Source organism: Pseudomonas sp. PDM04, assembly GCF_014851765.1.
In the GTDB taxonomy this organism is placed as follows: Bacteria; Pseudomonadota; Gammaproteobacteria; order Pseudomonadales; family Pseudomonadaceae; genus Aquipseudomonas.
In genome coordinates, this window is record NZ_JACVAI010000001.1 from 519,045 (window position 1) to 575,238 (window position 56,194).

General features: G+C 61.0%; 53 protein-coding genes and 1 tRNA gene (2 of these 54 only partly in view). 18 read left to right on the forward strand and 36 right to left on the reverse strand.

What is annotated here, in order from left to right:
- Both IB249_RS02375 and cobA read left to right on the forward strand, forming a co-directional pair.
- Nucleotides 1-1,574 carry the 3' portion of a nitrate reductase gene (locus IB249_RS02375; RefSeq protein WP_192301914.1) on the forward strand. Its footprint begins 1,144 nt before the window's first position, so the window shows 1,574 of its 2,718 coding nt (coding positions 1,145-2,718); its start codon lies beyond the left edge, outside the window; its stop codon occupies nucleotides 1,572-1,574.
- A gap of 10 nt (nucleotides 1,575-1,584) precedes the next feature.
- On the forward strand, nucleotides 1,585-2,358 hold the full coding sequence (gene cobA / locus IB249_RS02380) for a uroporphyrinogen-III C-methyltransferase (protein ID WP_192301915.1): 774 nt from the start codon (nucleotides 1,585-1,587) through the stop codon (nucleotides 2,356-2,358).
- Between the two features lie 98 nt (nucleotides 2,359-2,456).
- On the opposite strand, the gene IB249_RS02385 is transcribed toward cobA, so the two are convergent.
- From IB249_RS02385 to ppsA, 8 genes are all read right to left on the reverse strand, one after another.
- Nucleotides 2,457-3,491, reverse strand: a complete 1,035-nt coding sequence (locus IB249_RS02385) for an OmpA family protein (protein WP_192301916.1) — start codon at nucleotides 3,489-3,491, stop codon at nucleotides 2,457-2,459.
- A 108-nt stretch (nucleotides 3,492-3,599) separates the two neighbouring features.
- On the reverse strand, nucleotides 3,600-4,190 hold the full coding sequence (gene sigX, locus IB249_RS02390; RefSeq protein WP_092303030.1) for an RNA polymerase sigma factor SigX: 591 nt from the start codon (nucleotides 4,188-4,190) through the stop codon (nucleotides 3,600-3,602).
- Nucleotides 4,191-4,276: 86 nt separating this feature from the next.
- A complete protein-coding gene (locus IB249_RS02395; protein WP_095165479.1) occupies nucleotides 4,277-5,101 on the reverse strand; it encodes a mechanosensitive ion channel family protein in 825 nt (274 codons plus the stop codon).
- Between the two features lie 2 nt (nucleotides 5,102-5,103).
- Nucleotides 5,104-5,352: a CrfX protein gene (locus tag IB249_RS02400; RefSeq protein ID WP_077748196.1), complete on the reverse strand. Its 249-nt coding sequence runs from the start codon at nucleotides 5,350-5,352 to the stop codon at nucleotides 5,104-5,106.
- 63 nt (nucleotides 5,353-5,415) lie between these two features.
- Nucleotides 5,416-6,411 carry a zinc transporter ZntB gene (locus tag IB249_RS02405; RefSeq protein WP_192301917.1) on the reverse strand — a complete coding sequence of 332 codons (996 nt, stop codon included), beginning with the start codon at nucleotides 6,409-6,411 and terminating at the stop codon, nucleotides 5,416-5,418.
- Between the two features lie 21 nt (nucleotides 6,412-6,432).
- The gene (gene rraA / locus IB249_RS02410; RefSeq protein ID WP_192301918.1) at nucleotides 6,433-6,924 is read right to left on the reverse strand and encodes a ribonuclease E activity regulator RraA; all 492 of its coding nucleotides are present in this window, start codon (nucleotides 6,922-6,924) and stop codon (nucleotides 6,433-6,435) included.
- 121 nt (nucleotides 6,925-7,045) lie between these two features.
- Entirely contained in the window at nucleotides 7,046-8,035 is a 990-nt protein-coding gene (locus IB249_RS02415; protein WP_192301919.1) for an alpha/beta fold hydrolase, read from the reverse strand.
- Nucleotides 8,036-8,230: 195 nt separating this feature from the next.
- Nucleotides 8,231-10,606, reverse strand: a complete 2,376-nt coding sequence (gene ppsA, locus IB249_RS02420) for a phosphoenolpyruvate synthase (protein ID WP_192301920.1) — start codon at nucleotides 10,604-10,606, stop codon at nucleotides 8,231-8,233.
- A gap of 175 nt (nucleotides 10,607-10,781) precedes the next feature.
- Here ppsA and IB249_RS02425 point away from each other — a divergent pair, with 175 nt between their 5' ends.
- Nucleotides 10,782-11,600, forward strand: coding sequence for a pyruvate, water dikinase regulatory protein (locus IB249_RS02425; RefSeq protein ID WP_192301921.1), 819 nt, complete (start codon nucleotides 10,782-10,784; stop codon nucleotides 11,598-11,600).
- A 132-nt stretch (nucleotides 11,601-11,732) separates the two neighbouring features.
- On the opposite strand, the gene prpD is transcribed toward IB249_RS02425, so the two are convergent.
- The 6 genes from prpD to IB249_RS02455 all read right to left on the reverse strand — a co-directional run bounded on the left by prpD (nucleotide 11,733) and on the right by IB249_RS02455 (nucleotide 20,292).
- Entirely contained in the window at nucleotides 11,733-13,217 is a 1,485-nt protein-coding gene (gene prpD, locus IB249_RS02430; protein ID WP_192301922.1) for a 2-methylcitrate dehydratase, read from the reverse strand.
- 197 nt (nucleotides 13,218-13,414) lie between these two features.
- Nucleotides 13,415-14,605 (reverse strand): 2-methylaconitate cis-trans isomerase PrpF, encoded by a 1,191-nt coding sequence (prpF, locus tag IB249_RS02435; RefSeq protein ID WP_192301923.1) that lies wholly within the window; start codon nucleotides 14,603-14,605, stop codon nucleotides 13,415-13,417.
- Nucleotides 14,606-14,667: 62 nt separating this feature from the next.
- A complete protein-coding gene (acnD, locus tag IB249_RS02440; protein WP_192301924.1) occupies nucleotides 14,668-17,262 on the reverse strand; it encodes a Fe/S-dependent 2-methylisocitrate dehydratase AcnD in 2,595 nt (864 codons plus the stop codon).
- Nucleotides 17,263-17,464: 202 nt separating this feature from the next.
- On the reverse strand, nucleotides 17,465-18,592 hold the full coding sequence (prpC, locus tag IB249_RS02445) for a 2-methylcitrate synthase (RefSeq protein WP_192301925.1): 1,128 nt from the start codon (nucleotides 18,590-18,592) through the stop codon (nucleotides 17,465-17,467).
- Nucleotides 18,593-18,688: 96 nt separating this feature from the next.
- Nucleotides 18,689-19,579 (reverse strand): methylisocitrate lyase, encoded by an 891-nt coding sequence (prpB, locus tag IB249_RS02450; RefSeq protein WP_192301926.1) that lies wholly within the window; start codon nucleotides 19,577-19,579, stop codon nucleotides 18,689-18,691.
- Complete coding sequence (locus IB249_RS02455) at nucleotides 19,576-20,292, reverse strand: GntR family transcriptional regulator (RefSeq protein ID WP_192302812.1); 717 nt, start codon at nucleotides 20,290-20,292, stop codon at nucleotides 19,576-19,578. The genes prpB and IB249_RS02455 overlap by 4 nt, the downstream gene beginning before the upstream one ends.
- A gap of 302 nt (nucleotides 20,293-20,594) precedes the next feature.
- On the opposite strand from IB249_RS02455, the gene IB249_RS02460 reads away from it, so the two are divergent.
- The 4 genes from IB249_RS02460 to pabB all read left to right on the forward strand — a co-directional run bounded on the left by IB249_RS02460 (nucleotide 20,595) and on the right by pabB (nucleotide 25,234).
- On the forward strand, nucleotides 20,595-21,131 hold the full coding sequence (locus IB249_RS02460; RefSeq protein ID WP_192301927.1) for an ATP-dependent zinc protease: 537 nt from the start codon (nucleotides 20,595-20,597) through the stop codon (nucleotides 21,129-21,131).
- A gap of 5 nt (nucleotides 21,132-21,136) precedes the next feature.
- A complete protein-coding gene (locus IB249_RS02465; protein ID WP_192301928.1) occupies nucleotides 21,137-22,672 on the forward strand; it encodes an inactive transglutaminase family protein in 1,536 nt (511 codons plus the stop codon).
- Nucleotides 22,672-23,658 (forward strand): alpha-L-glutamate ligase-like protein, encoded by a 987-nt coding sequence (locus IB249_RS02470; RefSeq protein WP_192301929.1) that lies wholly within the window; start codon nucleotides 22,672-22,674, stop codon nucleotides 23,656-23,658. Before IB249_RS02465 ends, IB249_RS02470 begins: the two co-directional genes overlap by 1 nt.
- Before the next feature lie 238 nt (nucleotides 23,659-23,896).
- Nucleotides 23,897-25,234, forward strand: a complete 1,338-nt coding sequence (gene pabB / locus IB249_RS02475; protein ID WP_192301930.1) for an aminodeoxychorismate synthase component I — start codon at nucleotides 23,897-23,899, stop codon at nucleotides 25,232-25,234.
- Nucleotides 25,235-25,267: 33 nt separating this feature from the next.
- On the opposite strand, the gene thrH is transcribed toward pabB, so the two are convergent.
- A complete protein-coding gene (gene thrH, locus IB249_RS02480) occupies nucleotides 25,268-25,885 on the reverse strand; it encodes a bifunctional phosphoserine phosphatase/homoserine phosphotransferase ThrH (protein WP_192301931.1) in 618 nt (205 codons plus the stop codon).
- Nucleotides 25,886-26,057: 172 nt separating this feature from the next.
- Between thrH and IB249_RS02485 the strand changes: the two genes are divergently transcribed.
- Entirely contained in the window at nucleotides 26,058-26,798 is a 741-nt protein-coding gene (locus IB249_RS02485; RefSeq protein WP_007971943.1) for a phosphoadenylyl-sulfate reductase, read from the forward strand.
- A gap of 76 nt (nucleotides 26,799-26,874) precedes the next feature.
- Here the strand turns inward: IB249_RS02485 and IB249_RS02490 are convergent, their stop codons facing one another.
- The gene (locus IB249_RS02490) at nucleotides 26,875-27,798 is read right to left on the reverse strand and encodes a LysR family transcriptional regulator (protein ID WP_192301932.1); all 924 of its coding nucleotides are present in this window, start codon (nucleotides 27,796-27,798) and stop codon (nucleotides 26,875-26,877) included.
- Nucleotides 27,799-27,923: 125 nt separating this feature from the next.
- Here IB249_RS02490 and IB249_RS02495 point away from each other — a divergent pair, with 125 nt between their 5' ends.
- Complete coding sequence (locus IB249_RS02495) at nucleotides 27,924-28,670, forward strand: 3-oxoacyl-ACP reductase family protein (protein WP_192301933.1); 747 nt, start codon at nucleotides 27,924-27,926, stop codon at nucleotides 28,668-28,670.
- Nucleotides 28,671-28,718: 48 nt separating this feature from the next.
- Here the strand turns inward: IB249_RS02495 and IB249_RS02500 are convergent, their stop codons facing one another.
- Nucleotides 28,719-29,414, reverse strand: a complete 696-nt coding sequence (locus tag IB249_RS02500) for an HAD-IA family hydrolase (RefSeq protein ID WP_192301934.1) — start codon at nucleotides 29,412-29,414, stop codon at nucleotides 28,719-28,721.
- A gap of 259 nt (nucleotides 29,415-29,673) precedes the next feature.
- On the opposite strand from IB249_RS02500, the gene IB249_RS02505 reads away from it, so the two are divergent.
- On the forward strand, nucleotides 29,674-34,530 hold the full coding sequence (locus tag IB249_RS02505) for an RHS repeat-associated core domain-containing protein (RefSeq protein ID WP_192301935.1): 4,857 nt from the start codon (nucleotides 29,674-29,676) through the stop codon (nucleotides 34,528-34,530).
- 2 nt (nucleotides 34,531-34,532) lie between these two features.
- Nucleotides 34,533-34,931, forward strand: coding sequence for a hypothetical protein (locus IB249_RS02510; protein WP_192301936.1), 399 nt, complete (start codon nucleotides 34,533-34,535; stop codon nucleotides 34,929-34,931).
- Here IB249_RS02510 and IB249_RS02515 read toward each other — a convergent pair.
- The 6 genes from IB249_RS02515 to IB249_RS02540 all read right to left on the reverse strand — a co-directional run bounded on the left by IB249_RS02515 (nucleotide 34,928) and on the right by IB249_RS02540 (nucleotide 37,081).
- Nucleotides 34,928-35,113 carry a hypothetical protein gene (locus tag IB249_RS02515; protein ID WP_192302885.1) on the reverse strand — a complete coding sequence of 62 codons (186 nt, stop codon included), beginning with the start codon at nucleotides 35,111-35,113 and terminating at the stop codon, nucleotides 34,928-34,930. The genes IB249_RS02510 and IB249_RS02515 overlap by 4 nt on opposite strands.
- Nucleotides 35,103-35,291: a hypothetical protein gene (locus IB249_RS02520; protein ID WP_192301937.1), complete on the reverse strand. Its 189-nt coding sequence runs from the start codon at nucleotides 35,289-35,291 to the stop codon at nucleotides 35,103-35,105. The genes IB249_RS02515 and IB249_RS02520 overlap by 11 nt, the downstream gene beginning before the upstream one ends.
- Nucleotides 35,292-35,413: 122 nt before the next feature.
- Nucleotides 35,414-35,785 (reverse strand): bacteriocin, encoded by a 372-nt coding sequence (locus IB249_RS02525; protein ID WP_192301938.1) that lies wholly within the window; start codon nucleotides 35,783-35,785, stop codon nucleotides 35,414-35,416.
- A gap of 286 nt (nucleotides 35,786-36,071) precedes the next feature.
- Complete coding sequence (locus IB249_RS02530) at nucleotides 36,072-36,287, reverse strand: hypothetical protein (protein WP_192301939.1); 216 nt, start codon at nucleotides 36,285-36,287, stop codon at nucleotides 36,072-36,074.
- A gap of 178 nt (nucleotides 36,288-36,465) precedes the next feature.
- The gene (locus IB249_RS02535; protein WP_192301940.1) at nucleotides 36,466-36,786 is read right to left on the reverse strand and encodes a YbjQ family protein; all 321 of its coding nucleotides are present in this window, start codon (nucleotides 36,784-36,786) and stop codon (nucleotides 36,466-36,468) included.
- A 205-nt stretch (nucleotides 36,787-36,991) separates the two neighbouring features.
- Nucleotides 36,992-37,081, reverse strand: a tRNA-Ser gene (locus IB249_RS02540).
- A gap of 308 nt (nucleotides 37,082-37,389) precedes the next feature.
- Here IB249_RS02540 and IB249_RS02545 point away from each other — a divergent pair.
- From IB249_RS02545 to IB249_RS02555, 3 genes are all read left to right on the forward strand, one after another.
- Entirely contained in the window at nucleotides 37,390-38,079 is a 690-nt protein-coding gene (locus IB249_RS02545; protein WP_192301941.1) for a crotonase/enoyl-CoA hydratase family protein, read from the forward strand.
- A gap of 248 nt (nucleotides 38,080-38,327) precedes the next feature.
- Nucleotides 38,328-39,050 (forward strand): lysophospholipid acyltransferase family protein, encoded by a 723-nt coding sequence (locus IB249_RS02550; protein WP_192301942.1) that lies wholly within the window; start codon nucleotides 38,328-38,330, stop codon nucleotides 39,048-39,050.
- A 137-nt stretch (nucleotides 39,051-39,187) separates the two neighbouring features.
- Complete coding sequence (locus IB249_RS02555) at nucleotides 39,188-40,159, forward strand: magnesium and cobalt transport protein CorA (protein ID WP_192301943.1); 972 nt, start codon at nucleotides 39,188-39,190, stop codon at nucleotides 40,157-40,159.
- 77 nt (nucleotides 40,160-40,236) lie between these two features.
- Here the strand turns inward: IB249_RS02555 and IB249_RS02560 are convergent, their stop codons facing one another.
- The 3 genes from IB249_RS02560 to IB249_RS02570 all read right to left on the reverse strand — a co-directional run bounded on the left by IB249_RS02560 (nucleotide 40,237) and on the right by IB249_RS02570 (nucleotide 44,425).
- Nucleotides 40,237-40,959: an amidotransferase gene (locus IB249_RS02560; protein WP_192301944.1), complete on the reverse strand. Its 723-nt coding sequence runs from the start codon at nucleotides 40,957-40,959 to the stop codon at nucleotides 40,237-40,239.
- Between the two features lie 94 nt (nucleotides 40,960-41,053).
- Nucleotides 41,054-43,198 carry a 3-hydroxyacyl-CoA dehydrogenase NAD-binding domain-containing protein gene (locus IB249_RS02565; RefSeq protein WP_192301945.1) on the reverse strand — a complete coding sequence of 715 codons (2,145 nt, stop codon included), beginning with the start codon at nucleotides 43,196-43,198 and terminating at the stop codon, nucleotides 41,054-41,056.
- Between the two features lie 21 nt (nucleotides 43,199-43,219).
- Nucleotides 43,220-44,425 carry an acetyl-CoA C-acetyltransferase gene (locus IB249_RS02570; protein WP_192301946.1) on the reverse strand — a complete coding sequence of 402 codons (1,206 nt, stop codon included), beginning with the start codon at nucleotides 44,423-44,425 and terminating at the stop codon, nucleotides 43,220-43,222.
- A 269-nt stretch (nucleotides 44,426-44,694) separates the two neighbouring features.
- Between IB249_RS02570 and IB249_RS02575 the strand changes: the two genes are divergently transcribed.
- Both IB249_RS02575 and IB249_RS02580 read left to right on the forward strand, forming a co-directional pair.
- Entirely contained in the window at nucleotides 44,695-44,907 is a 213-nt protein-coding gene (locus IB249_RS02575; protein WP_192302887.1) for a hypothetical protein, read from the forward strand.
- A 107-nt stretch (nucleotides 44,908-45,014) separates the two neighbouring features.
- Complete coding sequence (locus IB249_RS02580; protein ID WP_192301947.1) at nucleotides 45,015-45,836, forward strand: c-type cytochrome; 822 nt, start codon at nucleotides 45,015-45,017, stop codon at nucleotides 45,834-45,836.
- 61 nt (nucleotides 45,837-45,897) lie between these two features.
- Here IB249_RS02580 and IB249_RS02585 read toward each other — a convergent pair whose 3' ends face one another.
- The 8 genes from IB249_RS02585 to IB249_RS02620 all read right to left on the reverse strand — a co-directional run bounded on the left by IB249_RS02585 (nucleotide 45,898) and on the right by IB249_RS02620 (nucleotide 52,388).
- The gene (locus IB249_RS02585; RefSeq protein WP_192301948.1) at nucleotides 45,898-46,707 is read right to left on the reverse strand and encodes a transglutaminase family protein; all 810 of its coding nucleotides are present in this window, start codon (nucleotides 46,705-46,707) and stop codon (nucleotides 45,898-45,900) included.
- Nucleotides 46,704-47,654, reverse strand: coding sequence for an alpha-E domain-containing protein (locus IB249_RS02590; RefSeq protein WP_192301949.1), 951 nt, complete (start codon nucleotides 47,652-47,654; stop codon nucleotides 46,704-46,706). Before IB249_RS02590 ends, IB249_RS02585 begins: the two co-directional genes overlap by 4 nt.
- A 12-nt stretch (nucleotides 47,655-47,666) precedes the next feature.
- Nucleotides 47,667-49,076 (reverse strand): circularly permuted type 2 ATP-grasp protein, encoded by a 1,410-nt coding sequence (locus tag IB249_RS02595; protein WP_192301950.1) that lies wholly within the window; start codon nucleotides 49,074-49,076, stop codon nucleotides 47,667-47,669.
- Nucleotides 49,077-49,471: 395 nt separating this feature from the next.
- A complete protein-coding gene (locus IB249_RS02600; protein WP_192301951.1) occupies nucleotides 49,472-49,816 on the reverse strand; it encodes a ribonuclease E inhibitor RraB in 345 nt (114 codons plus the stop codon).
- A 204-nt stretch (nucleotides 49,817-50,020) separates the two neighbouring features.
- Nucleotides 50,021-50,254: a hypothetical protein gene (locus IB249_RS02605; RefSeq protein ID WP_192301952.1), complete on the reverse strand. Its 234-nt coding sequence runs from the start codon at nucleotides 50,252-50,254 to the stop codon at nucleotides 50,021-50,023.
- A gap of 188 nt (nucleotides 50,255-50,442) precedes the next feature.
- Nucleotides 50,443-51,318: a polyamine aminopropyltransferase gene (speE, locus tag IB249_RS02610; RefSeq protein WP_192301953.1), complete on the reverse strand. Its 876-nt coding sequence runs from the start codon at nucleotides 51,316-51,318 to the stop codon at nucleotides 50,443-50,445.
- Nucleotides 51,319-51,595: 277 nt separating this feature from the next.
- Nucleotides 51,596-51,787, reverse strand: a complete 192-nt coding sequence (locus IB249_RS02615) for a PLDc N-terminal domain-containing protein (protein ID WP_028622263.1) — start codon at nucleotides 51,785-51,787, stop codon at nucleotides 51,596-51,598.
- Between the two features lie 70 nt (nucleotides 51,788-51,857).
- Entirely contained in the window at nucleotides 51,858-52,388 is a 531-nt protein-coding gene (locus IB249_RS02620; protein ID WP_192301954.1) for a hypothetical protein, read from the reverse strand.
- A gap of 176 nt (nucleotides 52,389-52,564) precedes the next feature.
- Here IB249_RS02620 and IB249_RS02625 point away from each other — a divergent pair, with 176 nt between their 5' ends.
- Nucleotides 52,565-54,046: a methyl-accepting chemotaxis protein gene (locus IB249_RS02625; protein WP_192301955.1), complete on the forward strand. Its 1,482-nt coding sequence runs from the start codon at nucleotides 52,565-52,567 to the stop codon at nucleotides 54,044-54,046.
- Nucleotides 54,047-54,235: 189 nt separating this feature from the next.
- Nucleotides 54,236-54,601, forward strand: coding sequence for a terminase (locus IB249_RS02630; RefSeq protein WP_192301956.1), 366 nt, complete (start codon nucleotides 54,236-54,238; stop codon nucleotides 54,599-54,601).
- On the opposite strand, the gene IB249_RS02635 is transcribed toward IB249_RS02630, so the two are convergent.
- Together IB249_RS02635 and IB249_RS02640 are read right to left on the reverse strand one after the other, a co-directional pair.
- The gene (locus IB249_RS02635) at nucleotides 54,602-55,399 is read right to left on the reverse strand and encodes an acyl-CoA thioesterase (RefSeq protein WP_192301957.1); all 798 of its coding nucleotides are present in this window, start codon (nucleotides 55,397-55,399) and stop codon (nucleotides 54,602-54,604) included.
- 146 nt (nucleotides 55,400-55,545) lie between these two features.
- A protein-coding gene (locus tag IB249_RS02640) for a CHAD domain-containing protein (protein ID WP_192301958.1) crosses the window boundary here: on the reverse strand, nucleotides 55,546-56,194 show its 3' portion. The gene runs 119 nt beyond the window's last position; the window shows 649 of its 768 coding nt (coding positions 120-768); its start codon lies off the right edge, out of view; it ends in the stop codon at nucleotides 55,546-55,548.

Here is a 56,194-nt window from a genome sequence, read left to right on the forward strand (position 1 = left end):
CGGCTGTCGAATTGTTCGAGCAGGTGCGTAACGGCACCATCAAGGCGTTGTGGATCGCCTGTACCAATCCCGCGCAATCGATGCCGGACCAGAATGCCGTGCGCGCCGCGCTTCAAGCCTGTCCGTTCGTGGTATTGCAGGAAGCCTTTCGGACCACCGAAACCGCCGGGTTTGCCGACCTGCTGTTACCCGCCGCCAGTTGGGGGGAGAAGGAAGGCACGGTGACCAACTCGGAGCGGCGGATTTCCCACGTGCGACGGGCAGTGGCTGCACCCGGTGAAGCACGTCCCGACTGGGCAATCACCGTGGATTTCGCACAGCGTCTGGAAAAACTGTTACGCCCCGGGCAGCCATCCCTGTTTGCCTTCGACGCCCCGGCGCAGCTCTTCGATGAATACAAACAACTGACCCGTGGGCGTGACCTGGATCTGTCGGGCATCAGCCATGCGCTGATCGATCGCCTCGGTCCACAGCAGTGGCCCTTCCCCGCTGGCGCGAGTGAAGGCACGCCACGGCTTTATACCGACGGGGGGTTCCCCACCGCCAGCGGACGCGCGCGGTTCATCGCCGATCCGTATTGCGCCGCCAAGGAACAACGCGACGGCGACTTCCCGCTGACGCTGATCACCGGTCGCCTGCGCGATCAATGGCACGGCATGAGCCGCACCGGCACCGCCGCGCAATTGTTCGGGCATGTCAGTGAAGCCGTGCTGAGCCTGCATCCGGACGATTTGCAGCAGCATGGATTGCAACCCGGCGAACTGGTCAGTCTGAAAAGCCGTCGTGGCGCAGTGATTGTCGCCGTCGGAGGCGACGACAGCGTGCGCCCCGGCCAGGCATTCCTGCCCATGCACTGGGGGGATCGCTTTCTCAAAGGCGGGGTCAACCGCATCACCCAACCGGCGTTCGACCCGCTGTCCAAACAACCGGAGCTCAAGCACACCGGCGTAAGACTCGACCCCGTAGACCTGCCGTGGACGTTCTTCGCCCTGATCGAAGGCAATGTGCAACACCACTTCGAGACCCTGCGACCGCTGTGTGAGGCGTTTTCCTACGCCAGCCTCAGTCTGACCGGCCGCGAGCGCCCCGCACTGCTGATCCGCGCTGCCAACGCCGCTGCGCCCGATGTACAAGTGCTGCGCGACATCGACCGCTGCCTGGGGCTCGACGAGGGCCCGGTCCTGGCCTACGACGATCCTCGGCGCGCCATCGGCAAACGGGTACGTATCGACAACGGCCGCATCACGGCGATTCGCCTGGCCGGCGAAACCCTTGCCCAACACTGGTTGCAGGACTTGTGGTTGCAAGGCCGAGTCGACGAACCACTGCGTCGCTGGTTGCTCGCACCGCTGAGCGCGCCGCCAGGCAACGCCAGCGCAGCGACCAGCGGCAACAAAACCCTGTGCAACTGCAAGAACGTCAGCCAGGACGCGGTCTGTGCCGGCATCCGCCGTGGCCTGGATCTGCAAGGTTTGAAACAGACGCTGGGCTGCGGCACGCAATGCGGCTCCTGTGTTCCGGAAATCAAGCGTTTGCTGGCCGCCACTGCGCAGCCGGTCGCCGTCACCTCGTGAGGAAAACACTATGAGCGCAAAAGTCTGGCTGGTGGGTGCGGGTCCCGGCGATCCGGAATTGTTGACCCTCAAGGCTGTTCGGGCCTTGAACGAAGCGGACGTGGTACTGATCGACGATCTGGTGAACGAAGCCGTTCTCGAGCATTGCCCTCGTGCGCGGATCATTGCCGTGGGCAAACGCGGTGGCTGCCGCTCCACGCCACAGGCATTCATCCATCGGTTGATGCTGCGTTACGCCCGCCAGGGCAAATGCGTGGTGCGGCTCAAGGGTGGCGATCCGTGCATTTTTGGCCGGGGCGGAGAAGAGGCGCAGTGGCTGCGCGAGCGCGGCGTGAAGGTCGAGCTGGTCAATGGCATCACGGCCGGGCTGGCGGGCGCGACACAGTGCGATATTCCGCTGACCCTGAGGGGCGTCGCCCGAGGTGTGACGCTGGTGACGGCCCACACTCAGGATGGCAGCAGCCTGAACTGGAAGGCCTTGGCCCAGGGCGGTACGACCCTGGTGGTCTACATGGGCGTGGCCAAGCTGAGTGAAATACGCGAGCAATTGCTGCTGGGAGGCCTGGCGGCGGATACGCCCGTGGCCATGATCGAAAACGCTTCTTTGGCGCATCAGCGAGAATGCCGCAGCGACCTGAGCGCCATGGAAGAGGACGCCCGTCACTTCGAGCTGAAAAGCCCTGCCATCCTGGTGATCGGCGCCGTCGCCGCCGCAACCAGCCAGTCCTGTGGGAGCGAGCCTGCTCGCGATGAACAGACGCGCGCCGTTGGCTACCAGGCTTGAAATTAAACCCAAGCCGTCAGCTGGCGCTCTTCAAAACCCAAATCGCAGACAAAGAAAAGCCCGGCCTGAGCCGGGCTTTTCTCAGAGCTGCGAGCTAATTACTTAGCTTGAGCTTCAACCTGCGCTTCTACGCGACGGTTAACAGCGCGGCCAGCTTCAGTGGCGTTGTCAGCAACTGGGCGGGATTCGCCGTAGCCAACGGACTGAACGCGGGACGACTCAACACCGTACTGGTTGGTCAGAACCTGCTTAACGGCGTTTGCACGACGCTCGGACAGTTTCTGGTTGTAAGCGTCAGGACCGACGGAGTCAGTGTGACCTTCAACAGTAGTGGTGGTGGATGGGTACTGCTTCATGAAGTCAGCCAGGTTCTTGATGTCGCCGTAGCTGTTGGTTTTAACAACAGATTTGTCGAAATCGAACTTGACGTCCAGCTCTACGCGGACAACTTCAGCAACGGCTGGGCAGCCATCAGCGTCAACAGTGACGTTGGCTGGGGTGTCAGGGCACTTGTCAACGTTGTCGCAAACGCCATCGTTGTCGCTGTCGGAGCAGACTTCAGCCGGTGCTGGAACTGGAGCAGCAGCAGGCTTGGAGCCGCCACCGAAGTTCACACCGATACCGACGCTAGGAGCCCACTCGGTGTCGCCCTTGTCGATGTTGTACTGAGCTTCAACGCCGGCACGGGCGTAGAAGTTGTCAGTGAAGTACAGCTTGGCACCGCCGCCAACGTTGGCGAAGGTGGAACCGTCACGACCACCGCGATCGTTCTGGCCGATGCTCTGGTCAGAGAAACCAGCGGAGACGTACGGACGCAGCATGTCGCCTGGGTTGTTGAAGTGGTACAGAGCGTCCAGGGCAGTGTTGGAGCCCTTGATGTTCTTGCCAGAGTCGCTACGCACGTTGTGCACTTCGTCGTAGCCCAGACGCAGTTCAACGTCGTCGGTCAGGAAGTAACCAACCGAACCACCGAACAGGTTGCCGTCGTTTTTGAAATCGCGTTGGCTGTCGTAGTACTCTTTCTTCGCGAAACCTTCGATTTCAACTGCGCCTTGGCCTTGTGCCAGTGCGCCGACCGAAGTGGCCGCAATCAAAGAACCAATGGCCAAGCCCAAGGTGTTTTTCAGTTTCATCCGTTAAATCCCCATCTGGTGATTGTGAATCAGTCCCGCAAACCGGGGGACAACTCGGCGGCAATTCTATCAGAACTTGCCTACACGTAAGAGATAATTTGCGCCGAACTAAGTTTCAGCAATACCTGCAAATTTCTCACGCAATTTATCTAGAGCACGTTTGTAACGCATTTTTGTTGCACTCAAACCCATATGCATGATGTCTGCGATCTCCTGAAACTCCAGCTCTGCGACAAATCGTAGCACCAGAATTTCACGGTCAATCGGGTTCACATGCACCAACCAGCGATCAAGTCCACCCTTTTCCTCGGGTTTCGGCGCCTTTTCTTCAGACGCTTCCTCGAGGGGGTCAAGACTCAAAGCATCCATCAAGCGACGCTTTCGCCGTTCTTTCCGATACTGCGTGATGCATTCGTTGTACGTGATGCTATATAGCCATGTCTTGAACTTCGATTTCCCCTCGAAATTCTTCAGCCCATACAGCACCTTCAACATCACTTCCTGACAGACATCGTCCGCGTCGCGATCGTTCCCAAGATATCGTGCACAGACGTTAAATAATGTTCGCTGGTAACGCCGCATCAATTCTTCATAGGCGCGCGTCACGTGAAACAGCTCGGTATGCGAGCGCGCGACCAACTCCTCATCAGAGAGCTCGCGGGGGTCGTAGCGCGTGGAGAGCGGTTGAGCTTTATTCAAAACAAGTCAGGCCGACAGTCAGGTCAATGTCCGCCGCAGCCCTTCAGGGCATTTCGCGGCGGCATACATTAGCAGGGTTTGCCGGGTTAGCGGCTACTCACATGCTGCTCCAGGAGAATCCGATTGGAGAGAGAGACTAGCTCACCCTCATCGGTCAGCAATGTGGTTTTAACCGTGCCGATCTCCTCGATCTGCCCTTCGACCTCGCCAACACGCACTTGTTGCCCAACCTGATACAACTCACGCACATAGATTCCCGCAAGAATCTGACCGGCAATTTCCCGGCTCCCCAACCCCATGGCCAGCGCGACAGCCAGACCAACGGTAATCAAAACGATCACGATCACATGGTTGAGCAGGTCAGTCTTGACCTCCAACTGGCTGATCGCGACCGAAATACTGATGATGATCACCAGGCCCTGGGCAATCCGCCCCAGGCCCGCCGCGTAGTCCAGGCCCACGCCTTCGGCGGCGCCACGCACCAGGCCGTTGGCCAATTGTGCCAGCAGGACACCTACCAGCAGCACCAGCGCGGCACCGAATACTTTCGGCAAATACAGCGCCAGCATGTCGAGCGTAGCTGAAACCCGCTCAAGTCCAAGGGATTCTGCGGCAGAAACCAGAAAAATCAGCAGAACGAACCAATAGACGATTTTACCGATCAGCGTCGAGATCGGCACCTGCAGGCCGGCCCGGGACATCAGTTTTGTCAGACCGGTACCGCCCATCAGGCGATCGAGGCCCAGCTTGGCGAGCAACTTGGACAGCAAAGTGTCCAGAAGTTTCGCCACGACGAAACCCAGCAGCAGCACGACCAGTGCGCCAAACAGGTTCGGAATGAAGTTGGCGACCTTGGTCCATAACGCAGTCATTGCAGTGACGAGGCTCTGTGTCCAGAGATCAAGTTCCATATTCAATCAGCCTTATCAGCAGTGCGAGCGGTAGGTTTACGGTGACGGGAAACCGGCGAGACATGGGCCGATCCATTGTTCAAGGCGATCATCAGCGCGGGCAGCCAGCGCCCCAGCAGGCTGAACAGATCGCCGGCGCCAACCTGGCGGTTGGCGGTTTTCAGGACGCGGCCCAGGCACGCATCGTCGTCACGGGTGGACGGTGAAGCGTTCAGCATGTCGCGCAAAGACTGTTCAAACGGATCGTGCATACGCACCTCTCGTGATGTCTGTGAAAGACGCGGCCAGATTTGCACGGGTCACATGGGGCATCGTCAGACCCAGCGCAAACGTCGGAACAACCACCATTGGCCCAGCGCCACCAATGCCATCAACAGACAGGCAACCATGAAGCCGTAGGGGCTGGCAGAAAACGGAATGCCGCCCACATTGATCCCCAACAGACCGGTCAGAAAACTCATCGGCAAAAAGATCCCGGTGATGATTCCGAAGCGGTACATCGTGCGATTCATGCGCACGCTCAAACGCCGGTCTTCGGCCTCCAGGACCAGCCCCACCCGCTCGCGCGTCAATTCCAGCTCCTCGAGATAACGGGTCAGGCTGTTGTTCAATTCGTTCCAGTAGTCGCCATCGTCCTCGACGAACCACGGCAGTTTTATCCGGGTCAGTTGACCGAAAATGTCCCGCTGCGGCGCCAGGAAACGCTTAAGCCCGGCAGCCCTGCGACGGATCTGCAAAATGGAGCCGTGCTCCGGGGTATACCGTTCGTCGGCATCCAGTTTTTCTTCTTCCTCATCGACCACTTCCGAGAGGCAACTGACCAGATCCTGCACTTTATGGGTGAGGTACTGAGCCATATAAAGGATGAGTTCGGAGGCGGTTTTCGGCCCCTTGCCTTCAGCCAGTTGCACCAGCAATTCATCGGTGGCACGCAGCGGACGCAGACGCAGGGAAATCACCCGTTGCGCCGAAGCGAAGATCCGCACCGAGACCATGTCTTCCGGCTCGGCCCCGGGATTGAGGTTCACCCCACGCAAAAATAGCAGCAGTTCGCTGTCAGTCAGCTGTAAAAGACGCGGACGGGTATTTTCTTCCAGCAACAGGTCACAGGCAAACTCGCTCAGGCCGCTGGATTTGCGCAGCCAGGTCTGTGTTTGCGGGTGACTGCGGTCCCAGTGCAGCCACAGGCTTTCATGCGTCTGCAACTGCAAGTCATCGAGTTCAGTCCGGGCTATCGAACGCGCACCGCCCTTGCCATCCAGCACCAGGGCATGCACCAGCCCCCACTGCGCGTTGTCTTCCTCGAACATCCGCATTCCTTGGGTCAAATCTTATGCTGGCATCTGCAGCGGGCTGGGCGAGACGATCACGCCGTTGTTGTCCGCATAGAGGTAGTGGCCTGGGTGGAAGGTCACACCGGCAAAGGTCACCGCGACGTTGAGGTCGCCGAGGCCGCGCTTTTCGGTTTTCATCGGGTGGCTGGCCAGGGCCTGGACGCCCAGATCCGTTTGCGCGATGACATCGACGTCGCGGATGCAACCGTAGATCACCAGGCCTTCCCAGCCGTTCTTTGCCGCTTTCTCGGCGATCATGTCGCCCAGCAATGCACGGCGCAGGGAACCACCGCCATCGACCACCAGCACCTTGCCGTTGCCCTTGAGCTCGGCTTGCTCCTTGACCAGCGAGTTGTCTTCGAAGCACTTGATGGTCACGATTTCACCACCGAAGGAATCGCGGCCACCGAAATTGCTGAACATCGGCTCCAGCACCTGAACCAGCTCCGGATAGGCGTCGCACAGGTCAGGCGTAAGGTAATGGTTCATCGAGAAACTCCTGTAAAGAGGAAGACAATCGAGGATGTCGCAAAGTGACCGGAAAAGCGCAATGCGTCATATCTTAGCCGCAAGCCGGTCTGAGCGAAATGCCCTTGATAGAGCATCGGGCTCAGACCGCTGCGGCCAAATCCACCTTGTCGCCCAGCAACGGTGTGTGCGGGTCGTTCAACCAGCGCACCACCAATGGCCACACTTCGGCCTGTGCGACTTTGCTGATGAGCATTTCCACGTGACCGAAATTGTCGCCAAAACCCTGCTCTCGCCCCAGGTTGATGAACTGCTTGTGCTCGGAACCCAGTTGATCGAACAGCTTGCGACAGGCCCACGCCGGATCCTGATGATCGCCCGCCGCACTCACGGCCAGCACCGGCACCTGAACGTTGGCCAGCCCCGCCCACCAATCCTTGTCGCGATCGCCAAAGCGCCCGAACAGCCCGTACCAGCGCATGCTTTCCAGGGCCAGGCCAATCGGCTCGTCCTCCGGGCCGCGCTTGAGCCGTGAACCGGAGAGCTGGGCAAAGCGCTTGAGAATGAAGCGCCCACCCCACTCCACCGGCGGAATCTTCAACGGCCAGTAGGTGCGGCTGACTTGCGTCCCGAAAAACGCCGCCGAAGCCACCACCGGCTCGCCGATGTATTCGCCGCCCAGCGCCGCCGCCAGGGTAATGCCGCCCAGGGAATGACCGATCCAGTGGGGAATCTGGCCACTCTGCTCACGCACGAACGCGCCAATGGCCGGCAGATCGTAACGTGCATAGTCGGCGACACGGTTCTTGCGGTAGTCCTGGTTGCGCTGGGACAGGCCGTGGCCTCGCATCTCCGCGATCCACACGTCGAACCCCAGGCGCGCCAGGTGAGCCCCCAGCCCCACGCCCTTGGGCGAGAACCAGAAACGGCGGTTGGAAAAACTGCCGTGCAACAGAATCACCGGCACACCGCACACCGCTGGCTCATCGGCCATGCCCAGGCGCGTGACGGCCAGTTCGACCGTACCGTCAGGGCTGTTGCCCGGTTTCAATCGATAGACATCTTCGCTCAGATCGCCGCGCCGCTCGGCGCTGATCAGGGCGACAGGAAACAGGTTGCTGCTGCTTTGCATAATGCTCTTGCACAAAAAAGGGCGGCATCCTTGAAGAGCCCGCCCTACTTGAAAATCCAGACAGGCCGATCAATGTGGGAGCGAGCCTGCTCGCGATGGAGGCGCGAACAACGCAGGCATCCAGGCTGCCCGAGTCATCGTTTACGTCCATCGCGAGCAGGCTCGCTCCCACCCAAGAGCGACCGTCCGTGCCTGTCAGGCCGAAGCTTGACCTTCTGCCAGGAAGAACCAGGTTTCCAGCACGGAATCCGGGTTCAACGAAACGCTTTCGATGCCCTGCTCCATCAGCCACTTGGCCAGGTCAGGGTGGTCCGAAGGGCCCTGGCCGCAAATGCCGATGTATTTGCCGGCCTTGTTGCACGCGGCAATGGCGTTGGCCAGCAGCTTCTTGACCGCCGGGTTACGCTCGTCGAACAGGTGCGCGATGATCCCGGAGTCACGGTCCAGGCCCAGGGTCAGCTGGGTCAGGTCGTTGGAACCGATGGAGAAGCCGTCGAAGTACTCGAGGAATTCTTCGGCGAGGATGGCGTTGGACGGCAACTCGCACATCATGATGATGCGCAGGCCGTTTTCACCACGGGCCAGGCCTTTCTCCGCCAGCAGGTCCACGACCTGGCTCGCTTCACCCAGGGTACGGACGAACGGCACCATGATTTCGACGTTGGTCAGGCCCATCTCGTTGCGCACGCGCTTGAGGGCGCGGCATTCGAGTTCGAAGCAGTCACGGAACGATTCGCTGATGTAACGCGAAGCCCCGCGGAAGCCCAGCATCGGGTTTTCTTCTTCCGGCTCGTAGAGCTTGCCGCCGATCAGGTTGGCGTATTCGTTGGACTTGAAGTCCGACAGGCGCACGATGACCTTTTTCGGCCAGAACGCTGCGGCCAGGGTGCTGATGCCCTCGACCAGCTTCTCGACGTAGAAGCCGACCGGGTCGTTGTAGCCGGCAATGCGCTTGTCGACGCTGTCCTTGATGTCCTGTGGCAGGCCGTCGTAGTTCAACAGCGCCTTGGGGTGCACGCCGATCATGCGGTTGATGATGAACTCCAGGCGGGCCAGGCCCACACCGGCGTTCGGCAGTTGCGCGAAGTCAAAGGCGCGGTCCGGATTGCCGACGTTCATCATGATCTTGAACGGCAGGTCCGGCATCGCATCGACGGAGTTCTTCTTGATGTCGAAGCCCAGCTCGCCTTCGAAGATGTAGCCGGTGTCGCCTTCGGCGCAGGAAACGGTGACGCCCTGGCCTTCCTTCAGCAGTTCGGTGGCATTGCCGCAACCGACCACGGCCGGAATCCCCAGTTCACGGGCGATGATCGCCGCGTGGCAGGTACGACCGCCACGGTTGGTGACGATGGCGCTGGCGCGCTTCATGACCGGTTCCCAATCCGGGTCGGTCATGTCGGAGACCAGGACGTCGCCGACCTGGACCTTGTCCATCTCGGACACGTCCTTGATGATGCGAACCTTGCCGGCGCCGATGCGCTGGCCAATGGCGCGGCCTTCCACCAGCACGGTGCCGGTTTCCTTCAGCAGGTAACGCTCCATGACGTTGGCCTGGGTGCGGCTCTTCACGGTTTCCGGACGGGCTTGCACGATGTACAGCTTGCCGTCGTCACCGTCCTTGGCCCATTCGATGTCCATCGGGCACTGGTAGTGCTTCTCGATGATCATCGCCTGCTTGGCCAGCTCGCTGACTTCGGCGTCGGTCAGGCAGAAACGCGCGCGATCAGCCTTGTCGACATCGACGGTCTTGACCGAACGACCGGCCTTGGCCTCGTCGCCGTAGATCATCTTGATGGCCTTGCTGCCCAGGTTGCGGCGCAGGATCGCCGGACGACCGGCGGTCAGGGTGTTCTTGTGGACGTAGAATTCATCCGGGTTCACCGCGCCTTGCACGACGGTTTCACCCAGGCCGTAGGCGCCGGTGATGAATACCACGTCACGGAAACCCGACTCGGTATCGAGGGTGAACATCACGCCGGCGGTGCCGGTTTCGGAGCGGACCATGCGCTGCACGCCGGCCGACAGGGCGACCAGCTTGTGGTCGAAGCCCTGGTGCACGCGATAGGAAATGGCGCGGTCGTTGAAAAGAGAGGCAAACACTTCCTTGGCGGCGCGAATGACGTTGTCGACACCGCGGATGTTCAGGAAGGTTTCCTGCTGGCCGGCGAAGGAGGCGTCCGGCAAGTCTTCGGCGGTAGCGGAAGAGCGCACGGCCACGGCCACGTCGGGGTTGCCGGCCGACAGCGCGGCGAATGCGGTACGGATCTCGGTGTTCAGCTTTTCCGGGAATTCGGCGTCCATGATCCACTGACGGATCTGTGCGCCAGTCTTGGCCAGGGCGTTCACATCGTCGACGTCCAGTGCATCGAGGGCGTCGTGAATCTGCTGGTTCAGGCCGCTCAGTTCCAGGAAATCACGATAAGCCTGGGCGGTCGTGGCGAAGCCACCGGGTACCGATACACCGGCACCTGCGAGGTTACTGATCATCTCGCCCAGGGATGCGTTCTTGCCCCCCACATGCTCAACATCGTGTTTGCCGAGCTTATCGAGGGAAACTACGTACTCTACCAAGGTGATCTCTCCACTGACTGTGTTGGAAAAGCTCAGAAGCTGGCGGCTCTAAAGGAGCATTTGCCAGCTATATGGCCTGGACCTGGAAAATAAGTGAGAATGCGGGCCATCGGCGGCCGGCAAATCGCGCCTATCATATCCAAGAATGCTCATTAGCTTAAGGCCCAAGGTGCAAATGAAACGATCTGCTTTCTTTATCTCCGATGGCACCGGCATCACCGCCGAAACCCTGGGTCAAAGCCTCCTGGCGCAGTTCGAAAACATTACCTTCAGCAAATTCACCCGGCCGTACATCGACAGCGCGGACAAAGCGCGGGCCATGGTACAACAAATCAACAAGGCCGCCGAAACCGACGGCTTCCGGCCGATCATCTTCGACACCATCGTCAATCAGGACATCCGTGAGATCCTCGCGACGTCCAATGGTTTCATGATCGACATTTTCTCGACGTTCCTGGCGCCACTCGAACAGGAACTGACCGAGCATTCTTCCTATACCGTCGGCAAGTCCCATTCCATCGGCACCAACTCCAACTACATGGAGCGCATCGAGGCGGTGAACTTCGCCCTCGACAACGACGACGGCGCCCGCACGCACTACTACGACAAGGCCGACCTGATCCTGGTTGGCGTGTCGCGCTGCGGCAAGACGCCCACCTGCCTGTACATGGCCATGCAATTCGGTATCCGTGCGGCCAACTACCCGCTGACCGAAGACGACATGGAACGCCTGACCCTGCCCAGCGCCCTGCGCGCCCACCAGCACAAGCTGTTCGGCCTGACCATCGACCCGGACCGCCTCACCGCGATCCGCAACGAACGCAAGCCCAACAGTCGCTACTCCAGCTACGCGCAATGCGAGTTCGAAGTGCGCGAAGTGGAGAATCTGTTCCGCCGCGAGAACATTCCGAACATCAACTCCACGCATTTTTCCGTTGAAGAGATTTCCGCGAAGATCCTTGTGGAAAAAGGCGTGGAGCGGCGGTTCAAGTAGTCATGTGGCGTCTGATCTGACGCCTTCGCGAGCAAGCCCGCTCCCACAGGGTTCTGTTGTGAATGCAATACCTGAGTGCACCACAAACCCTGTGGGAGCGGGCTTGCTCGCGAAGAACGATAACGCGGTTCCTCAGATCACAAACAAATCCACAAACCGGTTGACCGGCGTCGCCTCAAGCCGCGCCTGATCCTTGCACAGCGCCATGATCTCCTCGCTCCGCTGGCCGGTGAATCGTGTCAGCAGGTTCGCCCGAAACTTCTCCTCCAGCAACGGAATGCCCTCGGCACGCCGCCGGCGATGGCCGATCGGGTATTCCACCAGCACGTTTTCGGTGCTGGAACCGTCCTTGAAGAACACCTGCAGCGCATTGGCAATGGAACGCTTGTCCGGCTCCAGGTATTCACGGCTGAAACGCGGTTCTTCGACGATGACCATTTTCTCGCGCAACACATCGATGATCGGGTGCGCCTTGTGGAAATCGTCTTCGTAGTGCTCGGCCACCAGATTGCCGAAGACCAGCGGCACGGCGGTCATGTACTGGATGCAGTGGTCGCGATCCGCCGCGTTGGCCAGCGGTCCGACCTTGGAAATGATGCGAATCGCCGATTCGTGGGTGGTGATGACGATTCTGTCGATCTCATGCAGGCGATTGCGCACCTGGGGGTGCAAGGTCACGGCGGCTTCACAGGCCGTTTGCGCATGGAATTCGGCTGGGAAGCTGATCTTGAACAGCACGTGCTCCATCACGTAAGTGCCGTAGGGGCGGGAAAAGCCGAACGCCCGCTGGTCTTCAGGCTTGAGCGCCAGATCGTTGTTGGTGTGGCTGAACAGCACGTCGTAGAAGCCCCACTGCCGGGCGCTCAGTACGCCAGGAATGCCCATTTCGCCGCGCAGGGCGATGTCTGCCAGGCGCACGCCGCGGCTGGACGCATCGCCCGCCGCCCAGGATTTGCGCGAGCCGGCGTTCGGCGCGTGCCGATAAGTGCGCAGCGCCTGCCCGTCGGCGAAGGCATGGGACAACGCCGACAGCAATTGCTCGCGATTGGCGCCCATCAACTTAGCGGTGACGGCGGTCGAGGCGACTTTCACCAGAATGACGTGATCGAGGCCGACACGATTGAAGGCGTTTTCCAGCGCGATCACGCCCTGTATCTCGTGGGCCATGATCATGGCGTCGAGCACCGCGCGAACGGTCAACGGGGCTTCGCCCTGGGCCAGGCGCTTTTGCGACAGGTGGTCGGCCACCGCGAGAATGCCGCCCAGATTATCCGACGGGTGTCCCCATTCGGCAGCGAGCCAGGTGTCGTTGTAGTCCAGCCAGCGCACGATGCAGCCGATGTCCCAGGCGGCCTTGACCGGATCCAGCCGGAACGAGGTCCCCGGTACACGAGCGCCATGGGGCACCACCGTCCCCTCGACAAGCGGCCCCAGGTGCTTGGTGCATTCGGGAAACCGCAGCGCCAGCAGGCCGCAGCCCAGGGTGTCCATCAGGCAGTTGCGGGCAGTGTCCAGGGCTTCCGGTGACTGGATCTTGAAGTTGAGGACGTAATCGGCAATGTCCTGCAGGACCTGGTCGTAGTCCGGGCGATTGTTCAGATCAACGTTGGCGCTCATGTTCGATTCACTCGTGAAGTGGTTCGTTGATGGGACCTCGGTTCAGGGCTGTCTCGGTTTGTCGCGTTGTTATTGTGAAAACGGTCAACCCCTGTGGGAGCGGGCTTGCTCGCGAAAGCGGTTTGACAGGCAATATTGAGTCGACTGATACACCGCTTTCGCGAGCAAGCCCGCTCCCACAGGGGATCAGTGGCCGGCTAGAACGAATCTCCCGGCACCCGCACATAGCCTTCCATCAATACCCGCGCACTGCGACTCATGATGGCTTTCTTGACGGTCCATTCGCCGTTGACCTGGCTCGCCTCGGCACCGACGCGCAAGGTGCCGGACGGATGCCCAAAACGCACCGCGTTACGCTCGATACCGCCCGCCGCAAGGTTGACCAGGGTGCCGGAGATCGCTGCTGCCGTGCCGATGGCCACCGCAGCGGTGCCCATCATCGCGTGGTGCAACTTGCCCATGGACAGCGCCCGCACCAGCAGGTCGACATCAGCGGCGGCTATCGCTTTACCGCTGGAAGCGACGTAGTCCGCCGGTTTGGCGACGAATGCCACTTTCGGCGTGTGCTGGCGCTTGGCGGCTTCGTCGACATTGGCGATCAGCCCCATGCGCACGGCCCCGTAGGCGCGGATGGTCTCGAACATCTGCAGCGCTTTCGGGTCGCCGTTGATCGCGCCCTGCAACTCGGTGCCGGTGTAGCCGATGTCCGCCGCATTGACGAAAATCGTCGGGATGCCGGCGTTGATCAGCGTCGCCTTGAAGGTGCCGACACCCGGCACTTCCAGGTCGTCGACCAGGTTGCCGGTGGGGAACATCGAACCGCCACCGCCCTCTTCTTCCGCCGCCGGGTCGAGAAACTCGACCTGCACTTCAGCCGCCGGAAAGGTCACGCCGTCGAGTTCGAAATCGCCGGTTTCCTGCACCTCACCGTTGGTGATCGGCACGTGGGCAATGATGGTCTTGCCAATGTTGGCCTGCCACACGCGCACCACCGCCACACCGTTGTGCGGAATGCGGCTGGCGTCCACCAGGCCGTTGCTGATGGCAAACGAACCGACCGCCGCCGAGAGGTTGCCGCAGTTACCACTCCAGTCGACGAACGGCTTGTCGATGGACACCTGACCGAACAGGTAATCGACATCGTGATCAGCCTTGATGCTTTTCGACAGGATCACGGTTTTGCTGGTGCTGGACGTCGCGCCGCCCATGCCGTCGATCTGCTTGTCGTACGGGTCGGGACTGCCGATCACCCGCAGCAGCAACGCATCGCGGGCCGGACCTGGAATCTGCGCCGCCTCCGGCAAATCCTGCAGGCTGAAAAACACGCCCTTGCTGGTGCCGCCGCGCATGTAGGTGGCGGGTATCTTGATTTGAGGTACGTGAGCCATGGTGCTCCTTACTCCTGACCGTGCATCAGGCAGGGGATGTGCCCCTGCCTGAACAGCTTGTATTAGACGGCGACCGCCGATTCTTCGAGGAAGTCCTGGGCGAAGCGCTGCAACACGCCGCCGGCCTCGTAGATCGACACCTCCTCGGCGGTGTCGAGGCGGCAGGTCACCGGCACTTCGACGCGCTCGCCGTCCTTGCGATGGATCACCAGCGTCAGCTCGGCGCGCGGGGTGCGCTCGCCCAGCACGTCATAGGTTTCGCTGCCGTCGATGGCCAGGGTGTGACGGTTGGTGCCCGGCTTGAACTCCAGCGGCAACACGCCCATGCCCACCAGGTTGGTGCGGTGGATACGCTCGAAACCTTCGGCGGCAATCGCTTCCACACCCGCCAGGCGCACGCCTTTGGCCGCCCAGTCGCGGGACGAGCCCTGGCCGTAGTCGGCACCGGCGATGATGATCAGCGGCTGCTTGCGGTCCATGTAGGTCTCGATGGCTTCCCACATGCGCATCACCTTGCCTTCTGGCTCGACGCGGGCCAGCGAGCCCTGCTTGACCTTGCCGTTTTCCTTGACCATTTCATTGAACAGTTTCGGGTTGGCGAACGTCGCGCGCTGGGCTGTCAGGTGGTCGCCACGGTGGGTCGCGTAGGAGTTGAAGTCCTCTTCCGGCAGGCCCATTTTCGCCAGGTATTCGCCAGCGGCACTGTCGAGCATGATGGCGTTGGACGGCGACAGGTGATCGGTGGTGATGTTGTCCGGCAGCACGGCCAGGGGACGCATGCCCTTGAGCGGACGCGCGCCGGCCAGTGCGCCTTCCCAGTAAGGCGGACGGCGGATGTAGGTGCTCATCTCGCGCCAGTCGTACAGTGGCGTGACTTTCGGGCCGGTGTCTTCATGAATGGCGAACATCGGGATGTAGACCTGGCGGAACTGCTCGGGCTTGACCGAAGCCTTGACCACGGCGTCGATTTCCTCGTCGCTCGGCCAGATGTCCTTCAGGCGGATTTCCTGGCCATCGACCACGCCCAGCACGTCTTTTTCGATGTCGAAACGGATGGTCCCGGCGATGGCGTAAGCGACCACCAGCGGCGGCGAGGCCAGAAACGCCTGCTTGGCGTACGGGTGAATCCGCCCGTCGAAGTTGCGGTTGCCGGACAGCACGGCGGTGGCGTACAGGTCACGGTCGATGATTTCCTGCTGGATCACCGGGTCCAGCGCACCGGACATGCCGTTGCAGGTGGTGCAGGCAAACGCCACCACACCGAAGCCGAGTTGTTCCAGCTCATCGGTCAGGCCGGCTTCGTCGAGGTACAGCGCCACGGTTTTCGAGCCCGGTGCCAGGGACGATTTGACCCAAGGCTTGCGGGTCAGCCCAAGCTTGTTGGCATTGCGCGCCAGCAGGCCGGCGGCGATCACGTTGCGCGGATTGCTGGTGTTGGTGCAGCTGGTGATGGCGGCAATGATCACCGCGCCGTCCGGCATCTGGCCCGGCACGTCTTGCCACGGGCCGGAAATGCCTTTCGCCGCCAGATCCGCCACCGCGACCCGGGCGTGCGGATTGCTCGGGCCCGCCATGTTGCGCACCACCGAGCACAGGTCGAAGGTCAGGCCTCGCTCATATTGCGCGCCCTTGAGGCTGTCCGCCCACAGGCCGATTGTCCTGGCATAGTTTTCGACCAACTGCACCTGATCGTCTTCACGGCCGGTGAGCTTGAGGTAATCGATGGTCTGCTGGTCGATGTAGAACATCGCGGCGGTGGCGCCGTATTCCGGAGCCATGTTGGAGATGGTGGCCCGGTCGCCCAGGGTCAGCCTCGAGGCACCTTCACCGAAGAACTCCAGCCAGGCACCGACGACTTTCTGCTGGCGCAGGAACTCGGTCAACGCCAGCACCATGTCGGTGGCGGTGATGCCCGGTTGCAGCTTGCCGGTCAGTTCGACGCCGACGCTTTCCGGCAGGCGCATCCACGATGCGCGGCCGAGCATCACGCTTTCCGCTTCCAGGCCACCGACGCCGATGGCGATCACACCCAGCGCATCGACGTGCGGGGTGTGGCTGTCGGTGCCGACGCAGGTGTCGGGGAACGCGACGCCGTCACGCACCTGGATCACCGGGGACATTTTCTCCAGGTTGATCTGGTGCATGATGCCGTTGCCCGGCGGGATCACATCGACGTTCTTGAACGCCTTCTTGGTCCAGTTGATGAAATGGAAACGGTCTTCGTTGCGCCGGTCTTCGATGGCGCGGTTCTTCTCGAACGCCTGCGGATCGAAGCCGCCGCGCTCCACGGCCAGGGAGTGGTCGACGATCAGTTGCGTCGGCACCACCGGGTTCACCTGCGCCGGATCACCGCCTTGCTGGGCGATGGCGTCACGCAGGCCGGCGAGGTCCACCAGAGCGGTCTGGCCGAGGATGTCGTGGCACACCACGCGGGCCGGGAACCACGGGAAGTCGAGGTCGCGCTTGCGCTCGATGAATTGCTTGAGGGATTCGGTGAGCGTGGCCGGATCGCAACGACGCACCAGGTTTTCCGCCAGCACGCGGGAGGTGTACGGCAGGGTGTCGTAGGCGCCGGGCTGGATGGCCTCGACCGCCGCACGGACATCGAAGTAATCCAGGGAGCTGCCGGGCAGCGGTTTACGGAATTGAGTGTTCATCGTCAGGACTCGGTCACGGTAATTACAAAGGGGACGCCTGACGCTGGAGTTGAATTGAAACCGGATCAAATGTGGGAGCGAGCCTGCTCGCGATAGCGGTGTATCAGTCGACATTGATGTTGAATGTCAGTCCGTCATCGCGAGCAGGCTCGCTCCCACAGGGTTTTCCGGTCATTCATCTCCGGCGTCAGCGTCCTCCGGATCAGCGTTGTTCGATTGGCACGAACTTGCGCTGGTCGACGCCGGTGTATTCGGCGCTCGGGCGGATGATGCGGTTGTTGGCGCGTTGTTCGTACACGTGGGCCGCCCAGCCGGTCAGGCGCGAGCAGACGAAAATCGGCGTGAACAACTTGGTCGGGATGCCCATGAAGTGGTACGCCGAGGCATGGTAGAAGTCGGCGTTCGGAAACAGTTTCTTCTGTTCCCACATGGTCTTGTCGATGGCTTCGGAGACCGGGAACAGCACCTTGTCGCCCACTTCGTCAGCGAGTTTTTTCGACCAGCCCTTGATCACTTCGTTGCGCGGATCGTTGTCTTTGTAGATCGCGTGGCCGAACCCCATGATCTTGTCCTTGCGCTCGAGCATGCCGAGGGTGCCCTTGATCGCCTCTTCCGGCGACGAGAAACGCTCGATCATTTCCATCGCCGCTTCGTTGGCGCCACCATGCAGCGGGCCGCGCAGCGAGCCGATGGCTGCGGTGATGCAGGAGAACAGGTCGGACAAGGTCGAGGCGCACACCCGGGCGGTGAAGGTCGAAGCGTTGAATTCATGCTCCGCGTAGAGGATCAGCGAAACGTTCATCACCTTGACGTGCAGATCGCTTGGCTTCTTGCCGTGCAGCAGGTACAGGAAGTGGCCGCCGATGGACGGCTCGTCGCTCACGCATTCGATGCGTTTGCCTTCATGGCTGAAGCGATACCAGTAGGTCATGATCGCCGGGAAGGCGGCCAGCAGACGGTCGGTCTTGTCCCGTTGCTCGGAGAAATCATGTTCCGGTTCGAGGTTGCCCAGGAACGAGCACCCGGTGCGCATCACGTCCATCGGGTGGGCATCGGCAGGGATGCGTTCCAGCACTTCCTTCAGGGCTTGCGGCAGGTCGCGCAGCTTGCCCAGCTTGGCAATGTAGGCCGCCAGTTGCGCCTTGTCCGGCAACTCGCCGTACAGCAGCAGGTAAGCGACTTCTTCGAATTGCGCGTCAGCCGCCAGGTCGCGAACGTCGTAGCCGCGATAGGTCAGGCCAGCGCCGGACTGGCCCACGGTGGACAGTGCGGTCTGCCCGGCCACCTGGCCACGGAGCCCGGCGCCACTGAGTACTTTTGCTTCGGCCATTGCTGTCTCCAGTTTTCTTGAATTTGTTGGGGAATCGGCAAATCAATCACGGTCATATCGCTCTCTGTAGGAGCGAGCTCCTACAGGTGCAGGGAGTTACTTCTTCGCGGCAAACAATGCGTCGAGCTTCTGTTCGAAAGTGTGGTAGTCGATGCGATCGTAAAGCTCCATGCGGGTCTGCATGGTGTCGATCACGTTCTGTTGCGTGCCGTCGCGGCGGATGGCGGTGTAGACATTTTCCGCCGCTTTGTTCATCGCGCGGAACGCCGACAGCGGGTACAGCACCAGCGAGACATCGGCACCGGCCAGTTGCTCGGTGGTGTACAGCGGGGTTGCACCGAATTCGGTGATGTTGGCCAGGATCGGGGCTTTCACCCGGCTGGCGAACAGTTTGTACATGTCCAGCTCGGTGATGGCTTCCGGGAACACCATGTCGGCGCCGGCCTCGATGCACGCGGCGGCGCGGTCCAGGGCAGACTCCAGGCCTTCCACCGCCAGGGCGTCGGTGCGGGCCATGATCACGAAGCTGTCATCGGTGCGCGCATCGACGGCCGCCTTGATGCGGTCGACCATTTCCTGCTGCGAAACGATTTCCTTGTTGGGACGATGGCCGCAACGCTTGGCGCCGACCTGGTCCTCGATGTGGATCGCCGCCGCGCCGAACTTGATCATCGACTTGACGGTACGGGCCACGTTGAACGCCGAGGAACCGAAACCGGTGTCCACGTCCACCAGCAGCGGCAGGTCGCAGACGTCGGTGATACGACGCACGTCGGTCAGCACGTCATCCAGGCCGGTAATGCCCAGGTCCGGCACGCCGAGGGAGCCGGCAGCGACCCCGCCGCCAGACAGGTAAATCGCCTTGAAACCGGCACGCTTGGCCAGCAGCGCGTGGTTGGCGTTGATCGCGCCGACCACTTGCAATGGATGCTCGCTGGCGACCGCATCGCGGAAACGCTGGCCTGGAGTGCTCTTGTTGGAACTCATGACTCACCTCGTTTGGCTGTCGGGTTGGCGCCGTCCTGGTAATGACGGGCGATATTGCGTTTGGAAGCGCCGATGTGACGGCGCATCAACAACTCGGCCAGTTCACCGTCACGGTCGGCGATGGCATCGAGAATCCGGTGGTGTTCGGCAAAGGCCTGGTGCGGACGGTTGGGCGTGGTGGAAAACTGGATGCGGTACATGCGCACCAACTGATAGAGCTCGCCGCAGAGCATTTGCGTGAGGGTGCGGTTGCCGCTGCCCTGGATGATCCGGTAATGGAAGTCGAAATCGCCTTCCTGCTGGTAATAGCCGACACCGGCCTGAAACGCGGCATCGCGCTCGTGGGTTTCAAGAACCTGGCGCAGCTCGTCGATTTCCTCGAGGGTCATGCGTTCGGCTGCCAGACGGCAGGCCATGCCTTCGAGGGATTCGCGGATTTCGTAGAGTTCCACCAGTTCAGCGTGGCTCAACGACACCACCCGTGCGCCGACATGCGGCACACGCACCAGCAGACGCTGGCCTTCCAGGCGATGGATCGCTTCGCGCAACGGACCCCGGCTGATGCCATAGGTGCGCGCCAGCTCCGGCTCGGAAATCTTGCTGCCCGGAGCGATCTCGCCCTTGACGATGGCCGCCTGAATGCGCCGGAAGACATTCTCGGAAAGTGTTTCCGAATCGTCCTGGGCGATGACCGGGGGATCGAGTTGATCCAGCATATTGTCGACACCTTGAAAGCTGATGCGGCAAAAAGTAGCGAATCAAGGCGTGGCAGTCAAAGGATAAATGGATATTGTCGACAATCGTCTAATAACCGCTTGCACCATTACGAAGCAGCCCTACTGTTTATAGCCACCTCCCGGCGCTGGCGCCACATGACCACCGTGCTAGAATGCCGCCCGCAATTGCTTGTGACATCTGCACTGATTGTCATAAAGAGCTGATAGGCATACGAAGGAGCTTGCGCAGCGATGCCAGGGCCTTGAATCGAAACACGGACCGCTGTGCACCAGGATTTATGAGACTCAAGCCCTTCCCTACCTTCCTTTATCTGCTCTGCCTGCCCGGTGTCGCCGCGGCGGGGGAAAAGACTGTCTATGGCCTCAACGAGTACGCTTCGCTCGACGGCATCAATCTGGAAGTCGCGGCCAAACTCGACACGGGGGCGAAAACCGCCTCGCTGAGTGCTCGCGACATCAAACGCTTCAAACGCAACGGCGAGTCCTGGGTGCGCTTCTACCTGGCGATCGATGCCGCGCATTCGCACCCCATCGAGCGTCCGCTGGCCCGCGTCAGCAAGATCAAGCGCCGTGCCGGCGACTACGATCCTGAAGAAGGCAAGAAGTACACCGCTCGTCCGGTGATCGAGCTCGATATCTGCATGGGTTCGGCTTTACGCAGCATCGAAGTGAACTTGACCGACCGAAGTGCATTCCAATACCCGCTCCTGATCGGCTCCGAAGCCCTGAAGCGCTTTGATGCGCTGGTCGACCCCAGTCTTAAATACGCTGCTGGCAAACCCGCCTGCGCCACCGACGTACATACCGCAGAGTAATTCCAATGCGCGCTCTTACCCTTCATCTGAAAATGCTGATCGCCATCCTGGTGGTGCTGGGCATTTCAGTCACGGCCTACCAGATCTTCGTGCTCGGCATTCCTGTCACCGAGGACGCCACCGACGACCTGTGGAACATCGACGCCAAGGTCGAGTTCGTCGCCAGCGCCAAGGACCCGGTCAAGATCCAGATGTTCGTGCCGCCGCTGAGCCGCGATTACGTCAGCCTCAATGAAAGCTTCATTTCCAACAATTACGGCGTGGCCGTGAACCGTGTCGACGGCAACCGCAAGGTGACCTGGTCGGCACGCCGGGCCAAGGGCAACCAGACCCTGTATTACCGCCTGGTGCTGACCAAACGCTACAGCGCTGAAAAAACCAAGATCAAAGGCCCGACCTTCCGCGACAGCATCGCCGTGGAAGGCCCGGAAAAAGTCGCCGCCGAAGCATTGCTCGCACCGATCCGCCAGCACTCGGCCGACGTCGAGACCTTCATTGGCGAAGCGATCAAGCGCGTCAACAACGTCAATGACGACAACGTGAAACTGTTGCTCGCCGGTGATCCGTCCAGCGGTCACAAGGCCAAGATCGTCGAACTGGTGCTGTCCATCGCCCACGTGCCGGTGGAAAAGGTCCACACCATTCGCCTGGTGGCCGACCAACCGCAAACGCCGGAACTGTGGCTGCGCAGTTTCAACGGCACCGACTGGCTGTACTTCAACCCGGAAACCGGCGAACAGGGCCTGCCCACCGACCGCCTGCTGTGGTGGACCGGTGACGAAAACCTGATCACCGTCGATGGCGGCAAGAAAGCCAACGTGACGTTCAGCCTGAACAACAGTGAAATGAACGCCATTCGCCTGGCCAAGCTGACCGACGAGAACACCGACGCCAACTTCCTCGAGTACTCGTTGTACGGCCTGCCGCTGCAAACCCAGCAGACGTTCATGATCATGGTGATGATCCCGATCGGCGTGCTGGTGATCCTGATCCTGCGCAACCTGGTCGGCCTGCAGACCCTGGGCACCTTCACCCCGGTACTGATCGCCCTGGCCTTCCGCGAAACCCAGCTGGGCTTTGGCATCGTGCTGTTCACCGTCATCACCGCGCTGGGGCTGTCGCTGCGCTCCTACCTCGAACACCTGAAGCTGCAAATGCTGCCGAGGCTGTCGGTGGTGCTGACCTTCGTGGTGGTGCTGATCGCGGCGATCAGCCTGTTCAGCCACAAGCTCGGCCTGGAGCGCGGCTTGTCCGTGGCGCTGTTCCCGATGGTGATCCTGACCATGACCATCGAACGCCTGTCGATCACCTGGGAAGAGCGCGGGTCCGGGCATGCCATGAAAGTGGCCATCGGCACCCTGTTCGCCGCTTCCCTGGCACACCTGATCATGAGCGTGCCGGAGCTGGTGTACTTCGTGTTCACCTTCCCGGCGGTGCTGCTGATCCTGGTGGGCTTCATGCTGGCCATGGGTCGCTATCGCGGATACCGCCTGACCGAACTGGTGCGCTTCAAGGCGTTCCTGAAAAAGGCTGACGCCTGATGTTCGGTTTCTGGAAGACCTGGAAGGCCCTGGAAGCCCGGGGCATCATGGGGATCAATCGGCGCAACGCGGACTACGTGCTCAAGTACAACAAGCGCAGTCTGTACCCGATCGTCGACGACAAGATCATCACCAAGGAACGCGCAATCGCCGCCGGCATCCACGTGCCGGAGCTGTACGGCATCATTTCCACCGAGAAGGAAATCGACAACCTCGACGACATCATCGGCGGCCGCAGCGACTTCGTGATCAAACCGGCCCAGGGCGCGGGCGGTGACGGCATCATCGTGATCGCCGACCGCTTCGAGGGCCGCTATCGCACGGTGTCCGGCAAGATCATCAGCCATGAGGAGATCGAGCACCACGTCTCCAGCATCCTCACCGGCCTTTATTCATTGGGTGGACACCGGGATCGGGCGCTGATCGAATACCGGGTGACCCCCGACCAGATCTTCAAGAGCATCAGCTACGAAGGCGTGCCGGATATCCGCATCATCGTGCTGATGGGCTACCCCGTGATGGCGATGCTGCGCCTGCCAACGCGCCAGTCCGGCGGCAAGGCCAACCTGCACCAGGGTGCCATCGGCGTCGGGGTCGACCTCGCCACGGGCCTGACCCTGCGCGGCACCTGGCTGAACAACATCATCACCAAGCACCCGGACACCACCAACGCGGTGGACGGCGTGCAACTGCCCTACTGGGACGGTTTCATGAAACTCGCGGCCGGCTGCTATGAGCTGTGCGGGCTGGGTTACATCGGTGTCGACATGGTGCTGGACCAGGAAAAAGGCCCCTTGATCCTCGAACTCAACGCCCGGCCAGGGCTGAACATCCAGATCGCCAACGACTGCGGGCTGACGTTGCGCACCCATGCGGTCGAAGCGCGGCTGGAGGAATTGAAGGCCCGCGGCGTGACGGAAACCGTCGAGGAACGCGTGGCGTTCGTGCAGGAAATGTTCGGCCATATTCCGCCGGTCGAGGGTTGATCCGGGACTCAATTGACACCATCGCGAGCAGGCTCGCTCCCACACGTTTTGCGGTGTTGCGCAGATTGCGTTCACACCATGATTACGGTGGGAGCGAGCCTGCTCGCGATGACAATCGAACAGGCACCACCCCATCATCCCAGCCCCCAACCTGCCAGTCCCCGACATCCCCTCTAGGAGCAATCCGTCGAGGGGACTACAATCGCCACCCCGCCTCGATGGCTGATCCGCCCCGCCCATGTTGACCTGTTCCGTACACCCGCTGCCCTATTGCGCCGACCCCGCCCGGTACTTCGCGGCGATCCGCCATGCACCCGGTGCCGTGCTGCTCGACAGCGGCCGTCCCAGCGCCGACCGAGGTCGGTTTGACCTGCTCAGCGCCTGGCCGCTGGAAACGCTGACGGTGGCCCCCGAGGAAAGCGGCAACGATTTCCTGCAACGCCTGCGCGAAAACCTGACGCGACTCGGTGAAGCCAGCGTCCCCTTCGAACTGCCCTTTGCCGGCGGCCTGATCGGCTACCTGAGTTACGACTTCGGCCGGCACCTGGAACACCTGCCCAGTCGGGCGCAAGACGATCTGCAATTGCCCGATGCGCGCTTCGGGCTCTACAACTGGGCGTTGATCAGCGATCACCAACGGATGACCAGTCAGTTGGTCTTCCACCCTTCGCTGGACGACAGCGAACGTCAGCGCCTGGTCGTGCTGTTCGGCCAGCCGTCGGCGGATCCGGTGGAAGCCTTCGCACTCAAAGCGCCCATGCGCGCCGACCTCAGCGCCGATGATTACCGTCAGGCACTGCAACGGATCCAGCAGTACATCCAGGCCGGCGACTGCTACCAGGTGAATTTCGCCCAGCGCTTCCGCGCCGACTGCGCGGGTGATCCATGGGCCGCCTACTGTGCGCTGCGGGCAGCCTGCCCAACGCCCTTCTCCGGTTTCCAGAGCCTGCCCGACGGCGGCGCGGTACTGAGCCTGTCGCCGGAACGCTTCGTCAGGGTCAGCGAGCGCCAGGTCGAAACCCGGCCGATCAAAGGCACGCGCCCTCGCGGCCTGAGCGCCGAACAGGATGCCGCGAACGCTGCCGAACTGCTGGCCAGCCCGAAGGATCGCGCGGAAAACCTGATGATTGTCGATTTGCTGCGCAACGACCTCGGTCGCACCTGCCGCATCGGTTCGGTGCGGGTGCCGGAGCTGTTCAGCCTGGAAAGCTATCCCAACGTGCATCATCTGGTGAGCAGCGTGACCGGGGAACTGGCGGATGACCGGGATGCCCTGGACCTGATCGCCGGCAGCTTCCCTGGGGGCTCGATCACCGGCGCGCCGAAGATCCGGGCAATGCAGATCATCGATGAACTGGAGCCGACCCGACGCGGATTGTATTGCGGCTCATTGCTGTACCTGGACGTGCGCGGCGAGATGGACAGCTCCATCGCCATTCGCAGCCTGCTGGTCAAGGATGGGCAGGTGTGTTGCTGGGGCGGCGGCGGGATCGTCGCGGATTCGCAGTGGCAGGCCGAGTATCAGGAATCGATCACCAAGGTGAAAGTGCTGCTCGATACCCTGCAGAACCTGTAGGCGCGAGCATGCTCGCGCCTACAGGCCTGGCGTTTAAAGGGTCAAGGCCCGGTTCGACGCCTTGATGAACGCCTGCTTCAAGTCCTCAAAGGTGTGCACCGCCGGGAACTGCGGGAACTCGCGAATCACGTTGTCTGGCGCGTGGAACAGAATCCCCGCGTCCGCCTCGCCCAGCATCGTGGTGTCGTTGTAGGAATCCCCGGCAGCGATCACCCGGTAGTAAAGGCTCTTGAACGCCAAAACCGACTGACGCTTCGGATCTTTCTGACGCAACTGATAGCTCGTCACCCGCCCGGTGTCGTCAGTGATCAGACGATGACAAAGCAACGTCGGAAACCCCAGCTGGCGCATCAGCGGTTGCGAGAATTCGTAGAAGGTGTCAGACAGGATCACCACCTGAAAGCGTTCGCGCAGCCAGTCGACAAACTCGATGGCACCGTCCAGGGGCTTGAGCGTGGCGATCACTTCCTGGATATCGGTCAGTTTCAGGCCATGCTCGTCGAGAATCCGCAGGCGCTGTTTCATCAACACGTCGTAGTCGGGAATGTCCCGGGTGGTGGCCCTGAGGGATTCGATCCCGGTTTTTTCGGCGAAGGCGATCCAGATTTCCGGGACCAGCACACCTTCAAGATCCAGACAGGCAATTTCCACAAGGCACCCCATTGGTATTGATTATTGAGTCGAGCGAACAAAAAGACCGCCGAACTCTAGCTGCTCGAACCGACCTGCGCAACGCAGAGGGCGCGCCAGCCGCGGCAGGATTTTGTTACCATCAGCCCCATATAGAGCGCCCAGCGCCACCGACCTGTAGGAAGCCGCCCTGATGAGCCCAACGTTCGACGTCGTGGAACTCGCCACGACTTATGCCAACAAATCCGCCCAGGACATCCTGAAGCTGGCGTTCGCCGAGTTCGGCGACGACCTGTGGATATCGTTCAGCGGTGCCGAAGACGTGGTGCTGGTGGACATGGCCTGGAAGTTGAACAAGAACGTCAAAGTGTTCAGCCTCGACACCGGCCGCTTGCACCCCGAGACCTACCGCTTCATCGACCAGGTGCGCGAGCACTACAAGATCGACATCGAACTGGTGTCGCCGGACTACACGAAACTTGAACCCTTCGTGAAGGAAAAAGGCCTGTTCAGCTTCTACAAGGATGGCCATGGCGAATGCTGCGGCATCCGCAAGATCGAGCCGCTGCGTCGCAAGCTGTCCGGCGTGAAGGCCTGGGCCACCGGCCAGCGCCGGGACCAGAGCCCGGGCACCCGCAGCGCCGTCGCGGTGATGGAAATCGACACCGCGTTCTCCACCCCGGAACGCACCCTGTACAAATTCAACCCGCTGGCACAAATGACCAGCGAAGAGATCTGGGGCTACATCCGCATGCTCGAACTGCCCTACAACAGCCTGCATGAGCGCGGCTTCATCAGCATCGGCTGCGAACCCTGCACCCGCCCGGTGCTGCCAAACCAGCACGAGCGCGAAGGTCGCTGGTGGTGGGAAGAAGCCACGCAGAAAGAATGCGGGCTGCATGCAGGGAATATCATCAGCAAGTCCAAGGCGTAACCCGGCTCAGACGCCCCGTGGGACCAGGCCTGCTTCGGGTTCTTCGCGAGCAGGCTCGCTCCCACGACAAGCGAGCTCAAACCGCGCTGAACCTCGCGCCCAGCCCCTGTTGTGCAAACTGTTCGATCACGAAATCCACGAACGCGCGGGTCTTGCCCGGCAACAGCTTGTGTTCGGCGTAGTAAATGGAAATGTTGCCATCGTCGACATACCAGTCCGGCAACACCCGCTGCAGGCTCCCCGCGTCCAGGTAACCGACGGCAAACGGCATGCTCACCAGGGCAATGCCCAGGCCTTGCGCGGCCGTGGCGCAAGCCGCCTCGGAATCGCTCATGGTCATCCGCACTTCCAGCGTCAGGGGGCTGTGTTGCTGGGTGCGACTGGTCAATTGCCACGACCTGACGCGTCCCGTTTGCGGCGAGCGAATCAGGATGCCGTCGTGGTGCCTGAGGTCATCCGGCGTGGCAATCGCTGCATGGCTGGCCAGATAGTCCGCTGACGCCACCAGTACCCGATGCGCAGGCGTCAACTTGCGCGCCACCACCCCTTGCGGCAGCTCGAAACCGCCGCCAATCGCCGCATCGAACCCCTGGGCAATCAGGTCGACCTGCCGGTTATCGAAATGCCAGTCCGGGTTGATCGCGGGAAACCGCCGCAGGAACTCGCCCAGCAGTGGCACGATGTACAGACGCCCGAACACCGTGCCCATGCTGACTTTCAGGGTTCCCGCCGGCCGCCCTTCCGCACTCGCGAGGTTGGCCACTGCATTCTGGATGGTGAGCAGGCTGGAACTGACTTCGCCGAGAAACAGCTGACCGGCCTCGGTCAACGTCAAGCTGCGGGTGCTGCGCTGGAACAGACGCACACCGAGCCGCGCCTCGAGTTTGGCCACGCTCTTGCCGACCGCTGCCGGTGTCAGGCTCAACCGCCGCGCCGCCTCGGCAAAACTGCCGACCTCGGCACTGCGCACAAAGCATTCGATACTGCTGAAGGTTTCCATAGGCGCCACTATAAACTTTTGGTTTACACAGACTATCGCAATTACCGGCTACTCAGCCGGTAATACGCAATCGATACTAGGCTCCATCAACCGAGACATTTCGCCTCGGGACTTTGGAGATCGATATGAGTACCCAGAACCTCAGCGGCAAAGTGGCTTTGATCCAGGGCGGTTCGCGCGGCATCGGCGCCGCCATCGTCAAGCGGCTGGCCGCTGAAGGCGCGACCGTGGCCTTCACCTACGTCAGCTCCACGGCCAAAGCCGAAGCCCTGCAAAACAGCATCACCGGCAATGGCGGCAAGGCGCTGGCGATCAAGGCTGACAGCGCCGACGCCGAAGCGATTCGCAACGCCGTCACGACCACGGTAGAAGCCTTTGGTCGCCTGGACATCCTGGTCAACAACGCTGGCGTGCTGGCCATCGCCCCCCTGGAAGACTTCAAACTCGAAGATTTCGACCAGACCCTGGCCATCAACGTGCGCAGCGTCTTCATCGCCACCCAGGCCGCCGCGAAACACATGACCGAAGGCGGTCGTGTCATCAACATCGGCAGCACCAACGCCGACCGCATGCCCTTCGGCGGTGGTGGCCCGTACGCCATGAGCAAGGCGGCGCTCGTTGGTCTGACCAAAGGCCTGTCCCGCGATCTCGGCCCGCGCGGCATCACCATCAACAACGTGCAGCCAGGCCCGGTCGACACCGACATGAACCCCGCCAGCGGTGACTTCGCCGACAGCCTGATTCCCCTGATGGCGGTAGGCCGTTACGGCACGGCAGATGAAATCGCCAGCTTCGTCGCCTACCTGGCGGGCCCGGAAGCCGGCTACATCACCGGCGCGAGCCTGACCATCGACGGTGGCTTCGGCGCCTGATCAACGACGGTCAACCTGTGGGAGCGGGGTTGCTCGCTCCCACAGGGTCTATGACCAGTCGAGCGCCGGCAATCCATAAGCACCGGGGGTAAAGGCTTTCAGCGTACGAAGAATGCCATCGGCGTGCGCGTATTTTTCGTCAGCCATCGCGGCATCGGGAATCGCAATCGCAGTCATGCCTGCCGCTTTTGCCGCCGTGACACCGAACGGCGAATCCTCGAACACCAGGCAATCCTCAGGCGCCACACCCAGGCGCCGCGCCGCCGTGAGAAAAATGTCCGGCGCCGGTTTGGCCGCGCCGACCTCCGGGTCATCGGCCGTCACGATGAAATCGAACAGCGCGAACCAGTCACGGTGCAACGTGGTTTTCTGGCCGAACGATTGACGCGAAGAGCTGGTGCCCACCGCAATCGGAACCTGGTTGGCCTTCAAGTGCCGCACCAGCTCCTGGGCGCCGGGCATGGCCAGTGCGGTCGGAAAACGTTCGCGCATCAACGGTTCGCGAATCTCCAGGAATTCCTCGGCGCTGATGGGCAACGCCAGCGCCTCGACCACATACCGCGCCAGATCGCCCGCGCCCCGGCCGATGATGTTCTGTTTGTGGCTCCAATCGAAGGTTCGGCCGTAACGCCCGGCAATAATGGACGTGACCTCGGTGTAAATGCCTTCGGTGTCCAGCAGCAAGCCATCCATGTCGAAAATAACGGCCTTGATCGGGCCGAACTCTTTCAGTGGTGCATTCATCGCATCTGATCCGTTTTCAATGGCGCCCTGACCGGCCCGGGCAGACCGGTTCGCGATTGGATTAAAGGTTTCAGCAGCATAACGAGCGCAGCCGACCAGGGGCAACGGACAATCTGCCGACGGCGCAAAAAACCGCGCTCAGCCACTGACCACGATTTAGCGATTCGGCCTACATCAAACACCTCCTTTCCCGACTTCTTTCCCTTTTGATCCCCCTCACAGTCTCGCGATCCAAATCGATCAGCGCGAGGGACTGCGAATGTTCAACCCTGACAAGGTCCTGGCCTTGAACAACGCCATCGGCCTGCTCGTGGTCGCTGCCATGGACCCCGAGCAGCCGGACGTCGACTCCTTGATCGGGGATTTCCGCCTCTGTCTCAACGAATACGAGGCCTGGGCAGAAAACTTCTGGACCGGCTGGGCGCTGGACGTCGAGCAAGTGTTCAAGGTCGGCAACGATGTTCGCCTGAGCACACCGATGGACTCCCGCGCCCCGGTCAGCTCGACACTGGCCACCTGCCCGGCCAGCGGCCCCCTGACCCTGGTGCATATGTTCGAAGCCGCGCGTTTCGTGCCGATCGGCGACACCCCGGTGATGCTTGAACCCCTGCTCGCGCAAGACGGCGAACCGACCTTTGGCAAGCCGGTCCACAAAACCATCGGTCCCAGCGGCATTCTGGAAATCCCGGATTGCTGGCGTGGCCAGCGTTATCGCATCACCTTCTTTCCCAACGTAACCGACGCTCACGTCAAAGCGCTTTACGCCTCTTATGAAGGCGTGGTCAACGACCTCGAGCGATGGTTACGCAACGAATGGACCACCGAGTTTCAAGGGTTGTGGGCCGGTTTTTCCGAGGCGGACTTCAGCGAGCGCTACAGCCTGCTGCAACAGGCCGATTGGCGTGGCCTCGAAAACGCACTGCACGGCTTATGGGATGACGTAAAGCAGGTGTTCGCCTTGATGGCAGACCTGCAGGCCAACAGCGAAAAACTCCTCGAATACCTGACCGAAGCCGAGCTGCAGATGCTGCTCGACGCGTCGACCGAAGCCATCGCCAACCTGCTGCTGTTGCTCAGCGACGAGCCGCTGATGTTCATTCATCTCGCAGCCTTCACCACCTGGCTGCGCCTGCTGCCGCCGCAGTACGCCGCCGAAGTCGTGGCGGAAATTCGCACCCAGGTACTGATCGGCTTCCTGCTGGCCTGCCTCACCGGGCCTGCGGGCCTGAAGGTCGGAGTGAGCGCCAGGGTGCTGGGCCGGATCAAGTCCGGACGCGCCCGCCGATGGCTGGCGGCGGCGAGCCTGCGCCTGGGCGACCTAGTGAATCACTCCGGGCTGGACTCTCACGCCAGCGCACTCAAACCACTGATGATCAATGCCCGCAACGCGTCGCTCAAACCGGCACCGGCGGTTGCGATGCACATCACCACGCCGGCATCAGCGCCACTGCTGGTCAACAACCCACTGGCGATCGCGCGCAACAAGTCCGAAGCCCGCACTCGCCTGAGTCGCCAGGAACACCGCGACGACGCCCCGGCCCCGGCGACAAACCCGAACGGCGCCCCTGTCGACTCAGCAGACAACACTCTGACCAACGGCTGCCCGGTGTCGATGGTCACCGGCGAAGAACTGTTGACCCTGACCGATGGTGCGCTGGATGGGTTGTTGTGGTTCGAATTCATCCGCGTGTACCGCACCAGCGCCGTCGAGCTCGATAACGGCCTTGGATTTGGCTGGAGCCACTCCCTGGCGCATCGGTTGGAAATCGACGGCGACACGGTCACCTGGGTCGATCATGAAAACCGCCGCATTCCTTTTCCGCTGCCGGACCGGACGCGGCCGGTCATTCACAACAGCCTGTCGCGGGCGGCGATTTATCTGGGGGATGAGCCTGAGGAACTGGTCCTTTCCCTGACGGGCGAAACCCCACGTTTCTACCACTTCAAGACAGGACGCCTGACAGCCATCAGCGATGCCTACGGCAATCGTCTGACGGTGCAACGCGACAGATCCGACAGGATCATGCGCCTCGACAACGGCGCCGGGCGTTCGCTGCGCTTGCGCTATGAACGCCGCCACCTCGCCGCCGTCGAGTACCAGAGCTTTCACCCCGCCGACACGCTGGAGCAAGCCTGGCGCACCGAGCAGACACTGGTCGTCTACCGCTACGACGCCTGCCACCGCCTGATCGAAGCGACCAATGCCCTGGGCGAAAGCGAGCGCTACGACTACGACGACCAACACGTCATCCTGCAACGGCAACTGGCGGGCGGTGCAAGTTTTTTCTGGGAGTGGGAAAAGTCCGGCAAGGCTGTGCGCTGCATCCGGCACTGGGCGTCGTTCACGCAAATGGATACGCGCTATGCCTGGGATGACAACGGCGGTGTGCAGGTCAGGAGCATCGACGGCAGCGAAGCGGTGTACCGGCACGATCATCAGGCACGGCTGGTGCGACGCGTTGAGCCGGACGGCGCTGAATACCTCAAGACCTATGACGACCAGGGCCGGTTGGTGGCCGAGAAGAACCCGCTGGGGGCGATCACCCGATACAGCCATGACGAAATGGGTCGGCTGGTTGCCCTGATCCCGCCCGAGGGCGAGCCAACATCCTACGAATACCGTAACGGATTCCTGCACGCACGAACCCAAGGCAACGCGCGGTGGACATACCAGCGCAATGCCCAGGGCGATGTCACCCAAGCGACCGATCCCGACGGGCATGTCACCCGCCATTACTACGACGCCAAGGGTCGGCTGCTGTCGAGCCGATTTCCGGATAACAGCCGGCATACCTACGTCCGCAATGCCCTTGGGCAATTGATCGAGGAGACGCTGCCGAACGGTGGTCAACGGAGTTTTTCCTACGACGCATTAGGCCGACGGACGACCCTGCAGGATGAACACGGCGCCGTCACCCATTACACGTGGGACGCCACTGGACGACTGCTGCAGACGACCTTGCCCACAGGCGCCAGTCGCGCCTTCAGCTACAACGCCTACGGCAAAGTCACCGCCGTACGCGACGAACTGGGCCGCGTCACGCGCTACGAATACCTCGACGACCTGCACCTGATCAGCCGGCGGATCAATCCCGACGGTACCCAGCTGCGTTATCGCTACGACAACGCGCGATTGTTACTCACGGAAATCGAAAATGAATCCGGGGAACAGTATCGGCTGGATTACACGCCAAGCGGATTGGTCCGTCAGGAAACCGGATTCGATGGCCGCCGCACTGCGTATGCCTATGACCTGAATGGTCACCTGCTGGAGAAGACCGAGTTCGGTGACGACGACACGACACTCGTCACCACTTATCAGCGCGATGCCACCGGGCGGCTTCTGGTCAAGACACTGCCCGATGGCGTCAAGGTCGAGTACCGCTATGACAGCCTGGGCCGGCTGGTCAGCGTCGATGACGGTCACGATCATCCGTTGGAATTCGAGTATGACCAACAGGACCGGCTCGTCACCGAACACCAGGGTTGGGGCACGTTGCGTTATGGCTACGATGCCTGTGGACAACTCAATCGCCTGCGCCTTCCCGACGGCAGCCAGCTGGACTATCACCATGCCCGGGGCGGCACGCTGACGGCCATTGACCTCAATGGCGCACGCCTGACGACACACACCTTCCTCGCCGACCGCGAGCAGACCCGCCGACAGGGCCTGTTGCTCAGCGAGTACCAGTTCGACGAGCAGGGTCGCCTGAAAGCCCACGCCGTGAAACAGCAGCAATCGCTGTATCGCCGCGATTATGCCTACCACGCCAATGGCAATCTCGACAGCATTCACGATACCCGTCACGGTCTGCGCACCTATCGCTACGACGCGCTCGATCGCCTGATCGGGGTCCGCCACTCCCGCGACCAGCAACCGGAAAGCTTCGCCCACGATCCAGCCGGCAACCTGATGATGCAGGACCGCCCCGGCATCCCGAAGGCTCGGGGCAATCGCCTGCTGATGCAGGGTGACCGGCATTACGATTACGACGCTTTCGGCAACCTCGTCCGCGAACGCCGGGGCTCCGGGCAAAAGCTTGTCACCGAGTACCGTTATGACTGCCAGCACCGGCTGATCGGCGTCTCACTGCCCAACGGCAGCCAGGCCACTTATCGCTACGATGCGTTTGGCCGCCGTATCGGTAAAACCGTCGACGGCAAGACCAGCGAATTTTTCTGGCAAGGCGACCAGCTCGTCGCCGAAAGCAGCCACGAACACTACCGCAGCTACGTATACGAACCGGGCAGCTTCCGCCCCCTGGCCCTGCTCGACGGCAAAGGCCCACGCAACGCGTGCCCGTTTTACTACCAACTCGACCACCTTGGCACCCCCCAGGAACTCACCAACTACAGCGGCGACATCGTTTGGGCCGCCCGCTATACCGCCTACGGCCGCCTCACCCGCCTCAACCGCGACACCCATCAGATCCTCGACCAACCGCTGCGCTTCCAGGGCCAGTACTTCGACCCGGAAACCGGGCTGCACTACAACCGGCACCGCTATTACCAGCCCGATATCGGGCGCTACCTGACACCGGACCCGAGCGGGTTGGCTGGCGGATTGAACCCGTATCGGTACACGCGAAATCCTACGGGTTGGGTTGATCCGTTGGGGTTGAATGAGTGTCCGGGGAAGGGGAAATGTGGGGCGGGGTTGGGAGTTGAGGATCCGGCGAATAAAGTAAAAATCTCTGAAGGAGAAGTTGATCTCCCGTCATACCCAGAGGAAAAATACTTGTACCGTGGCGACCAGCGTCACCCCGATGAGATTTTTGAAACAGGATTTAAACCCAAGGGCGCCAGCAATGATTTACTGCTTCACTCACTTAACAGCAATAACCCTCCAAGTAATTTTGTAAGCACATCTCCAAATAGAGAAGTCGGAATTGACTTTGCTACAAAATTCAATATGCGAAGCGGTTTCTTGTATACAATTCGCCTCATTCCCGGAAGAGATTTAGCGAAAGAACTAGGTTCAAAATATAAATTCTCCAGTGAGCACGAAATAGCAATTCAAGGAGGCATCAGAAACGAAGATATTCTTGGAGCGACGCCGATTGGAGCGAATGGTCGCGCCACTGGCCATACCACTTTAAACCCAAACAGGAGGTAGTAATGGAACGGGTCGAAATAGTAATCATCAGAAATGGAGAACGCCAATCGGCGGAGTTTCTTTGTGACACGAAAAACGTAACTATCACATTCGTTATGCTAGACGGGTATACCAAATCATATTCAGGCAGCGACTTCTACAATTGCTTTGGCGACGTACGTCAAGAGCATCAAGACATCTCTTTTTTGTGCAAAGGAGCGATGATCAATGTCCATCCTTCCAGCATGTCCTCACAAATGACGCAGGGTGTGAAAGCTTACGAACTCACGCTTGGCAAATGTGCAACAAGAGATGATATTGTTAATATTTTTGACTACGAGGAAAAAAACTTAACGAACGATCCAGAAGTGCAAAAAAAGTTCTTCATGCAATGGATCGAATCAGACATTATCGAGAGTTAACCCTCCCGATTTTCACGACCATCAATCTCTTTGATTTTGGAAGTTTTGTTCACATTATCGTCGCTCTCCGCCTCCGCATCATCGTCCGGTGGGCGCTGGTCTCGTCTCAACGAGTCTGTGGGTGAAGGCAGTGGATACTCGGGAGTCTCATCAATATCAGTTTCCTTCGGATCATTGCTCATCTTCGTCAATCTCCTCATCTTCCAACTCTGTCAGCCCTACATCCCCCGCATCATCGGCATCGTTAAGCGGCACGGTCGCATCGTCCATCACTGACCCCGGATCTTCATTGCCCGGGTCGTTGATAAACGGCAGGCCGCTTGGGCCTTTCTCTTCCTTGCCTTCGGTTTCCGGTGTCATGGCAGACCTCTCACAAATCGGGTGTATATAAAGTGAGAGGCAGCCAGGAGCCAAACGTTCCGAAACGCAGGAATGAAAAAGCCCGGCATCGTGCCGGGCTTGTGCAAACGCTTCGTTCTGAATCAGTGACGCTTGTGGCCCTTGCCCAGGTTGCTGCCTACGCCGCCACCAATGGCGCCGCCCAGGCCTGCGCCGATGGTGGAGCCGGTCTTGCCACCCAGGCTGTTGCCAATCACCGAGCCGCCTGCAGCACCCACGCCGCCGCCGATGGCCGCTTTGGTGCGGCTGCCCTTGCGTGCAGCCACGGCACTGCCGGCCGCGCCCGCAACACCGGCACCAATCGCTGCCCCGGTGCTGCCGCCCATGCTTTGGCCGACGACATTACCCAGCGCGCCACCCAGGCCGCCACCCAGCGCGGCGGTGCCGTCGCCAGCAGCCATTGCACCTTGAGCAACCAGAAGCCCCAGAACCAGAGCCGGCAGAGTTAAACGCATGACAAGAACCTCAAAAATAGGGGAAATCAAAAAGGGTCGAGATTGAATGCTTTAGCGGCGAGAAAGTCCAGACGCACGAACGCAACCTCAGCATCGGCGACGGTTGGACAGCGTTTTCGGAAAAGGTTTTATGACAGGCAAAAAAAAGCCCGCTGGGGAGACGGGCCAGGTGCTGCTTTCTAACGGATGAGTTCAGCCTACGTAAGACCTTGTGAAAAGTTTGTGAAAAGAAACGGTTCAGATAAACGTCGACAAACAAGCCAGCACGTCATCCCTCGATCCCGGATCAATGACGGGGTCCATGGATGATCTGCTCCCGCTTGGCGGGAGCAGCCACCTTGGGCAGGAATTTCGCCTTCGGCCCCTGGGGCCCCCTGGCCTTCATCTTGCCGAGCGTGGCCTCATCGTCACCAAAAGCCACCCCATATTCGGTTTGGCCGCATTGCACACAGTTATTGATGGGAAACTCTGCCCCGTCGTCCTCGATATACGGATCAGCCATTTTTTCACCCCTCTCAAAAATGGGGTCGACACCGGCAAGCCCTGTTTGCCTGAAACATATCGACCACCAAACCGTTGAGACTAGCTGGTCATTTATGGACTTTCCGTTCAGACATGCTGACGCCCGACGAATGGATTATTTCGCGTCCTGCAAACCTGAACGCTGACCCCGGCGACCATCACCTCAGCTTGACGGCCGTCCCGGTGACAAACACCACCACCATTCCACCCTTCCCGGCCGGCATGCTGATCTCGTAATCGAGCCCTACCACGGCGTCAGCCTGCAGCGCCCGCGCCCGATCCTTGATCTCGTCAGTCGCCTGCATACGCGCTTCTTTCAATGCGCGTTCCAATGTCTGTGAGCGACCACCAAAAAAGTCGCGCATCCCGGCGAACATATCGCGAATAACGTTGACTCCCTGCACCGACTCGGCGCTCACAACATCCAGGTAGGCGGTGATTTGTCGACCTTCGATGGCATGGGTGGTGGTGACGATCATGGGATTTCCTTTTCATGGCCCTGGCATTCAAGGCGAGCGGGACAATGTTATACACAGCTGCTCGAATATTTCGATTCCGCTCGCTTCCTGCATCCCATTCAGAAAGCCCCTTTCGGCTGGGCACGCCGCCTCAACAAAAGCAGACGCCAGAAACCACAAAACCCCTGACTTCTTTCGAAATCAGGGGTTCTGGTTACATCGAATTTGGCGGTGAAGGAGAGATTCGAACTCTCGATACAATTTCTTGTATACACACTTTCCAGGCGTGCTCCTTAAGCCACTCGGACACTTCACCGTATCTCTTCAAACATGTTCTGTCTGTCGAGGCGCGCTAATGTAGTCGAAAGCATTTCCGATGGCAATTTTTTTTTGCAGAATTTTCATGTGGTTAGCGATTTAGACGTTCCGCGGCTTCCTGGACATGGCAAACCCGCCAATCTCTGGCTTCGTGTCCCTGTTCTCCAGGGAATAGAGCGCACGGTGGGCGTGACCGAGCCGGCCTGGTCGCTGGGAAAACGGTGACCGGTGAGTCAGTCACGGCGCTTTACCTCGCCTACGGCGGTGGGTAACGTCAGCCTCAACTTTCATACAAGGAATAGCGTCATGAGTGAGTTGATTTCCTACCACCTCGAAGACGGTATCGCGACCCTGACCTTGAGCAACGGCAAGGTCAATGCCATTTCGCCGGACGTGATTGCCGCGTTCAATACGGCGCTGGACCAGGCGGTGACTGATCGCGCCGTGGTGATCATTACCGGTACGCCAGGGATTCTGTCGGGCGGGTATGACTTGAAGGTGATGACCGCCGGGCCGAAGGAAGCCGTATCGCTGGTGACGGCCGGTTCCACCCTGGCCCGTCGCCTGTTGTCGCACCCGTTCCCGGTGATCGTCGCCTGCCCTGGGCACGCCGTGGCCAAGGGTGCATTCCTGCTGTTGTCGGCCGATTACCGCATCGGTGTCGACGGCCCGTTCAGCATCGGCCTGAACGAAGTGCAGATCGGTATGACCATGCACCACGCCGGTATCGAGTTGGCCCGTGACCGCCTGCGCAAATCGGCATTCCATCGCTCGGTGATCAACGGCGAGATGTTCACCCCGCAGAGCGCCGTGGATGCCGGCTTCCTCGATGTGGTGGTGTCGGCCGAGGAGCTACAAGGCGCGGCGCTGGCGGCGGCTCGCCAGTTGAAGAAGATCAACATGAGTGCGCACAAGAACACCAAGTTGAAGGTACGCAAGGCGCTGCTGGATACGCTGGATAACGCGATCATCCAGGATCAGGAGCATCTGGTTTAATCCCGTCAGTTCAACCCGGAGCCTGTGTCGTTGTTCAAGTCCATCGCGAGCAGGCTCGCTCTCACGGCAGTGTGGGGCTTTTCAAGTGTGATTGATGGAAAAGCCCTACAACCGCTCTAGAACAAGTCTGACCAACGAGTCGGAAATTTTTACTTAAACATCGCCTATCTCCGGTCTCTTCCGGGCAATTGCCGAATACAGTGCACATCCGTACACTGCGCCACCTTTTGTCCCGGTGGGGCCTGAAAATGCTGTTTGTGTTTCGTATGTCGTTGATGGGGCTGCACTTTATTCTGGCGGGCATCCTCGGGGTGATCCTTGGACTGTGCCGGCCATTCAATCCGGACAACAGCCGCCTCTGCGCCCGTCTTTATGCCTGGCCGGCGATGTGCATTTTGCGTTTGCGGGTGAAGGCCGACGTCGGCCCACTGATGGACAAGCCGCAAAGTTGTGTGATCGTCGCCAACCACCAATCCAACTACGATCTGTTCGTGTTCGGCAACGTGGTGCCGCGCCGCACCGTGTGCATCGGCAAGAAGAGCCTGAAGTGGGTGCCGTTGTTCGGCCAGTTGTTCTGGCTGGCAGGCAATGTGCTGATCGACCGCGGCAATGCGCACAAGGCGCGCCGCTCGATGCTGACCACGACGCACACCCTGCAGCATGAGGACACCTCGATCTGGGTGTTCCCGGAAGGCACGCGCAACCTCGGTGAAGAGCTGCTGCCGTTCAAGAAAGGCGCGTTCCAGATGGCCATCGCCGCCGGTGTACCAATTGTCCCGGTGTGTGTCAGCACTTACGTCAAGCACATGCGATTGAACCGCTGGCGCAGTGGGAAAATTCTGATCCGCTCGCTGCCGGCGATTCCGACTGCCGGCCTGAGCCTGGACGACATGCCAATGCTGATCGCCCAGTGCCGCGAACAGATGCGCGACTGCATCGCCTCGATGGATCGGCAACTGCAAGCCGCGTGACAGGAAACCCGCCCTGTGCGGGTTTTCTTTTGCCCGGGATTTGCCGCGAACTCTGCAGATTTCACTGACTCTCAAGCAACAGACAAGGCTAAGCTGAAGATTGCCTGCCATCTGCCAACCAGAAGTGAACGTGAATCATGGGTCGAGTTGTTGCTGCTGCGGTTTACAGCGCCGGTAAAAAAGTCACCAATATTACCCTCGATGAAGGCGCTGCCTGGGCTGCCAAGCCCGATCACTTCGTCTGGATCGGCCTCGAAGAACCGGACGCGCAGGAGTTGGCCAACCTGCAACGCCAGTTCAACCTGCACGAACTGGCCATCGAAGATGCCCTGGAAAAACACAGCCGACCGAAGCTGGAAACCTTCGGCGATGCGCTGTTTATCGTCACTTACTCGCCGATCCGCCATGACGGCAACCTGCAGTTCATCGAGACCCATATCTTTGCCGGTAACGGCTACATCATCACCGCACGCAACGGTCACTCGGCGTCCTACGCCCATGTCCGACAACGTTGCGAGGCGCGTCCGCTGCTGCTTGAGCATGGGGAAGATTTCGTCCTCTACGCCCTCCTCGACTTCGTGATCGAAAACTACCAGCCGGTGGGCGAAGCCATTCATGCCGAAATCGACGAGCTGGAACGCAACGTGTTGTGCAGCGCCCTGAATGAGCACGACATCCAGAAATTGCATGGCCTGCGCCGCGACGTCGTGCGCTTGCGCCGTTACGCGGCGCCGATGGTGGAGATCAGCGAGGAGTTGCAGAAACTCAGCTTTCCGTTCATCGACAAGAACATGCGTCCGTATTTTCGCGACGTGCAGATCCATGTGACGCGGCAAATGGAAGACCTGACGACCCTCGCGGAGATCGCCAGTCAGACCATTGAAGTCGGGGTGCTGCTGGAGGCGTCACGGCAAAGCGTGGTACAGCGCAAGTTTGCCGCATGGGCGGCGATCCTGGCGTTCCCGACGGCGGTCGCCGGTATCTACGGGATGAACTTCCAGAACATGCCGGAACTGACCTGGCACTACGGGTATTTCGCGGTGCTGGGGTTCATTGCGGTGGGGTGCGTGGGGTTGTGGGGGAGTTTCAAGAAGTCGGGATGGTTGTAGCGTCTGCAACAGCAATCGCCAGCAGGCCCGCTTGCATATCCCACTTGGGATAAGGCAGCGAACCTGCTCGCGATGGTTTAGACCGTTTCGGGTTTGTGCGCGACAAACCGCATCATCCACTCCGCAACGGTCGTGCCGTGATGTTCCTGCTCCAGGCTGTTGATGCCTTTCGAGTACACCTGTTCGCCCAGCGCTTCCTGACGAATATCCAGCAAGGCCCGCGAATAATCGTGAATGAATTCCGGATGGCCCTGGAAGCACAGCACCTGGTCATTGATGTGGTAAGCGGCGAACGGACAGAAATCGCTGGACGCGATCACCGTGGCGTTTTCCGGCAGCGTGGTCACCTGGTCCTGGTGGCTGATCAGCAAGGTCAGCTCTTCACGCACCGGGCTCATCCAGGGCGCCTTGGCCGCCAGTTTGTAGTTGTGCGTGCCAACGCCCCAACCCTGGGTGGCGCGCTCGCTCTTGCCACCCAGCAGCAACGCCAGCAACTGATGGCCGAAGCACACGCCGAGCAATTTGTCGCCGCGCTCGTAGCGAGTCAGCAGGTAGGCCTTGAGGGTTTGAATCCAAGGATCGGTGCCGAAGGAGTCGGCCTTGCTGCCGGTGACGAGGTAGGCGTCGAAGGTTTCGTCATCACGCGGATAGTCGCCCTGCATCACGTTGTACACGGTGAACTCGGCGGCGATGGGCTGTTGCGAAAACAGGCGCTGAAACATCTGCCCGTAACCCTGATATTGATCGACCAGTTCCGGACGCAGGATGTCGGTTTCAAGAATGCAGATGCGTAACGACATAAAAAATACCTGACACGTGATGGGAATAATGCACACCCCAGAGCCTGCCTCGAAACACGGTGACAAGGCAAGCCCGGCGTGCGTCATCGGTCCCTTAGAACGCCTCCTCCCTGGCGGCTTTTTCCAGCAGCAGGGCCGGCGGCGCGAACCGTTCGCCGTACTGCTCGGCCAGGTATTGCGCGCGGGCGACGAAGTCCTTCACGCCATACTGGTTGATGAACTGCAACGCGCCACCGGTCCAGGCTGCAAAACCGATACCGAAGATTGAACCGACATTGGCGTCTGCCGTGGAGGTCAGGACGCCTTCCTCCACGCACCGCACGGTCTCGATGGCTTGCACGAACAGCAGTCGATCGCGCACATCCTGCGGCGATATCTGCCCATCGGCTTTCTCGAATCGGGTTTTCAATGCCGACCATAAATGCTTCTGGCCAGCGGCCGGGTACTCGTAGAAACCACCGCCAGCGGCCCTCCCCCCACGCTTGTACTCGTTGAGCATCAGGTCGATCACGGCGAACGCCGGGTGTTCGACCAGCGGTTTGCCTTCCGCTTGCAGGTCCCTAGCCGTTTGCTGGCGGATATGGCTCATCAGGCTCAGGGACACTTCATCGGAAATGGCCAGGGGTCCGACAGGCATCCCGGCCTTGCGTGCCTCGGTCTCGATCATTGGGGCACTCACGCCCTCGCCGAGCATGGCGATGCCCTCGTTGGTGAACGTGCCGAACACACGGGAGGTGAAGAAACCGCGACTGTCGTTGACCACAATCGGTGTTTTTTTGATTTGCAGGACGAAATCGAAAGCGCGCGCCAGGGTTTCGTCACGGGTGTGCGCGCCCTTGATGATTTCCACCAGGGGCATTTTGTCCACGGGGCTGAAGAAATGCAGGCCAATGAATTTGCCGGGGTCCGGCACCGCCCTGGCCAGGCCGGTGATCGGCAAGGTCGAGGTGTTCGACGCGATCACCGCGTCCGCCCCGACAATCTGCTGTGCGGCGGATGACACCCTGGCTTTCAGCTCGCGGTCTTCGAACACGGCTTCGATGATCAGGTCGCAACCGGCCAGATCGGCATCGCTGGCGGTGGGATGGATGCGCGCCAGAATCGACTCGCGCTGCCCGGGCGTCATGTGGCCACGGGCAACCTTCTTGTCCAGCAACGCCACCGAATGCGCCTTGCCCTTCTCAGCCGCCGCCGTGTCGATGTCCTTGAGTACCACCTCGATACCGGCCGAGGCGCTGACGTAGGCAATGCCGGCCCCCATCATCCCCGCGCCCAGTACACCGACGCGACGCGTCACGTAGGGTGCGAACCCTTGGGGACGCGAGCCGCCAGCGTTGATTTCATTGAGTTGGAACCAGAAGGTGCCGATCAGGTTTTTCGAGATCTGGCCGGTAGTCAGCTCCGTGAAGTAACGGGTTTCGATCAGATGGGCCGTGTCGAAATCCACCTGTGCACCCTCTACCGCAGCACACAGAATCTTCTCCGGCGCAGGCAGGCAGCCCTGAGTCTTGGCGCGCAGGATCGACGGCGCGATGGCCAGCATCTGCGCGACCTTGGGGTTCGAAGGCGTACCGCCCGGGATCTGGTAGCCCTTCACATCCCACGGCTGCGTCGCCACGGGATGGGCCAGGACCCAGGCCCGGGCCTTGGCCAGCAATTCATCGTGGTCGGTGGCCAGCTCATCGATCAGACCGGCCTGCAAGGCTTGCTGCGGGCGCACCTTCTTGCCCTCCAGCAGATACGGCAAGGCCTTTTCCAGGCCCAGCATACGCACCATGCGCACCACCCCGCCGCCGCCCGGCAGCAAGCCCAGCGTGACTTCCGGCAAGCCGAGCTGTACCGAAGGATGGTCCAGCGCCACCCGGTGATGACAGGCCAGGCAGATTTCCCAGCCGCCACCCAGCGCGGCGCCGTTGATCGCGGCGACCACTGGCTTGCCCAGGGTTTCCAGGGTGCGCAACTGGCTCTTGAGCGTCAGCACCATGTCGTAGAAAGCTTTGGCTTGCGGTTTGCCGACCTTGATCAGTTCGTTCAGATCGCCACCGGCGAAGAAGGTTTTCTTGGCCGAGGTGATGATCACACCGGCGATCTGGTCTTGCTCGGCCGCCAGGCGAGCGACGCAGGCGGCCATGGCCTCGCGGTAGACCGCGTTCATGGTGTTGGCGCTCTGGCCCGGCATGTCGATGGTCAGGACGACGATCCGGTCCTGGCCTTGTTCGTAACGAATGGCTTCAGTCATGAAGAGGCTTCCTTGAAAGGCTCAGAGGCGTTCGATAATGGTGGCAATGCCCATGCCGCCGCCGACACACAGGGTCGCCAGGCCGAAGCGCAGGCGTCGGGCTTCCAGTTCGTCGAGCAAGGTGCCGAGGATCGCGCAACCGGTGGCGCCCAGCGGATGGCCCATGGCGATGGAGCCGCCGTTGACGTTGACCTTGTCCGGGTCGATGGCCATGTCCTTGATGAACTTCAGCACGACCGAGGCAAACGCCTCGTTGACCTCGAACAGATCGATGTCTTCGACTCGCAGCCCGGCCTTGGCCAGCGCCTTGCGCGTCGCCGGCGCGGGGCCGGTGAGCATGATGGTCGGGTCGGTACTGGTGACCGCCGTGGCGACGATCCGCGCCCGCGGCTGCAGGCCCAGCTCGCGGCCCTTGGCTTCGGAGCCGATCAACATCAGCGCCGCACCGTCGACGATCCCGGAACTGTTGCCCGGCGTGTGCACGTGGTTGATCCGCTCGACGTGGCTGTAGACCCGTAGCGCCGTGGCGTCGAAACCCATTTGCCCCATCATCTCGAAACTCGGTTTGAGCTTGCCCAGGCCGTCGAGGGTGGAGTCGGCGCGGATGAACTCGTCATGGTCGAGCAGCAGGATGCCGTTCTGGTCCCGCACCGGCACCAGCGATTTGCCGAACGCACCCTCGGCCCGGGCCCGTGCAGCTTTCTGCTGCGAATGCAACGCGTAGGCATCGACATCCTCGCGACTGAAGCCTTCCAGGGTCGCGATCAGGTCGGCACCCACCCCTTGCGGTGTGAAGTGACTGTGCAGGTTGGTTTCCGGGTCCAGCGCCCACGCGCCACCGTCACTGCCCATCGGCACCCGGGACATTGATTCGACCCCGCCCACCACCACCAGTTCTTCGAAACCGGAACGCACTTTCATCGCCCCGAGGTTCACCGCCTCCAGCCCCGACGCGCAGAAGCGGTTGATCTGCACCCCCGCCACGCTGACGTCCCAGTCGGCCACCTGGGCCGCGGTCTTGGCGATGTCGGCACCCTGATCGCCCACCGGCGTCACGCAGCCCAGCACCACGTCGTCGACCTGGCGGGTGTCCAGTGCGGTGCGCTGTTGCAACGCGGTGAGCAACCCTGCCACCAGGTTGACCGGTTTGACACTGTGCAACGCACCATCGGCCTTGCCTTTGCCGCGGGGCGTACGTAACGCATCGAAAATCAGAGCTTGGGTCATGACGTCCTCGAACCTGGCGATGAAATACCGAGCCTCCACCTTATGCCGAGTCACCGCCGATTCAATGACCGCAATGCTCACAGGCGTTGACGCACACGCTCAGACGGACGGTAGTGTGCTATCGGATTAACCGCTTCAGTACACCGAGCTGTCTAGCAAAAGGCCGGCAAAGAAGCTGGCAATAGGCCTCATGCCATTTTTATAGCTTTTTATGAGGCACCCATATGAAAGGGATCTAAGCCACGGCCGACGCGGGCCCTAAGGTGAACATGTGCGAAGTTGTCGTCGGGTTTTGCCGAGCGCTCGCCGTACAGGAAGTGCAACGCTCTGCCGTCATGGAGAAATGCAGGCAGGCATCAGGAAATAACAAAAAAGGCGGTCAAGCCATGTTCAAACATTCGAAAGTACGTCAAGCCGGGCTCATTCTCTTTGCCACTACGCTGTTGTTGATTGTGCCGAACCTGACCAAGGTGATTGGCTGAATCTGTAGAAGTACGGCGCCACCCATTTTCATCGCCTCGTTAAAAATGTGACGGGTCCGCTACCCGGGCCTGCATGGCTGTGCCAACCTTTGCGGCACTTCCACGACATGGACGGCGATCATTTGAAAACGCTCATTCTGCTCGGGGCCTTGCTGCTTGGCTCGCCCCTGTATGCCGCACAGCTGAACCTGGAGCTGGGCGCGAACAGCCGCACCTGGCAGACCGAGGATTTGCTCAAGCATCCTCAGGCCCAGACCATCACGATCGACAACGACGTTTCCTATAAAAAGGACATGAGCTATCGCGCCGTGCCCCTGGCAGCGTTGCTGACGGGCATCAAGCCGGGCGATCACCTTCAGGCCGTGGCGCTGGATGGATTTGCCGCCGAACTGGCGGCCGCGCCGTTGCTCAATGCCAAGGGTGCGCGGGCCTGGCTGGCCATCGAGGAGCCCGCCAACCCCTGGCCGGCACTGTCGTCCGGCAAGCCGAGTGCAGGACCGTTTTACCTGGTCTGGACGAATCCGCAGGCCGGCAACATCAGCCCGGAGCAGTGGCCTTTTCAAGTGGCCGCCATCAAGCGCCTGGCGCCGGTGGCCGAGCGTTTCCCGGCGCTGCTGCCCGATCCGGCGCTGAAAGCGGACGACCCGGTGAACCAGGGCTTCGCCCTCTTTCAGAAGAACTGTCTGGCGTGCCATCGCCTCAATGGCGCGGGCGATGCTCAGTTTGGGCCGGACCTGAATATCCCGTTCAATCCGACCGAGTATTTCGGCGCGGACTTCCTTAAACGGTACATCCGTGATCCACAGAGTTTGCGCCAGTGGCCACAGGCGAAGATGCCGGGGTTCGCCCCGTCGGTGTTGCCGGACGCGGAGCTGGAGAGTCTGGTGGGGTATTTGCAGCACATGGCGGGGCGCAAGGTCACGCCCTGAATCGCTTTGCCCTGTGAAAGCGGGCTTGCCCGCTCTCACAGGGTTCGTGAGATGTTGGCGGTTATTGCTGCTGGACGGAAATGACCGGCGTCGGCGTCGGCGACACCAGCACCTTGGCGTGCATCTGCTCACAGCCCCCGCCCCGACGCATTCCGCGTACCGGGCACGCGTCCAGGTAATCCAGGCCCACCGCCAGCTTCAGATGGCGCTCCGGCCGCGCCAGTTCGTTGGTCACATCAAAGCTGTACCAGGCGTCATCCAGCCAGGCTTCCGCCCAGGCGTGGCTGGCCAGGTGCTCGGAGTTCTCGCTGTACAGATAGCCCGACACGTAGCGCGACGGCACACCCAGGCTGCGAGCACAGGCCAGGAAGGCATGGGTGTGGTCCTGGCACACCCCGGAGCGCCCGGCGAACGCCTGGGCCGCGCTGGTATCCACCTCGGTGGAACCCGGCGTGTAGGTCATTTGTGAGTTCAGGCCATGCATCAGGTCGATCAGTGCCGTGCGATCCCGGCGGGTCTTGCAGGTCTTTTCGGCGAACGCGCGCAACGCCTCGTCGGCTTCGGTCAGGCGCGTGAAGCGCAGAAAAGGCAGCGCCGACTGGCTCTCGTGCTCGGCTTCGCGCAGCTCGTCGATATCGACCTGGCCCCGGGCGCCGATGATGATCGCTTCGTGCGGCTCGTCCATGGTCAGCACATGCAGGATGTTGCCGAACGGATCGAGTTGCGCACGCACCGGGCGCGGCAGGTCGAGCTGCCAGCTGAGCACATGCTGGCGCTCGCTGTCGTGGGGCGTCAGGCGCAGGTATTGGATGCTGGCTCGGACCTGATCTTCGTAGTGATAGGTGGTCTCGTGACTAATGGAAAGTCTCATGCAGCCTCCAGGTAGGAACTGTGTATGGCGTTACCCAACTGGCGCACCAGCGGGATGAACTCGGTCAGCCAGGCGTGCAGGCCTTCGTCGAGGATTTCGTTGATGCCGGTGTAGCGCAGGCGGGCGTCCATTTCCGCTGCCAGGCGTTGCGCGGGACGACCGTTGGCACCCGGCAGTTGCGCGAGGATCTGGTCGATTTCCTCGGTGCAGGCGCGCAGGGAGCGCGGTACGTCGACGCGCAGCAACAGCAACTCGGCGACATGCCGGGCGCCGGGCGCGTCGCGGTAGATCTCGGTGTAGGCCTCGAACGACGACAGCGCCCGCAACAATGCACTCCACTGGTAATACGCGTGGGCCGTGCCGTCGCTGACCGCTTCGGCCTGGTCGCCGGCCATCTCGTAGCGGGCGTCGAGCAGGCGCAACGTGTTGTCGGCGCGCTCGATGAAGGTGCCCAGGCGAATGAAGCGGAAGGCGTCGTTGCGCATGATCGTGCCGTAGGACGCGCCGCGAAACAGGTGCGAACGTTCCTTGATCCATTCGCAGAAACGGCTCATGCCATAGCGACTCAAGCCCTGTTCGGCGATGCCGCGAATTTCCAGCCAGGTGGCGTTGATGTTTTCCCACATGTCGGCGGTGATTCGCCCACGTACCGCATGGGCGCTGGCCCGCGCCGCCCCCAGGCAGCTGTAGATGCTCGCCGGGTTGGCCGCGTCCAGCGCAAAAAAATGCAGCAGGCGTTCGGCATGCAACTCGCCGTGACGCTCCAGGTAGTCGTCCAGGGTGCCGGTGATCAGCAGCGGCATCGCCAGTTCATGCAGGCCATCACCGCGGCCATCCTGTGGCATCAGCGACAGCGAATAACTGATGTCGAGCATCCGGGCGAGGTTTTCCGCCCGCTCCAGGTAGCGCGACATCCAATACAAATCCGAGGCAGTTCTACTTAACATGGCAGGCTTCCTTCAATCCTCGACCACCCAGGTGTCCTTGGTTCCGCCGCCCTGAGAGGAGTTCACCACCAGGGAGCCTTCACGCAAGGCGACACGGGTCAGACCACCGGGCACAACCCGGGTTTCGCGGCCAGACAATACAAACGGACGCAGGTCGATATGGCGCGGGGCAATGCCGTTTTCGACAAAGGTCGGGCAGGTCGACAGGGACAACGTCGGTTGCGCGATGTACGCGTGGGGCTTGGCCTTGATGCGCGCGCGGAACGATTCGATTTCCGCCGCCGTCGCCGCTGGCCCCACCAGCATCCCGTAACCGCCGGACCCCTGGGTTTCCTTGACCACCAGGTCCGGGAGATTGGCCAGGACATGGGAAAGCTCGGAAGGATTGCGACACTGGAACGTCGGGACGTTCTTCAGGATCGGCTCTTCGTCGAGGTAGAAACGGATCATGTCGGTGACAAACGGATACACCGACTTGTCGTCGGCCACGCCGGTGCCGATGGCATTCGCCAGCACCACGTTGCCCGAACGGTAGGACGACAGCAGTCCCGGGACGCCGAGCATCGAGTCGGGGTTGAACGCCAGCGGATCGAGGAACGCGTCGTCGAGCCGACGGTAGATCACATCGACCGCCTTGGGCCCGTCCGTGGTGCGCATGAACACCTTGTCATCACGCACGAACAGGTCAGCGCCCTCCACCAGCTCAACCCCCATTTCCCGGGCCAGAAACGCGTGCTCGAAAAAGGCACTGTTGAACCGGCCCGGCGTCAGCACCACCACGCTCGGGTTATCGATCGGGCTGGAGCTTTTCAGGGTGTCGAGCAACAGGTTCGGGTAGTGGTCGATCGGCGCGATGCGCTGGGTCGAGAACAACTCGGGGAACAGCCGCATCATCATCTTGCGGTCTTCGAGCATGTAGCTCACACCGCTGGGGGTGCGCAGGTTGTCCTCGAGCACGTAGTAGGTGCCGTCGCCATCGCGCACCAGATCGACCCCGGAAATATGGGAGTAGATATCCCGGTGCAGATCCAGGCCTTGCATCGCCAACTGGTACTGCTCGTTGGCCAGCACCTGTTCCGCCGGAATGATGCCGGCCCGGATGATGCGCTGCTCGTGGTACAGGTCGGCGAGGAACATGTTCAACGCCTTGACCCGCTGGATGCAGCCGCGCTCGACAATCCGCCATTCGCTGGCCGGGATGCTGCGCGGAATGGTGTCGAAGGGAATCAGGCGCTCGGTGCCCTGCTCGTCCCCATAGAGCGTGAAGGTAATTCCGGCGCGATGAAACAGCAGATCGGCCTCGCGTCGCCGTTGAGCCAGCAGCTCGTCAGGCGTTTCAGCCAGCCAACGGGCAAACTCCCGGTAATGCGGGCGGACCTGGCCGCCGGCATCGTACATCTCATCGTAATAGGTGCGGATCATGCCGTACTCCTTGTCACCCGGACTGACAGGCCTTCGCAAGGCCCGTGCCATCGGCATAAACGCTTTCATATCAATCGGTTGGAAAACCGCCCCGGCTACGCCGCACCATTCCTGTGCGCCAAATGCCCCAACCTGATGATCCCCGCTTCATTGCAAAGCAATGCTGTCGTCTATCAGCAGCATAGCCAGAGTTGATTTCACTGCCCGGCCGTGGATGCGGATAATCCACTCATTCGCTGGAAATGCTCACCGAACTTCCCTTTTAGCCGCCTGCCCAGGCGGCTTTTTTTTGTTCGGCATTCTTGTTTCAGGATTTTGCCAACACGCTTTTCCGCCGCGCACAAACGAAAACGGCCAACCCGAAGGTCAGCCGTTGTTGGCTACTGTTCATGATGTCAGGCGAGTCGCCCTCGTACCTCCTGCTTGACGCCCCATCCTTCGATAATGCCGCCCAATGGCTCGACCACAGCCTCGAAATCCTGCTCAAAGTCGCCAATGCCGTCATAGGTGGCGTACATCACCTTGCTCAGTTCCAGGGACCACGCACCGTCGTCCCGAGCGCTGACCTGTGCATTCAAGGACTCACCACAATAATGCCCCGCCGCCCTGCGTGCCCGCTCCTCGTCCGGGAAAATGGCGTAGAACTCGATGGGATGGAATCGTGAAAAATCGAAACCGCCTTCTTTCATGCGGCGCAGCACCGAGCTGCTGATGTCTTCTTGATAGGCTTCTGTGCTCATGAAACGTCCTCCTCAAACCGATGGATAGACTTTCCGTACTCCCGACGCCCGCATCCTGAAAACGCGAGCACTGCGATGGGAAACAAGCATGTAGCTGACAAGACCAGACCTTAGCGATCCATTCGCTGATCTCGCTTGCAGATTAGCCCTTTGTCAGCGGCGCTGCCAAGGTCTGGTTGTGACACAGGTGTGCCTGGAGGTGTATCAGACGGGAGTGATGCCGAGGATTTGTATGCTGTTCTGGGTCTTGAGATCTTTTACGCTCGCATCCGCCGTTCGCCCTTCCAGATCGTTCAGATCCAGCTCGGCGGCGACGGGCAGGAGCCGGGCCTTGATGAGCTTGGCGGCTTGCTCGTTATCCGGGCATTCGCTGCACTCAAAGGTTTCATCGACTGTTTCGCCGTGATCATCCACGAAAGTGATCTTCCACTTTTGCATCAAAGCCTCCTCGAACAAACCCGTATGTGGGTTCACCTTCATCTGGACTTGTGCTCTGGATGATCGTTCACAAAAAAAGCGGTGGGAGCGAGCCTGCTCGCGATAGCGGTGTCCCATTCAGAATCAATGTGACAGAAAGGTCGCTATCGCGAGCAGGTTCGCTCCTACAGGGAATTGCCCGTAAAGCCTTAGTCGTTGCTCGGCTTGTTCACCGCCTGCAGGACGTATTGCGGCAGCGCAAAGGCGCCGAGGTGGATTTCCGGGTTGTAGTAGCGGGTGACGATGCCGCTGCCGGCGAAGCGCTGTTGCAGGGTTTCGCGGGACAATTTGCGGTAGGCGGTGTTGGTCGCCCCCCAGGCGAAGGTCATGGAACCGCCGATGTAGGTCGGCACCGCCGCCTGGTAGAAGTGCCAGTCAGGGAACAGGCTGCGCAGGCGTCCGGCGGTGGTTTTGACTTCCTCGATCTGCATGAACGGCGTGCCGTTCTGGGTCACCAGGATGCCGCCTTCGTTCAGGCAGCGATGGCAGGCCTGGTAGAAGTTTTCCGAGAACAGCACTTCGCCCGGACCGATCGGGTCGGTGGAGTCGGAAATGATCACGTCGAACTTTTCGGTGGTGGTGGCGACGAAACGCATGCCGTCGTCGATCACCAGGTTCAGCCGTGGATCCTCGAAGGCGCCTTTGGAGTGGTTCGGCAGGAATTCCTTGCACATGTCGACCACGGTGCCGTCGATCTCGACCATGGTGATGTGCTCGACGCTGCCATGCTTGGCCACTTCACGCAGCATGCCGCCGTCGCCGCCGCCGATGATCAGCACGCGCTTGGCGCGGCCGTGCGCCAGGATCGGCACGTGGGTGAGCATTTCGTGATAAATGAATTCGTCGGCTTCGGTGGTCTGGATCACGCCATCCAGCGCCATGACCCGGCCCATGCGCGGGTTTTCGAAGATCACCAGGTGCTGGTGTTCGGTGCGCACTTCGTGCAGCAGTTTTTCCATGCGAAAACGCTGGCCGTAGCCTTCGTAAAGGGTTTCCAGGTACTCGCCGGTCGGGGTGGTGCTCATGGGAAGTGCTCCGATGAATGCGGGTGGCAACGGACGGTTACCCGCCCATGATGGCCAATCGATCCGCTCGATTGGCCGAGAAAGGCGCGCATTCTACGTTGCGGAAGATGACAGGTCGAACGTCGGTTCACGACTCGATACAAAACCTTTGAGGCAGAGCCTGTGTGGGAGCGAGCCTGCTCGCGATGGCGGTCTGTCTGCCGATTCGATATCGAATCGACTGCCGCTATCGCGAGCAGGCTCGCTCCCACAGGAGGCTGTGTTTGTCGCCCGGTTGCTAGATCCGCACATTCCCACGTGGTCCGGCGATGGCCCAGATGATCAGGCCCAGCACCGGCAGGAGCAGGATCAGCAGCACCCAGACGATTTTCATCCCGGTACTGGCGCCACTTTTCAGCACGTTGATGATTGCCCAGATGTCCAGGGCAAGAATGATCAGGCCGATCAGGCCATTGAACGTGGAACCCATGGTGTCGCTCCCTAAGAGTGATATGCCCTCTTAGGATAGTCGGCCCTTGCCAGGGTTCCGTTTTATTCGATTAAACGTGGATCGCGACTTTCAAGGCTTCCAGGGCAGGCGCGGCGGCAATACCGACCTCGGCGCACAGCTCGAGCACCCGAGGGACATCGTTGCCATAGACCAGCACCACTTGCAGTTCGTCGTCGAGCAGCTGGCTGAAGTTCATCAGCGTGTAGCCGCCGCTTTCCTTGTTCAGGCTGTCCATCTGCACCTGGATGCGATTGAGCGCGGTGAGCGCCTCGGTCTTCGCCAGTTGCCGGGGCTTGATATTGAACGTCACGTCCGGGCCGAACGAGGCGACGATCTGCGCGAACAGGTCCATATAGGTGTCGGCCTGGAACAGCACGGTTTCCGGCAGGCTGCCGACCACCACCCACTCGCCCAAAGGAATCGGGAAAGTGTCGTCGTAGTTGATGTCGGGATTGGCTGTCAGAAAAGCCTCCGGGTCGGCGTAGGCCTGGGCAGCTTCATCAGCCACTTTGAGGATTTCGTCTTCGCCCATGCACCCGGAGCTGATTTTGCTGATGAGTTCGACGAGTGCGGCTTTCATGGGGCGGAGTCCTGTAGCAAGGGAATTTTGAAGCCGCAAAGGATAACGCATAACGCCTGCAAAGGCTGTGCGGGTGCGTCGATGGGAAGGTTGACCCATATCAAGATCCACGGCACGGTATAGGGCAAAATGCTGGCACCTTGCCAATGCTGTTTCCGCTATCAGAGAAAACCTCCATGGGTGCCTGGATTAGCAATATCTCGCTGAAATACAAATTCTGGGCGGTCAACGCCGTCGCCTTTGTCACCACCCTGTTGTTGGTGCTGTACGCCGTGCAGCTCGAACAGCAGTCGCGCAGCCATGCGGCGCAAACGTCCGCACAGGCGCAGGCGCGCTTGCTCGGCGCCTGGCCCGCCGGGCAGCCACTGCCCAAGAATGACAACTTGCTGACGTTCAATCGCGGGCAGGCCCCGGTGTTGAACGACCAGCCCCTGCAGGAACTGGCAGAGGCCAATGGCTGGGTCGAATTCCATTCGATGCCACTGTTCGGTGACAACCCGTTACTGGGCGCTGAAGTGCTCACCCGCACCGACGGTCAGCGCGTCGCGGTGATCGCTCATGGGCCGAGCCTGGCTCAGGTGTTCAGCGAGCGTTTCGTCAACTACGCGGCGGCGGTGTTCATCCTGATGCTGGCGATGCTCGGGGCCTCGCAATTGTTGATCCGCTTCCTGCTGAGCCAACTCAATACGTTGAAGGACGTGATGTTGCACGTTGAGAAAACCGGCGACCTGGCGGCGCGAGTGCCGCTGTCCTGCTCGGACGAAGTCGGGCAGATGGCGGGCGCATTCAACGCCATGCAGGCCGGTTATCAACGCGTGGTCAACACCGTCGCCAACACCGCCCGGCAACTCGATGTCGGCGCCGCACGCCTGGCATCGAGCATGAACGAGGTGCAACACGGCATGCTCGGCCAGCAAAGTGAAACCGACCAGGCTGCCACGGCGATCAACGAGATGACCGCCACGGTCCATCACATTGCCCAACACGCCGGCGCCACACGCGACCTCTCGCAATCGGCCGATACCCTGGCCGGCAGCGGCCAGGAAGTGGTCATGCGTGTGCAGAAGTCCATCGCCGGGCTATCCACCGGCGTGCAGCAGACGGCCGAGATGATCCAGCGCCTGGCCGAAGACAGCCAGAAGATCAACGGCGTGGTCAATGTGATTCACAGCATCGCCGAGCAAACCAACCTGCTGGCGCTGAACGCGGCCATCGAGGCGGCGCGGGCCGGGGAAATGGGCCGCGGCTTTGCGGTGGTCGCCGATGAAGTGCGCAACCTGGCCAAGCGCGTGCAGATCTCCACCGACGAAATCACCTTGATGGTGTCGGCGCTGCAGGCCGGGACCCGGGATGCGGTGGATTTCATGCAGGAAAGCTCCTTCAAGGCCGACGATTGCGTGCAACAGGCGCAGGAAGCCGGTGCCGCGCTCGCGGAAATCACCGGCGCCGTGGCGCAAATGCGTGAAAGCAACACGCAGATCGCGGTGGCCGCACAGCAGCAGAGCCAGGTCGCTGAAGAGATGAACCGCGCGGTGGTGGGCATTCGCGACGTGACCGAGAACACGGTGCAGCAGACCGTGAATTCGGCGACCACCAGTAACGAGCTGGCGGCGTTGGCCGGGGAACTGAGCAGGGCGATCGGGCAGTTGAAGCTCTGATGGCCCCTTCGCGAGCGAGCCCGCTTCCACAGTGGACGGGGAGCGGCTTGCTCGCCAAGGCATCAGATTGAGCACCATCAAGATTGCCCATGAATGCCTATCGCTCCCATAGCCAACCACGATTCGCCGCCCGCCCCGACCGGGCCTATCCTTAAACCCAGTGTTCAACATGGATTGAGGATCGTCATCATGGGCAAACGTCACCCCAACCTTCCCACCTGGCAATGGCGCGCCTACCCCGGCAACCACCAGCACCCGACCAATCTGGTGCTGCACCTGATTGCCGTGCCACTGTTCATCGTCGCATTCCTGTTGATGGTATCCGGGGTGTTCAGCCTGAGCTTCGCGAACTTCGCGATTGGCGTGATTGGCCTGCTGGCGGCATTGGGCCTGCAACGTCACGGTCACAGCCTGGAGGCGCAGGCCTCCGAGCCGTTCAGTGATCGCAAGGATGCAGTGTCGCGTTTACTGGTCGAGCAGTTTTTGACCTTCCCGCGTTTTTTCCTCAGCGGTGGCTGGTGGCGCGCCTGGCGTGAGCGCCACCGTCGCCACTGATCAGGCGAAAATCGTCACGGTCTGCCGGCTCATGGCGATCAAGCGACCGTCCGCACTCCACAGGTTCGCCGCCGCGTGACCGTAGCCGTCAGCGGCATGCTCGATTTCAACCAGGTATTTGCACCAGTCCAGCGTGCTCAGTGCGAGCAACGGCTGGACGAATTCGATGGTCCAGGTCAGCGTGCTGCCCATCGCCGGTCTGTTCAGGTGCGGCAACAACGAAGGCGGCCAGGCATCCACCAGCGCCAGAAGATGCGACTCACTCACCGCCTCTTCCTTCACATCCCCGCGCAAGCGCACCCACCCTCCCATCTCCCGGGACTTGTTGCCGGTGAACGGCAAGCCGCCAACGCTCCAGCGCATCGCCAGGTGGCGCATGAACTCCGGCGTCACGCCTTTGATGTAGGGCAGTTCCTGACAGTCGTCCCAGTGTTTCATTTCGGGAGCAGGCTTGGCCGCCACCGCCACTTCGGACGGCCGCGAGGCCCCGAAGCTTCCCTGCACCAACGTCACCACCTGGCCCTTTTGCACGGCACGCCCCAGCACCTGGCTGACCGCCTTGCCTTCGCGCAGCACGTCGACTTCGAAACTGACCGGCACGTCGGGCTCAACCGGCCCGACGAAGGTAATCGCCAGCGAACGCACGGGGCGATCCGCCGGCACGCTGGCGCGCATGGCTTCGAATTGCAAGGCCGCCACCAGGCCGCCGAAACTGGCCCGGCCCTGCGCCCATTCGGCCGGAATGGACAGCTCCAGCGGCTGGTTGCGGACAGCGTCGAGCAGATCGGAAAAGCGCATGAAAACCTCGAGGTGCAGGAAAAGGATCGAGGGATATTAACCAGCACCGAAGATCGGTACAGCACTTATTCCGGCCAAAGACGCGGACAGATAGGCCGTCATTCCAAACCCCATGCGGGAGCGAGCCTGCTCGCTCCCGCATGGGGTCAGGATTTGAAACAGGCGCCGCTGAGTTTGTCGAGCACCCGGTCGGCGCGGGACTCGGCCTTGGCCATGGTGGTCTTCCAAACGGCCACGCAAGGTTGCAGATCGTCTTCTTCCTCGGCCCGGGCCAACCATTGCCAGGCATCGTGCCAATCCCCCAGGGCTGCCTGGGCTGATTTCAGCCTGGGCAGCGCCGGCTCCGGCAAGCGATCGAGTTCCGGATAGGCCTCGATGCCATAGCGTACGCGCTTGATCAGCAGCCGCAAGCGGTGCCGATCATGGGCGGGATCGTGCAATGCCTGATCGAGTTTCTTCCACTGTTTGGCCAGCCGCTTCTCGATGCGTTTGCGCAGGCCCTTGAGCAAGCCATGGTACTGAGCCGCCCGCAAGAAACGTGGAAAGGCGTCGAGCACCATCAGCAATTGCGCCAGCTCGGCACTGGTCGCCACGGCCGGGTAGGCCACCTCCATCTGCGCCATGCGCCGCTGCGCGGCTTCGGGCTGGTTGTGCTGGAGCAGATACGCTGCCAGCACTTCGCGGTCGCGCAGCGGCGTGGTCAGGTCACCGACCCGCGACGCCGCCGCTTCCAGTTGTTCGACCCCGGGCAAGCCGCGCAATGGCCGCAGCAGGCTGCGCAAGCGGCGAACGCTA

What these genes read in the sequence shown, in the direction of transcription:
- IB249_RS02620 (WP_192301954.1), bottom strand. Translation starts at nt 52,388, where the DNA reads ATGAAAGCCGCACTCGTCGAACTCATCAGCAAAATCAGCTCCGGGTGC.
- IB249_RS02470 (WP_192301929.1), top strand. Translation starts at nt 22,672, where the DNA reads ATGTTCGGTTTCTGGAAGACCTGGAAGGCCCTGGAAGCCCGGGGCATC.
- IB249_RS02525 (WP_192301938.1), bottom strand. Translation starts at nt 35,785, where the DNA reads ATGCGTTTAACTCTGCCGGCTCTGGTTCTGGGGCTTCTGGTTGCTCAA.
- prpD (WP_192301922.1), bottom strand. Translation starts at nt 13,217, where the DNA reads ATGAGCGCCAACGTTGATCTGAACAATCGCCCGGACTACGACCAGGTC.
- IB249_RS02490 (WP_192301932.1), bottom strand. Translation starts at nt 27,798, where the DNA reads ATGGAAACCTTCAGCAGTATCGAATGCTTTGTGCGCAGTGCCGAGGTC.
- IB249_RS02485 (WP_007971943.1), top strand. Translation starts at nt 26,058, where the DNA reads ATGAGCCCAACGTTCGACGTCGTGGAACTCGCCACGACTTATGCCAAC.
- IB249_RS02560 (WP_192301944.1), bottom strand. Translation starts at nt 40,959, where the DNA reads ATGTCGTTACGCATCTGCATTCTTGAAACCGACATCCTGCGTCCGGAA.
- IB249_RS02515 (WP_192302885.1), bottom strand. Translation starts at nt 35,113, where the DNA reads ATGAGCAATGATCCGAAGGAAACTGATATTGATGAGACTCCCGAGTAT.
- IB249_RS02535 (WP_192301940.1), bottom strand. Translation starts at nt 36,786, where the DNA reads ATGATCGTCACCACCACCCATGCCATCGAAGGTCGACAAATCACCGCC.
- IB249_RS02495 (WP_192301933.1), top strand. Translation starts at nt 27,924, where the DNA reads ATGAGTACCCAGAACCTCAGCGGCAAAGTGGCTTTGATCCAGGGCGGT.
- IB249_RS02605 (WP_192301952.1), bottom strand. Translation starts at nt 50,254, where the DNA reads ATGCAAAAGTGGAAGATCACTTTCGTGGATGATCACGGCGAAACAGTC.
- prpC (WP_192301925.1), bottom strand. Translation starts at nt 18,592, where the DNA reads ATGGCCGAAGCAAAAGTACTCAGTGGCGCCGGGCTCCGTGGCCAGGTG.
- rraA (WP_192301918.1), bottom strand. Translation starts at nt 6,924, where the DNA reads ATGAACCATTACCTTACGCCTGACCTGTGCGACGCCTATCCGGAGCTG.
- IB249_RS02570 (WP_192301946.1), bottom strand. Translation starts at nt 44,425, where the DNA reads ATGACCCAAGCTCTGATTTTCGATGCGTTACGTACGCCCCGCGGCAAA.
- IB249_RS02635 (WP_192301957.1), bottom strand. Translation starts at nt 55,399, where the DNA reads ATGCGCTTTTCCGATCTGCTCGACGCTGTCCGCAACCAGCCGCTGGAG.
- speE (WP_192301953.1), bottom strand. Translation starts at nt 51,318, where the DNA reads ATGAGCACCACCCCGACCGGCGAGTACCTGGAAACCCTTTACGAAGGC.
- IB249_RS02600 (WP_192301951.1), bottom strand. Translation starts at nt 49,816, where the DNA reads ATGAGCACAGAAGCCTATCAAGAAGACATCAGCAGCTCGGTGCTGCGC.
- IB249_RS02585 (WP_192301948.1), bottom strand. Translation starts at nt 46,707, where the DNA reads ATGAGACTTTCCATTAGTCACGAGACCACCTATCACTACGAAGATCAG.
- acnD (WP_192301924.1), bottom strand. Translation starts at nt 17,262, where the DNA reads ATGAACACTCAATTCCGTAAACCGCTGCCCGGCAGCTCCCTGGATTAC.
- IB249_RS02580 (WP_192301947.1), top strand. Translation starts at nt 45,015, where the DNA reads ATGGACGGCGATCATTTGAAAACGCTCATTCTGCTCGGGGCCTTGCTG.
- IB249_RS02530 (WP_192301939.1), bottom strand. Translation starts at nt 36,287, where the DNA reads ATGGCTGATCCGTATATCGAGGACGACGGGGCAGAGTTTCCCATCAAT.
- IB249_RS02625 (WP_192301955.1), top strand. Translation starts at nt 52,565, where the DNA reads ATGGGTGCCTGGATTAGCAATATCTCGCTGAAATACAAATTCTGGGCG.
- IB249_RS02550 (WP_192301942.1), top strand. Translation starts at nt 38,328, where the DNA reads ATGCTGTTTGTGTTTCGTATGTCGTTGATGGGGCTGCACTTTATTCTG.
- IB249_RS02630 (WP_192301956.1), top strand. Translation starts at nt 54,236, where the DNA reads ATGGGCAAACGTCACCCCAACCTTCCCACCTGGCAATGGCGCGCCTAC.
- IB249_RS02385 (WP_192301916.1), bottom strand. Translation starts at nt 3,491, where the DNA reads ATGAAACTGAAAAACACCTTGGGCTTGGCCATTGGTTCTTTGATTGCG.
- IB249_RS02565 (WP_192301945.1), bottom strand. Translation starts at nt 43,198, where the DNA reads ATGACTGAAGCCATTCGTTACGAACAAGGCCAGGACCGGATCGTCGTC.
- IB249_RS02510 (WP_192301936.1), top strand. Translation starts at nt 34,533, where the DNA reads ATGGAACGGGTCGAAATAGTAATCATCAGAAATGGAGAACGCCAATCG.
- IB249_RS02590 (WP_192301949.1), bottom strand. Translation starts at nt 47,654, where the DNA reads ATGTTAAGTAGAACTGCCTCGGATTTGTATTGGATGTCGCGCTACCTG.
- IB249_RS02545 (WP_192301941.1), top strand. Translation starts at nt 37,390, where the DNA reads ATGAGTGAGTTGATTTCCTACCACCTCGAAGACGGTATCGCGACCCTG.
- pabB (WP_192301930.1), top strand. Translation starts at nt 23,897, where the DNA reads ATGTTGACCTGTTCCGTACACCCGCTGCCCTATTGCGCCGACCCCGCC.
- IB249_RS02595 (WP_192301950.1), bottom strand. Translation starts at nt 49,076, where the DNA reads ATGATCCGCACCTATTACGATGAGATGTACGATGCCGGCGGCCAGGTC.
- prpB (WP_192301926.1), bottom strand. Translation starts at nt 19,579, where the DNA reads ATGAGTTCCAACAAGAGCACTCCAGGCCAGCGTTTCCGCGATGCGGTC.
- cobA (WP_192301915.1), top strand. Translation starts at nt 1,585, where the DNA reads ATGAGCGCAAAAGTCTGGCTGGTGGGTGCGGGTCCCGGCGATCCGGAA.
- IB249_RS02400 (WP_077748196.1), bottom strand. Translation starts at nt 5,352, where the DNA reads ATGCACGATCCGTTTGAACAGTCTTTGCGCGACATGCTGAACGCTTCA.
- IB249_RS02520 (WP_192301937.1), bottom strand. Translation starts at nt 35,291, where the DNA reads ATGACACCGGAAACCGAAGGCAAGGAAGAGAAAGGCCCAAGCGGCCTG.
- IB249_RS02505 (WP_192301935.1), top strand. Translation starts at nt 29,674, where the DNA reads ATGTTCAACCCTGACAAGGTCCTGGCCTTGAACAACGCCATCGGCCTG.
- IB249_RS02500 (WP_192301934.1), bottom strand. Translation starts at nt 29,414, where the DNA reads ATGAATGCACCACTGAAAGAGTTCGGCCCGATCAAGGCCGTTATTTTC.
- IB249_RS02425 (WP_192301921.1), top strand. Translation starts at nt 10,782, where the DNA reads ATGAAACGATCTGCTTTCTTTATCTCCGATGGCACCGGCATCACCGCC.
- IB249_RS02405 (WP_192301917.1), bottom strand. Translation starts at nt 6,411, where the DNA reads ATGTTCGAGGAAGACAACGCGCAGTGGGGGCTGGTGCATGCCCTGGTG.
- prpF (WP_192301923.1), bottom strand. Translation starts at nt 14,605, where the DNA reads ATGGCTCACGTACCTCAAATCAAGATACCCGCCACCTACATGCGCGGC.
- IB249_RS02460 (WP_192301927.1), top strand. Translation starts at nt 20,595, where the DNA reads ATGAGACTCAAGCCCTTCCCTACCTTCCTTTATCTGCTCTGCCTGCCC.
- IB249_RS02555 (WP_192301943.1), top strand. Translation starts at nt 39,188, where the DNA reads ATGGGTCGAGTTGTTGCTGCTGCGGTTTACAGCGCCGGTAAAAAAGTC.
- IB249_RS02615 (WP_028622263.1), bottom strand. Translation starts at nt 51,787, where the DNA reads ATGGGTTCCACGTTCAATGGCCTGATCGGCCTGATCATTCTTGCCCTG.
- IB249_RS02395 (WP_095165479.1), bottom strand. Translation starts at nt 5,101, where the DNA reads ATGGAACTTGATCTCTGGACACAGAGCCTCGTCACTGCAATGACTGCG.
- IB249_RS02465 (WP_192301928.1), top strand. Translation starts at nt 21,137, where the DNA reads ATGCGCGCTCTTACCCTTCATCTGAAAATGCTGATCGCCATCCTGGTG.
- IB249_RS02575 (WP_192302887.1), top strand. Translation starts at nt 44,695, where the DNA reads ATGTGCGAAGTTGTCGTCGGGTTTTGCCGAGCGCTCGCCGTACAGGAA.
- IB249_RS02415 (WP_192301919.1), bottom strand. Translation starts at nt 8,035, where the DNA reads ATGCAAAGCAGCAGCAACCTGTTTCCTGTCGCCCTGATCAGCGCCGAG.